Raw genomic sequence first — 55,309 nt, 5'->3', positions numbered from 1 at the left:
GGCCACCTTCAACATGGTGGTCGCCGGCCGCATCGTCGGTGACGACGTCGCGATCATGATGGTCGAGGCCGAGGCCACCGACAAGACGCTCGACCTGATCGCCGGTGGCGGCAAGGCGCCGGACGAGATCGCCGTCGCCGAGGGCCTCGAGGCCTCGAAGCCGTTCATCAAGGTGCTCTGTCTCGCACAGCAAGAGCTGGCCGACGTCGCCGCCAAGCCGACCGGCGAGTTCCCGGTCTTCCTCGCCTTCGAGCAGGACGCCTTCGACGCCGTCGCCGCCATCGCGACCGACGACCTCGCGAACGCCCTGACCATCGCGGGCAAGCAGGACCGCGACAACGCGACGGACCAGGTCAAGGCCGCCGTGCTGGAGAAGATCGGCCTGGGCGAGGGCGAAGCCTTCCAGGGCCGTGAGAAGGAGATCGGCGCGGCCTTCAAGTCGCTGTCGAAGAAGATCATGCGCAAGCGCGTCCTCACGGACAAGGTCCGCATGGACGGCCGCGGCCTGACCGACATCCGGTCGCTCGCCGCCGAGGTCGCCGTGATCCCGCGGGCGCACGGTTCGGCGCTCTTTGAGCGTGGAGAAACGCAGATCCTGGGCGTCACCACGCTGAACATGCTCCGCATGGAGCAGCAGATCGACTCGCTCTCCCCGGAGACGCACAAGCGCTACCTGCACCACTACAACTTCCCGCCGTTCTCCACCGGCGAGACCGGCCGCGTCGGTTCGCCGAAGCGGCGCGAGATCGGCCACGGCATGCTCGCCGAGCGCGCCCTGGTCCCGGTCCTGCCGAAGCGTGACGAGTTCCCGTACGCGATCCGCCAGGTCTCCGAGGCGCTGGGCTCGAACGGCTCCACCTCGATGGGCTCGGTCTGCGCGTCGACCATGGGTCTGCTGAACGCGGGTGTCCCGCTGAAGGCGCCGGTCGCCGGCATCGCCATGGGCCTCATCTCCGACGAGGTCGACGGCGAGACCCGCTACGTCGCGCTGACCGACATCCTCGGTGCCGAAGACGCCATGGGCGACATGGACTTCAAGGTCGCCGGCACCAAGGAGATCATCACCGCGCTTCAGCTCGACACGAAGCTCGACGGCATCCCGTCGGAGGTCCTCGCGGCCGCGCTGAAGCAGGCGAAGGACGCTCGCCTCACCATCCTGGAGGTCATCGCCGAGGCGATCGACGGCCCGGACGAGATGAGCCCGTTCGCCCCGCGCGTCACCAGCGTGAAGATCCCGGTGGACAAGATCGGCGAGGTCATCGGCCCGAAGGGCAAGATGATCAACTCGATCACCGAGGAGACCGGCGCCGACATCTCCATCGAGGACGACGGCACGATCTACGTGGGCGCGGCCGACGGCCCGTCGGCGGAGGCGGCGATCGACCTGATCAACGCCATCGCCAACCCGCAGCTGCCCAAGGTCGGCGAGCGCTTCCTCGGCACCGTGGTGAAGACGGCCGCGTTCGGCGCGTTCGTCTCGCTGCTGCCGGGCAAGGACGGCCTGGTGCACATCTCCAAGCTGGGCAACGGCAAGCGGATCGCCAAGGTCGAAGACGTGGTCAACGTGGGCGACAAGCTCCGCGTCGAGATCGCCGACATCGACAACCGCGGCAAGATCAGCCTGATCGTGGTCCAGGAGGAAGACGCCGCCGCGGCCGAGAAGCCCGCCGAGAGCGCCGACGCTCCGAAGGCCGACGCTCAGTAGGACTGGCAACGTACGTTGTGAAACGTCATGAAAGGGTCGTTCAGGACATTTTTCGTCCTGAACGACCCTTTCATGACATGTGAGTAAGGGATCCGTTGGCTCGTCAGGTTTCCGGGCACGAACAGCCCGTCGGCAGCACCCGCACCCTCGAGTCCACTTCGGACGGCGCGGTGGTCAAGCGCAGCGTGCTGGCGGGTGGCCTCCGGGTCATCACCGAGCACGTTCCCGCCTCCCGGTCGGTGACGGTCGGGCTGTGGGTCGGCGTCGGATCGCGGGACGAGCCGTCGTCGGTCGAGGGCGCGGCGCACTACCTCGAACACCTGCTGTTCAAGGGCACCACGAACCGTGACGCCACCCAGATCGCCGAGGAGATCGACGCGGTCGGCGGGGAGTTCAACGCGTTCACCGCGAAGGAACACACCTGCTACTACGCGCAGGTGCTCGACGAGGACCTGCCGCTCGCGATGGACCTCGTCACCGACGTCGTGTTCGAGGCGCTGTGCACGGACAAGGACGTCGAGACCGAGCGCAGTGTCGTGCTCGAAGAGATCTCGATGCGCGACGACGACCCCGAAGACCTGCTGCACGAGACGTTCGTCGGCGCGATCCTGGGCGATCACGCGCTGGGCCGTCCGGTGCTGGGCAGCGAGAAGTCCATCATCGAGATGTCCGCGTCGGCGTTGCGCGGGTTCTACCGGCGCCGCTACACGCTGCCGCGGATGGTGCTCGCGGTCGCCGGGAACATCGAGCACGGCCAAGTGCTTCGTTTGGTGCGCAAGGCTTTGCGGAACCGGCTGACCGGAACGGCGACACCGGTGCCGCCGCGCACCGGGCGGGCGCGGATCGTGCTGGCGCCGAAACTCGCGCTGCACACCGACGACACCGAGCAGGCGCACGTGATGCTCGGCCTGCGGTCGCTGCCGCGCCACGACGAACGGCGGTTCGCGCAGTCGGTGCTCAACGCCGCGCTCGGCGGCGGGATGAGTTCGCGCCTGTTCCAGGAGGTCCGCGAGAAGCGCGGGCTGGCGTACCAGGTGTACTCGTCCGTCGCGAGCTACGCCGACGCCGGGCACATGGCCGTGTACGCGGGCTGTCAGCCGGAGAAGCTCGGCGAGGTCGCCGGAGTGATCCGCGAGGTGCTCGAACTCGTCGGCAAGGACGGGCTGAGCGAAGCCGAGGTCGCGCGTGCGAAGGGGCAGTTGCGGGGCGGGCTCGTGCTCGGCTTGGAGGACACCTCGTCGCGGATGTCGCGGATCGGCAAGAACGAACTGAACTACGGCCGGTATCTCGGCGTCGACGACACGGTGGCGCGGATCGACGCCGTCACCACCGAAGAGGTCTGTGCGCTCGCTCGCACTCTGCTGCACCGCCCTGGTGGCGTGTCGGCGGCGGCGGTGGTCGGGCCGTACGCTCACGCCGACGACCTTCCGGACGATCTGCACGAGGTGATCGCATCATGACCGCTGGAATTCGCGTCGGCGTGCTGGGCGCACGCGGCCGGATGGGCCAGGAAGTGGTCAACGCCGTCAAGGGCGCCGACGACATGGAACTCGTCGCCGCGCTCGACGCCGGTGACGACCTCTCGGCGCTCAAACCGGCACAGGTCGTCGTCGACTTCACCCATCCCGACGCGGTGATGGACAACCTGGAGTTCCTGACCGGCAACGGGATCCACGCGGTCGTCGGCACCACCGGCTTCAGCGGGGAACGGCTGGAGAAGCTGGGCTCCTGGCTCGCCGCCGACCCGTCGCTCGGCGTCCTCATCGCGCCGAACTTCGCCCTCGGCGCGGTGCTGGCGATGCGCTTCGCCCAGCAGGCGGCGCGCTTCTACAACTCGGCCGAAGTCATCGAACTGCACCACAACCGCAAGGCCGACGCGCCGTCCGGCACCGCCGCGCACACCGCCCGGCTGATCGGCGAGGCCCGCGCGGAAGCCGGGCTCGAACCGGGCGACGACGCCACGACGTCCGAAGTGGACGGTGCCCGCGGCGCGCTCGTCGAGAACGTCCGCGTGCACTCCGTCCGGCTGCCCGGCCTGGTGGCGCACGAGGAGATCCTGTTCGGCGGCGAGGGGGAGACCCTCACCATCCGGCACGACTCGCTGCACCGCACGTCGTTCATGCCGGGGGTGCTGCTCGGCGTGCGCTCGGTGCTCACGCGGCCCGGCCTGACGGTCGGTCTCGAGAACATCCTCGACCTGTGAGGGCCCGCAATTTCGCGCTGGTGATGACGGCGGCGCTCGCGATCTACGTCGTGCTGCTGGCAGGCCGCGGGATCGCGCTGCTGGGCACCGGCGAGACGGTGCCGGTGATCTTCGGCATCGGTGTCCTGCTGCTGCCGCTGCTCGGGATCTGGATCATCGTGACCACCTGGCGTTCCGGCGTCCAGATCCAGCGGCTTTCGCGGCGGCTGGACGAAGAAGGCGGCCTGCCCGACGTGTCCGATCTGCCCCGGCGGCCTTCGGGCCGGGTGGATCGCGACGCCGCGGACGCCTGGTTCGACGAGCGCCGGGCCGAGGTCGAGGCGGATCAGGAGAACTGGCGCGTCTGGTACCGGCTGGCTTACGCGTACGAGATCGCCGGGGACCGGAAACGGGCCCGCGCCACGATGCGGCGCGCCGTCGAGCTGGAAGCGACCTCCCGCAACTAGAGGACTACTTGCCGGCGGTTCAGTAGTGGAACCAGCCCGCGAACAGGGCGGGGGAGGCGGCCAGCAGGCTGAACCGCAGCCAACGGCCCAGGAAACCCGTGGCCAGGAAGCTCGCCAGCGGCATCTTCACCAGTCCCGCGAGCACGCTCGTGGCCATGTACGGCGGCAGCCCGACGACCGAGCTCACCCCGTAGGTGCCCGCCATCCAGTGCGGATGCCGGTGACAGCGCTCGCGAAGGGCGTCGAGCCGGGCGCGCATCTTCTTGGTGCGCGCTCGCCATCTTTCCCGGCGCGGGGTGGGCGGCCGCTCCCGGTGTAGCCGGTCGTGCAGGGGTTTCGGCAGCTTGATCGTGCCCTTCGCGGCCAGGTAGTAGAGCGTCTTCCCGCCGACCTGACCGGCCGCGACGACGGCGCCGAGCAGCAGCCACGGCAGCGTCGGCTCACTCGCGCACAGGCCGATGAGGAACATCTCGATGCTGACGATGGGAAGGATCGCGGAACCGAAGGCGACGCCGAACGACAGGAGCAACCAGCCCACCATCGTTGCCTCCCCGTTATCTTCGTCTTCTCCAAGTTATCAGCTGAAATACGGGTCGCACTGGGGCCAGCCCCCGTTACCGGCTTCGGGTGCGCACCAGAAGATCACCTGACCGTCGGCTCGCGGTCACCTGGCGCTGCCATCCTGGGTGCGTGGCCGACGTGCACGACGCGGTCCGCGGCAAGGGTTTCGCGGATCGCTTCGCCGACTTCTGCGCGGCCGTGGTCCGGCGCCTCCCCTTCGGGCTTTCCCGGCTGGTGGCGCCGAGTTTCCTCGGTTTCGCGCTCATCAACGGGTTCACCTTCGGGGTCGACCTGCTTCTGCTCGTGCTGCTGCGCGGCTGGCTCGGCTTGCCGGTGTGGCTGGCGATCACGCTCGCGTACGCGACGGCGTTCGGGCTGAGCTTCGTGCTGAACCGCAGTATGAACTTCCGCTCGCACGCGCCCGTCGGCAGGCAGGCGGCGCTGTACGTCGTCGCGATCGTCGTCAACTACCTGGCGTTCCTGCTCGGCGTCGGCGCGGGACTGGCCGCGTTAGGCGTCGACTACCGCCTGTCGCGGCTGATCGCCGGGGCCTGCGAAGGCGTCTTCATGTACTCGGTGATGCGCTGGGTCGTGTTCGCGAAGTCAGGGAGTGAGCTCGAGGGCGAGGGTGCCGGTGAGCCGGACTTCGCGCACGTTCGTGCTTCCGGTGTCGAGGATGCGGACGGTTCCGTCGGGGGACCAGCCCGCGCGGCGGAAGAAGCCCAGTGACGCGTGATCGGTCTGGGCGACCCAGCTGATCCCGCGCGTGGCGCCGTCCTCTCGTAGCCAGGCTGACGCGTTCGCCAGCAGCCGGCCCGCGTGCCCGCGCCGTCCCCAGCGCGGTTCGACCAGCAGCGAGGCGACGAGCGCCGTCGTCGAGGCGTCGTCGGGCAGCGATCCGTCGGCGGCGGCCACTTCGCTCTCCGGCGCCCGGCCCGCGACACAGAAGCCGACGGTGAACTCGCCTTCGGTGGCGAGGAAGACGCGCGTTCCCGGGTACTCGATCGTCTCGGCCCAGGTCTTCTCGAGTTCCACGACATCGAGCTCGGCGACGGCCGCTTCGCCGAGGAGTTCCGTGTACGCGCTTCGCCAGGTGTCGCGTTGGATGCGGGCGATCTCGGGGGCGTCGGAAACGATTGCTGGGCGGACTTCGGCGGCGGCCATGGGGAGAACTTAGTAGGTCGCCGGAAACTGTCGGTGGCGGATGGCACCATGCGGGAGATGAGCACTACGACCATCAGCGGGCCGGTCGCGCGCCGGATCGCCCTGGCCGCGCAAGGGTTCGCCGACGCGCGTCCCAGTGGCGCGGTGAGCAGACGGCATCTGCAGCGCGTGTTGTCGCGAACCCAGTTGCTGCAGCTGGATTCGGTGAACGTCGCGGTCCGCGCGCACTACATGCCGATCTTCTCCCGGCTCGGCGCGTACGAACCTTCGCTGGTGGACGACGCGGCCTGGTCGCATTCCGCCCGCAAGCCCCGGATGCTGGTCGAATCCTGGGCGCACGAGGCGAGTCTGCTGCCGGTGGCGGACTGGCCGCTCCTGCGGTCCGGGGCCAAGCGCATGGGCTGGTGGACGAACTACGCGCGGGTGCTGGAGCAGACGCCGCAGCTGGTGGACGACATCCTCGCCGTGGTCAAGGAGCGGGGGCCGATCGGCGCGGGCGGCATCGAGCGCGCGCTGGAGAGCGGGTCGGGCGGTTACAAGCCCGGCTCGTGGTGGGAGCGGTCGGAGGTCAAGAAGGCCTGCGAGTGGCTTTTCGGCATGGGACAGCTGACCACCGGCACCCGGAAGTCGTTCGAGCGGCTGTACGACCTGACCGAACGCGTCGTGCCGCCGGAGATCCTGTCGCTGCGGGTGAGCCCGGAGGAAGGCGCCCGCGAGCTGATCACCCGCGCGGCCGTCGCGCTGGGCATCGGCACCGAACCGGACCTGCGGGACTACTACCGCCTCGGCCCCGACGTCAGCAAGCGGGCGGTGGCCGAACTGGTCGACGCGGGCGTGCTGGAACCGGTGATCGTGGACGGCTGGCCCGCGCCGGCGTACCGGCACGTCGCGGCGAAGGCGCCTCGCACGGTCACCGGCCGCGCGCTGCTGTCGCCGTTCGACCCGCTGATCTGGGAACGCGCCCGGACCGAGCGCATCTTCGACTTCTTCTACCGCATCGAGATCTACGTCCCCGAGCCGAAGCGGATCTACGGGTACTACGTGTTCCCGTTCCTTCTCGACGGCGAACTCGTCGGTCGCGTGGACCTCAAATGCGATCGGGCCGCCGGAGTGCTTCGCGTCCAGGGCGCCTTCGCGGAGCCCGGGGTGGACGTCGCGCGAGTCGCGAGCGAACTGGCGGGGGAACTGCGGCTGATGGCGGAATGGCAGGGGCTGGACGGGGTCGTGGTGGGGGAGCGGGGCGACCTCGCTCCCGTGCTCTCGCGCCTCGTGCGCTGAGGACCGGTTCTCCCTCACGTAAGTGCTATGAAAGGCCCGTTACTTGCAAAATTTGCAAGTAACGGGCCTTTCATAGCACTCGGGTGACCCAGAAACGAGCAAGGGACCTTTGCTCCCACCCCCGTGGAAAAGTGAGAGCAAAGGTCCCCCGATCCCCCTGCAGTCCGCGGCCTCACCTGGCCGCGCTGGTCACCACCGCGTCGCCGGTACCGGTCCGCGCCCGAACCTTCAGCACGACGTCACCTTCCGAAGGCGCGCTCTCCGCGACATCCAGCTCGCTCGACACCGACCCCGTCGTCGAAGACAGGTCGATCTCAGCGGCGACACCGCCGCGGATCCCGACCCGGACCTCGCCCGAGCCGGTGGTCAGCTCCAGCGATCCGGAGGCGGCGTCCGCCACCGAGAGGTCGCCGCTGCCGGTGCGCGCCAGGACCTCGCCCGCGACCTCGCCGAGCCAGACGTCGCCGGTGCCGGTCGCGACCGTGGCCGAACCGCTCACCGACGACGCTTCGACGGAGCCGCTGCCGGTGCGCAGTTGCAGACCGGACAGGGTCGGCCCGAGCTTGATGGCGCCGGTGCCGGTGCGGACGATCGCCGAACCGTCGGCGCGCTCCAGGCCGACGTCGCCGGAGCCGGTCAGGATGTCGGCCCGTCCGGCGGAACCGGTCACCGTGACGTCGGCCGCCCCGGCCCGCACCTCGAGATGCGAACCGGCGGGTGCCCGGACGGTCACGGCGAGCGGGACGTTCTTGAGCTGCCAGGCCTTCGGAGCCTGGACGACCAGCCGGTTGCCGACCTTCTCGATCCGCGTCTGCGCCAGTGCGTCACCCACCGATGTCCGCGGGTCGGCGCCGAGCTGGTCGCCGAAGCGTTCCCCGACCCAGCTGAGCAGGCTCGTCATCCCGTCCACCCACGGCTGCTGCTCGCCGCCGTCACGGCGGACCTCGGCGTGGACACCGCTCTCGGCGGTCAGTTCGATGGTCACCCGGCCGATGGCCACGCTCACGTCGATCTCGATCGGGCCCTCGGCCTCGAACTCTTCGACGCGCACGGTCTCTTCACCGGCGGGAATGTTTTCCTCGGTCATTTCCGTCCCCCTCAGCCCTGGACCCAGCCGTGCAGGTGCGAACCGGCACCGCCGCCCGGCTTCTGCTTGTACTGCCAGTGCTCGCTTCCGCTCTTGCCCAGCGCCCCCTGGACGGCCTGCGAGACGAACGTGTTCAGCGAAACGCCCTGAGAGGCGGCCGCGGCTTCTGCCTGGCCTTTGACCTGCTCGAACAGGCGTAGCGTGATCCGGGTGATGTCGCCCGTGTCGACCTTGGGGGCGCGCGGGGTCTCCCGCGGCGCCTCGTGGCGGGGCGCGGACTGCTCGGCGCTCTCGCCGGAGCCGGTGACGACGACGCGCACGTCGCGGCCGTCGAGCCGGACGTCGACGACGTGCCCCGGCAGCGCCGAGGTCACTTCGGCGGCCAGATCGGCCAGGGCGTTCATGATGGTCAACCGGGCGGCGGGCTCCAGTGCCGACGACAGCAGCGCGGCAGCGCGCCGCGTCTGCTCGTCGCCGGCCGAAGCCGTGTTCGCGAGGTCCTCGCGAAGGCTTGTGATGTACGGCGTCAGATCCATGACACCACTATGACGTCACTTCTGATGTCAGTCAAGGAGTCGATGGTGTCACCGTGATGTCGCCGGGGTGTCAGAGAGGGCTGCGGTTACGCTGCCGGAGTCGTGGAGCAGGGGTCGAAAGGGAGTGCGAACGTGGCCGAGACCGTGTCACCCAAGGTTCAACTGATCGCGAAGACGGAGTTCTTCCCGCCGTCGGACGTACCGTGGTCGACCGACGCCGACGGTGGTGAGGCGCTGGCCGAATTCGCGGGCCGGGCCTGCTACCAGTCCTGGAAGAAGCCGAACCCGAAGACGGCCACCAACGCCGGGTACCTCGAGCACATCATCGACGTCGGCCACCTGTCGGTGCTGGAGCACGGGTCCGTCAGCTTCTACATCACCGGCATCTCCCGGTCGCTGACGCACGAGCTCATCCGTCACCGTCACTTCTCGTACTCGCAGCTCTCGCAGCGCTACGTCCCGGAGCGCGACGCCGCGTTCGTCGAGCCCGACGTCATCGCGCAGGACCCGGAGCTGCACGCGAAGTTCCTCGCCGCCTCGCAGGCCGCCGTCGACGCCTACACCGAGCTGCTCGCCGGGCTGGAGGAGAAGTTCGCCGACGTGCCGAGCGCGACCCTGCGCCGCAAGCAGGCCCGCCAGGCCGCCCGCGCCGTGCTGCCGAACGCGACCGAGACCCGCATCGTGGTCACCGGCAACTACCGCGCCTGGCGTCACTTCATCGCGATGCGCGCCACCGAGCACGCCGATGTCGAGATCCGCGCCCTGGCCATCGACTGCCTGCGTGAGCTGCAGAAGGCCTCGGGCAACGTGTTCGCGGACTTCACCATCTCCGCGCTGCCCGACGGCACCGAGGTCGCGTCCAGCCCGAAGGTTCTCGAGGGCTGATGCGACGACTCGCGATCGACGTCCGGCCCGGTGAGTACGCGGTCGCCCGCCTCGCCCCGGACGCGCCGATTCCGGCGAATCTGCTCGACCCCGGCGAGCCCGTGCTGATCTCCATCACACGGACGCCGGAGGAGCTGTCGGTGATCTGCCCGGCGGGCCTCGCGCCCGCCGGGGCCACGGTCGAGGACGCCTGGCGGCTCCTGTCGGTCCGCGGGCCGCTGGCCTTCACGCTGACCGGCATCATCGCGGCGTTGTCGAGCGAACTGGCCGCCGCCGGGGTGGCGCTGTTCTCGATCTCCACATTCGACACCGACCACGTGCTGGTCCGGGCCCCCGAGCTGGAACGAGCGGTGAAGGCCCTCCGGGAATCCGGGCACGAGGTCACGGTCTGATCCAGAAGCGGGGAGAAGGAACCTTTCGGGGCGCGAACGGGTCCGAGTTAGCATCCTGCGCGAACCGAAGGAGCACCGAACCTTGACCGACGAACAGACCCGTCCGTACGGGCCGCCCCAGCAGACGTATCAGGCCGCCGGCGCGCGGATCGTCGCCGGCCGATACGCCCTGCTGGGCGAGCTCGGCCGCGGCGGGATGGGGATCGTCTGGCGCGCTCAGGACCAGGTGATCGGCCGCCAGGTGGCGATCAAGGAGCTGAAGTTCCCGAACGCTCCCGAGGACGCCTCGGTGCTCACGGAGCGGATGCTGCGCGAGGTCCGCTCCGCCGGGCGTCTCAACGACCCGGCCGTGGTCACCGTGTTCGACGTCGTCACCGAGAACAGCGCCACGTACATCGTGATGGAGCTGGTCGAGGCGCCGACGCTGGCCGATCTGGTCCGCGAGCGCGGGCCCCTGCCCGCCCAGCAGGTCGCGCTGGTGGGGGAGCGGGTGCTGTCCGCGCTGCGGGCCGCGCACGCCGCCGGGATCGTGCACCGCGACGTCAAACCCGCGAACATCATGGTCGCGCCGGACGGCCGGGTGAAGCTCACCGACTTCGGCATCGCCCACGCCGCCGACGACCCGCGCCTGACCACCAGCGGCATGATCGTCGGCTCACCCGCGTTCATGGCGCCGGAACGGGTCGAAGGCCGCGACGCGATGCCCGAATCCGACCTCTGGTCGCTGGGCACGACGCTGTTCTTCGCCGCCGAGGGCATCGTCGCGTTCGAACGGTCGACCACCGCGGCCACCCTGCACGCGATCATGACCGAGGCGCCGTACCTGACCAGGGTCCAGGGCCCGCTGGCCGCCGCGATCCTCGGCCTGCTGGTCACCAAACCCGAAGCGCGGATGTCGTACGACCAGGTGGGCAGCCTGCTCTCGGCCGCGCAGGGCGTGCAGGCCCAGCCGACCCCGCCCTCGGGCGGCACGGCGATGCTGCATCCCGGCCAGCCGATGACCCGGCTCGCGCCCGCCCCGGCGAAGCGCAACCTCCGGCCGCTGTGGCTCAGCCTGGCCGCGGTCGCCGTGATCGGCGCGCTGGTCGGCGGGATCTTCCTCGGCCGCTGGATGGTCGCGCCCGAGGTGAGCAAGCAGGCGCAGCCCACTTTGACCTACGGCATCAACGGCCAGGTCAAACTCGACTCGTCCTTGGGCGACTGCTACAACGTGCCGCTCAAAGACGGCATCAACCTGGCCGACAACATCAGCTGTGACAAGGACCACCTGCTGGAGGTCTTCGCCAAGGGCAGCCTGCTCGACGTCGAGTCCTCTTCGGACGACGACGCGCAGGAAGCTGCGTATCCCGGCGCCGAAGCCGTCAGCCGGATCGCCGAAGCGCTGTGTTCGGCGACCTTCAACTCGAACGCCGTCCCGGCGGCGCAGCGGTCGGCGCTGATCTGGCGCCCCGTCGTGCCGACCGAGGCCGAATGGCTCCGTCCGCCCACCGAGGAGAATCGGAACTACTCCCGCGGGTTCTTCTGCCTGCTCGCCAAGGCCGACGGCAGCCAGATCCCGTCGCCGATCAAGACCAAGGTCAAATAGGTCACAGAGAGTTTGCGCCGAGTTCGCCCCAACCACGGAAAATCTCCCGCATTCGTAGGGAACGACCACGTCGGCAAGGGGTTCGGCGGGCGCAGGAGGTACCTTCACACCATGTCCACTCCACCCACCGCAGCGCCGGGAAGACCGTTCGGGCGCGTGCTCACCGCGATGGCCACCCCCTTCGACGCCGACGGCGCGCTGGACCTGAAGCGGGCGCAGGAGCTGGCCGAACACCTCGTGGATCTGGGCAACGACGGTCTTGTCGTGAACGGCACGACCGGCGAAAGCCCGACCACGACGGACGCCGAAAAGGCCGAACTGGTCCGTGCCGTCGTCGAAGCCGTCGGTGATCGCGCGACGATCGTCGCCGGGGCGGGCACGAACAACACCGCGCACAGCGTCGAGCAGGCGAAGCAGGCCGAAGCGGCGGGCGCCCACGGCATCCTCGTCGTCACCCCGTACTACTCGCGGCCCAGCCAGGCCGGGCTCTACGCGCACTTCACCACGGTCGCCGACGCCTCCGGCCTGCCCGTGATGCTCTACGACATCCCGCCGCGCTCGATCGTCCCCATCGAGGTCGACACGCTGCTGCGGCTCGCCGAGCATCCGCGCATCCTCGCGGTCAAGGACGCCAAGGGCGATCTGATCGCCGGCTCCGAGGTCATCGCGAACTCGCAGCTCGCCTACTACTCCGGCGACGACGGCCTCAACCTGCCGTGGGTCGCCGTCGGCGGCGCGGGCGTGGTCAGCGTGATCGGGCACGTCGTGGCCGGCCGGATCCGCGGCATGATGGACGCCTACGAATCCGGCGACACCTCCACCGCGCGCACCAACCACCGCGGCATGCTGCCCGTTCTGCGGGCGATGTCCCGGGTCGGCGGTGTCGCGTTCTCGAAGGCCGCCCTGCGACTTCGCGGTTTCGACATCGGAGACCCGCGGCTGCCCATCGTGGCCGCGAGCGACGAGCAGCTCCAGGCGATTTCAGCCGATCTCGCCCAGGGTGGCGTGCCGCTCGGTGAAAGCGCCGCCAGTGACTGGCATGGTGCTCGGGTGGCACAAGCAGATTCAGCGGCGGCCTACACGGCGCCGACCTCACATACCAGCGTAGGGACCATGCCTCGGTGAGTTCATTGTCAACCGGACCCGGACCGACCACCCCGCCGCCCGCGCTGCCCGAAGGCGCCTTGCGCGTCGTGGCGCTCGGCGGGATCGGCGAAGTCGGCCGCAACATGACCGTCTTCGAATTCGGCGGCCGTCTGCTGATCGTCGACTGCGGAGTCCTCTTCCCCGAAGACGACCAGCCCGGCGTCGACCTGATCCTGCCCGACTTCCGCGCGATCGAAGACCGCCTCGAGGACATCGACGGCCTCGTCCTCACCCACGGGCACGAGGACCACATCGGCGCCGTCCCGTTCCTCCTGCGGCTGTTCCCCGACCTGAAGATCTACGGTTCGCGGTTCACGAACGCGCTGCTCGCGGCCAAGGCCAAGGAACACCGCCAGCGGCCGAACCTGATCGAGGTCCGCGAGGGGGAGCGCCGCACGGTCGGCGCCTTCGACCTCGAGTTCTTCGCGGTCAACCACTCGATCCCGGACGCGCTCGCGGTGGCCATCCGCACGCCCGCGGGGGTCGTGCTGCACACCGGTGACATCAAGCTCGACCAGCTTCCGCTCGACGGCAGGCTGACCGACCTCGCCGGGTTCTCCCGGCTCGGCGACGAGGGCGTGGACCTGTTCTGCGTCGACTCGACCAACGCCGAGGTGCCCGGGTTCGTCATGCCGGAACGCGACATCGGCCCGGTGCTCGACGACGTCGTCCGCAAGGTCGGCCAGCGCGTCATCGTCGCCTGCTTCGCGAGCCACGTGCACCGCGTCCAGCAGGTGCTCGACGCCGCCGTGCGGCACGGCCGCCGGGTCGCCTTCGTCGGCCGGTCGATGGTCCGGAACATGGGCATCGCCGCCGACCTCGGCCTGCTGAACGTGCCCGACGGCCTGCTGGTCAACCTCGACCAGGCCAGTGACCTGCCCGAGAGCAAGGTGCTGTTCGTGTCGACCGGTTCGCAGGGCGAGCCGCTGTCGGCGCTTTCGCGGATGGCGCGCGGCGAGCACCGGCAGATCTCGATCCGCGCGGGTGACACCGTCGTGCTCGCCAGCTCGATGATCCCCGGTAACGAGACGGCCGTCTTCGGCGTCGTCAACGGCCTCACCCGGCTCGGCGCGAACGTCGTGCACCAGGGCAACGCCAAGGTGCACGTGTCCGGCCACGCGTCGGCGGGCGAGCTGCTGTACCTGTACAACGCGGTGCGCCCCAGCAACGTCATGCCGGTGCACGGCGAGTGGAAGCACCTGCGTGCCAACGGTGAACTGGCCGTGCGCACCGGTGTCGCGCCGGAGAACGTGGTCATCGCCGAGGACGGCGTCGTGGTCGACCTCGTCGATGGCAAGGCTTCGCGCACCGGCCGGGTCGAGGTCGGGCACGTGTACGTCGACGGCCTCTCGGTCGGCGACGTCGGCGAGTCGACCCTGTCCGACAGGCTCGTGCTCGGCGAGGGCGGCTTCATCGCCATCACGGTCGCCGTCGACACCAGCACCGGCCGCGCGGTCACCAAGCCGACAGTGTCCGGGCGCGGGTTCTCCGACGACCCCAAGGCACTCGACGCCGTGCTCCCGATGGTGGAGATGGAACTCGCCAGGACCGAGGCCGAGGGCATCACCGACACGCACCGCATCGCGCAGGCCGTGCGCCGCGTCGTCGGCCGCTGGGTCGCCGACACCTACCGGCGCCGTCCGATGATCGTGCCGACGGTCATCCCCGTCTAGCGGGTCGTGAGTGGCGATTCGGGTTAGAACCCGAATCGCCACTCACGACCAACCGGACCCACGCTTTCCGGCGCCCCTTTCCCACCTGAAGTACATGAAGGCCCCCTTCCTTGCGTTAGGCGCAAGGAAGGGGGCCTTCATGTACTTGTGGAAGGAGCCTTCACTCGCCAGCGTTGTGACGGACCGGCTGTCACCTGCGCCTTCCCCTTACTCAGTCGAGTACCGGGGCCTTCTCGCGCATAATCGCCGCATGGTGATGGTGGGGGTGCACGTCATAGGGGCGCTGGCGGGTGTCGCGCTCGGAGTGGGCGCGGTCTATCTGGGGCGGATGTTCATCGAGGGCGCTCGCCGCGACCGGCGGCTGCGGCCCGAGCAGGTGGCCGAGGGGCTCCGTCGGGACCGCTGGGAACGCTTCGTCGAGATGATGGACAGCGAGGACGCCGCAGAGCGCCTCGAATGCTTCGCTGCACTGGAGCGCTACGGGCGCGAAGAGCCCGACTCCAGAGACGACGTCGTCGGGCTGACCTGCGCTTACTTGTGCAAGCCCTTCGAGTACCCGGTCGAAGACGAGGAAGAGCTCGAAGTCCGGCTCGCCGCGCAGAGGCTCCTCACCCGGCACTTCAGGTGGCCCTCGGGGGAGGCCCGGCCCTCCGAGTTCTGGGAGGTCGAAGAGCTGGAGCTGCAGGACGCGGTCCTCGTCGAACCCGACTTCGCGGACACTTTCCTCGTGCGTGCCGATCTCCAGGACAGCCTGATCGTCCGCGGGGACTTCCGCGGGGCCCGGTTCTCGCCTTTCGTCAACTTCGACAGGGCGTGCTTCACCGGCGACACCGACTTCAGCGGCGCGGCTTTCCCTCGGTATACGACCTTCATCGCCGCGATGTTCGCCGGGACGACCACGTTCGCCGGTGCCGCGTTCGACCAGGATGCCGACTTCACCGACGCGCGGGTGGAGCAGCCCGACGCCGCTCACTCATGGCCGTCACCTTGGCACCCGTGGGCGAACTCGCCGGTCGCCCACGCGCGGCTCATCCCGATGAAGACCGACCGGCGGCCACCGTCATCAGCAGAGCGAAGGCGATCGTGATCGCCTGACCGAACAGGGCGTTGCGGGCTTTGCGCTGTTCCGCACGAGTGGGCCGGTTCATCACGGATTCCCCCGGTTTCGAGTGTTTTCCTTACGTGGCAAGTGTTCCGTGACCCGACCCCGGGCGCCTCCCGCCTCGGTAGGGTTCGCCTACGCCGCAGGTCGCAGCCTTCCCCTAGGGGTGGGGTCGGCGTACCCTCGGACCCCCTTGGAGCCCCAGACCGGGAGAGTCGATGGGACGCCACACCACCGCCCGGACCCGAAGACGGATGCTGCTCCCGCTACTGGCGCTCGCGCTGGCGGCCGTGCTCGGCGCGGCCACCTGGGTGGCGGTGGCCATGGCGCGATCCGATCCCGGCTGCGAGCCCGCGCGGGTGGTCGTCGCCGCGTCGCCCGACATCGCCCCCGCCGTCACCGAGACCGCCCGTGACCTCGCACTCGCCTGCGTCGCTTTCGACGTCCAGCCCCGGGAATCCCTCCAGATGGCGGAGGAGTTGTCCGGGACCGCGCCGAAGCCTCAAGCCTGGATCCCGTCCTCGACGCTGTTTCTCCGACGCGCCAACGGTGTTCCTCTCTCGGGGCCGTCGGTGGCCAGTTCGCCGGTGGTGCTCGCGGTCGCGGAACCCGTCGCGAGCGGGCTCGGCTGGCCGCGCAAGACGCTGACCTGGCCGGACGTCCTCGGCAGCGCCGGAATCGTCGCCGGAATGCCGGATCCCGCGCGCGACCCCGTCGGCGTCTCCGCGCTGCAGGCGCTCCGCGACGTCACGAAGAGTGCCTCGGATCCCGCCGGCGCGTACGTGGCTTTGCTCCGGAAGTTCGCCGCCAACACCTTCGACGCGACATCCGCTTCGCTGACGGTGTTCCCCGCGTCGGAGAACGCGGTGCTGCGGCACAACGCCGAGCTTTCCGACGGCGAGGCCGCCCTGGTGGCCGCGTACTCACCCGCGTCGCCGTCACTCGACTACCCGTTCGTCGAGATCGCGGGCGCGACTCCGCAGCAGGGCAAGGCGGTCGCGGAGCTGAAGCGGGCGCTGCTCAACGGTGCCGCGACGAGCACGCGGTCCGGTCTCCGCGCCCCGGGCGGGCAGGCGTTGCGGCTGACCGAAACCGATCAGCGCGTTTCTGCGCAGGGGCAGCGCAGTGCCGAGATCCCGGCCGTCGCCGAGGTCGACAAAGCGCTCAGCCAGTGGGCGGGCGTGAACGCGAGCGCCCGGGTGCAGGTGCTCATCGACGTCTCGGGTTCGATGAGCGCGCCGGTCCCGGGAACCGGCAAGTCCCGGCTCCAGATCACGCTGGAAGCGGCGGAGAACGCCCTGCATCTGTTCAAATCCACCTCACAGGTCCGTTTCCTGGCCTTCGCGACCAAAGTGGACGGTGAGCGCGACTACCGGGAGATCCTGCCGATGGCGCCGGTCGGGCGGCAGCTGACCGCGGTCGACAGGTTGCGCGCGGTTCGCGCCGTCCCCGACGGGCAGACCGGGCTCTACGACAGTGTCCTCGACGTCTATCGGCTGGCGCACAAGGAATGGGAGCCGGAGAAGCTGAACCTGGTCATCGTGATGACCGACGGCCGCAACACCGATCCCGGTGGCATCAGCCGCGAGAACCTGCTGACCGAGCTGGGAAAGCTGCGCGACCGGAATCGCCCGGTGCCGTTGATCGCCATCGGGATCGGCCCGGACGCCGACGAGACCGAACTCCGGCAGCTCGTCGCGCCCGCCGGTGGGCAGGCCTTCCTCAGCCGGGATCCCGCGAAGATCGGGGAGGTGTTTTACGGGGCTCTCGGCCGGATCGCCGGCGCTGGATGAAGTAGACGCCGAGGATCACCGCGAGGCTGAGCAGGCTCAGGTACAACTGGGCGCGGGTGTCCGAGTCCACGAACAGCATCGACGCGACCACGGCCAGCGTCCCGGCGAGGGTCAGCCAGCTGAGCCATGGGTAGCCCCACATGCGCAGCTTCAGCCGTTCCGGTGCCTCGGTCTCCAGGCGGCGCCGCATCCGGAGCTGGGAGCCGGCGATGATCGCGTAGACGAACAACGCGACGGCGCCCGCGGAGTTGATGATGAAGTAGAAGATCTTGTCCGGTGACACGAAGTTCATCACCACGGCGACGTAACCGACCGAAGTGGACACCAGGATGGCCTTCCACGGCACGCCACGCCGGTTCGTGTCGGCGATCCATCTCGGCGCCCAGCCGTTGCCGTGCAACGCGAACAGCATGCGGGAAGCGGTGTACAGCCCGGAATTCAGTACGGACAGCACGGCCGTGAGCACCACCGCGCTGACGATCGTCTCGGCCGCGGGGATGCCGAACCGGCCGAACGCGGCGGCGAAGGGGCTCGTCGTGGTCGGGATGTCGCGCCAGCCGGTGATCATCACCAGCAGCGTCACCGAACCGACGTAGAACACGATGACCCGCCAGACGATCGACGAGGTCGCCTTGCGCACGGCCGTTTCGGGCTCCCGTGACTCGGCGGCGGCGATGGTGACGATCTCCGCGCCGAAGTAGGAGAAGATCACGATCACCACGCCGTGCACCACCGAGAACGGGCCGTTGGCCAGGAAACCGTCCTGCGCGATGGTGCCGACCGAGAACGAGCCGCCGGGCCAGGCACCGAGCACGAACAGGATGCCCACCACGAGGAACACCACGATCGTGGCGATCTTGACCGACGCGAGCCAGAACTCCGTCTCCCCGAACGACCGGGCCGAGGCGAGGTTGGTCGCGGTCAGCAGCAGCATCAGCACGAGCGAGAAGATCCACTGCGGCACAACGGGAATCCACGTCTGGAGGATCTTCGCCCCGGCGACGGCCTCGAACGCGACCACGCCGACCCAGAAGTACCAGTACAGCCAGCCGACGGTGAAACCCGCCCAGCCGCCGAGCGAGGTCCGCGCGTATTCCATGAAGGAGCCCTGCGACGGCGCGGCCGTCGCCATCTCGCCGAGCATCCGCATCACCAGCACGACGATCAGGCCGCCGATGGCGTAGGAGAGGACGGCAGCCGGGCCGACGGTGTGGATGACCGCGCCGCTGCCGATGAACAGGCTGGCGCCGATGATGCCGCCCAGCGCGATCATCCGGACGTGGCGTTGCCGCAGGTCCGGGCGCAGGCCCGCCCGCTCGGTCGTCCGTTCCGGGGTGGTTTCGGCGCCCATTCGCTGTTGCCTCCTGTCGCCAGTGGCGGTGAATCGCGGGATTGTCGCACCGCAAGAGCCAGAGGAAAAGTGTTTGCGCAACCCCCGGTGAACAGGCCGATGTGGACTCTGCGAACCTAGGCACCTCCACCGCGCGTTCCGAGGAGCTCTTCGATGCCGCACGCCGTCCTCCGGTTCCTGCCTGCCGTCGCCCTGGCCGCCGTGCTCGCGGGCTGTTCGGACGAGGCACCCCAAGCCCAGACGGCGCCGCCCGGGTCGTCACCGCTGGCGCAGCAGGCCGCCGTTCCGTTCAACGACGCCGATGTCGCCTTCGCGCGGCAGGCCCTCGCGCATCACCAGCAGGGCGTGGATCTGGCTTCCCTGGCGGAATCCCGGGCGGACGACGCCCAGCTGAAGGTGCTCGCGAAGCGGGTCATCGACACGCACGAACCGGAGATCGCGCGGCTTTCCGGGCTCATCGAGTCCTGGGGCCAGCCCGCACCGGACGACCCGAACCTCGAACACATCCAGCGCGACGGCTACATCAGCCCGGGTGACATGGCGGAACTGGCGGGACTGTCCGGAAAGGACTTCGACCGCCAGTTCGTCGCGCGGCTGATCCGCCAGCGCGAGTCGGGTGTCCGCATCGCCGACGCCGAAACCCAGCACGGCCGCAACCCCGACGCCCGCGATCTCGCCGCGACGACTTCGCGTTCGCAGCAGCAGGAGATCGGGGATCTACGGGGCCTCCAGAACGGTTGAGTCCGTCTGGACCACGTTCGAGTTCAGCTGCACGATGTACGCGCCGGTCAGCAGGACGACCGCGCCCGCGGCTTGGATCCAGCTGAGCGCCTCACCCAGCAGCAACCAGGCGGCGGCCGCGGCGATCAGCGGCTCCACCAGCCCGACGACACTCGCCACCGACGCCGGGAGATGGCGCAGCGCCGCCATCCCCGTCGCGTAGGCGATCACCGTCGCGATCAGCACCAGCGCGATCAGCAGCGACCACACCGGCGGCTGCCACGGCCCGAACGTCGCCGGGGTGCCGAGGACACCCCACGGGATCGTCCACGGTGGAGCGACCGCGCAGACCAGGACCGCGCCGACCGTCATCCCCCAGGTGACCATGCCGAGCGGATCCCGGTCCGCGACGCCGCGTTCCCCGAGCAGGAAGTACCCCGCCGAACAGACGGCCGCGCCCAGTCCGGCGAGCAACCCGACGACGTCCAGGCTGAGGCCTTCCCAAACCTGCGCGACCAGGACGAGCCCGGTCATCGCCAGCGCGATCCCCGCCCACATCGCCCTCGGCAGCCGCACGCGGCGGACGAACCGCACCCACAGCGCGATCAGCACCGGCGAGGTGAACTCGAGCAGGATCGCGATCCCGACCGGGATCCGGCCCGCCGCGAGGAAGTACATGAGCTGGACGCCGGCCACGCCGAGCGAGCCGTACGCCAGCAGCAGCGGCCACTCGCGCTTCGTCACCTTGAGCAGCTTCGGCCGGAAGACGGCGACCAGCGCGAGCAGCACGATCGCCGACAGCCCGATGCGGATCGCCGCGACCTGCTCCGGTGACATCCCCGCCTGCATCGCCGGTTTGCCCAGCACGCCCGACGTCCCGAAGAAGAGCGCGGCGAGCAGGATGAGCACGATGCCCCGGCCGCGGTGCGCGACGTGCTGGGCGGGGGCGGCGAGTTCGGCGGTCACGGCCGGAGGGTAGAGGCCGGGGGACCGTGGGGCGAGCCGTTTTCCCAGCGGCTGGGTTTGGTGCCCGAATCTGTCGTGACAGGGATGGTCTCGCAGGACCGTGTGGATTTCGGGACATCTGACGTCCCGAAATCCACACGGTCACCGAAACTCAGAAGGAGGTGCCGCCGTCGGTCCAGTCGGTCCGGTCGAAGTCGTCGTCATCGACGGGTGCGCGGCGAGGCTTGCGGGCCGGAGCGGGTTCCGATTCCGGTTCTGGTGGAGCGGCGGCAGGCGCTTCGAGGGCCTGGGGTTCGGGGGTGCCGTTCGGCCAGACGCAGGGTGAGGTCGCGCCGAGGTAGAGCTTGCCCAGACTGTTCGCCTTGATCGACATGTCGAAGGCATCGCCGGTGTTGCGCGCGAAGAGATACTGAATTGTCGGCCGCGAGTCGGTCAAGACTTTGAAGGCGTGCGATTCCCACCACTGAATGATCGCCGTGAAGTGCTCAGGGAACCGTTCGGAGTCCAGTCCGACGACCTCGTAAGTAGCGGAGATCTCGAAACGGCCTTGCGGGCCATTGTCGGTGGGGTCAGTGCACTCCGAACGATTCCGCGTGAACAACTTCAACTCGGCAGCGGCGGGCAAGGCTTCGAGCGCGTCCTGAATGTATTTCTCGACCTTGTCGTGAGCCTGCTGCTCGGTGATCGTCGATTTCATGTCGCTCCCACCTCCAGGGGAACAAGCCGCCGAAAGTATCAGCAGGGCGAAGATGGCCGGAAGAGCCCGGTTGGTCATGTCGTCGGCAATCCAGCGATGATCTGGCCGAGGTTGGTCAACGAGGGGTTGTTGTCTTCCCAGTATTCGCTGTGCGCCTCCTGGCTGTACCCGCCGAACCCGTCCGTCCCCGGCGCCGAGGTGAACACCTGTCCGCCGAAGTCCGTGTCGGTCGGGTCCTGGCCGAGCACCAGGTCGTATCCGGCGATCTCGAGGTTCGCCAGGTTGATCATGTCGTGTTCGGCCACCGTCGCGTGCACATGCTTGCCGACTTCGCCCTGATCCACTCCATCGAGGTGCAGTTCGCTCACGTCGTGCGCGCCGACGCCCGGGCTCGCCACGAAGACGAGTTCGTCCGCGGCGAGGCCGCCGTCGCGGGCGGCATGACCGACGACCGTCGTGCCGTAGCTGTGGCCCAGCACCGTGTTGTGCGACGGCGGTCCCTGATGCGTTTCCCGTAGTCCGTCCTGGAATCCGGCGAGGGCGGCTTTACCGCCGTCGGCGTACTTTTCGCTCGCGGCGTCGGTGATCTCATTCGGCGCGTCGTAGCCGAGCCAGGTGATCACCGCCGTCGACGGTGAGCCCGCGGTGGTCGCCACGGCCCACATCTTGTCGGAGCGGTTGAGGTCGCCGCCGATCCTCGCCAGTTCCGACCCGGTTCCCGGCACGTACGTCGCCACGTTCGTCGCCGTGTCCGGGTTTCCCACCGACACGATCGCCTTCCCGTCGCCGCCGGTGTTCAGTCCCAGCAGGAACGCCCGCGGTTCCGGCTGGTCCAGCCGCTGCGCGATGGCTTCCAGGCCTTTCACCTTCGGATCGCCTTGGAGCCGCGCGATCTCACTGGCGAGGACGGCGCGGTTGGCGGCGTCGCGGTCGGTGGCCGGGATGCCGTCGAGATTCCCGACGAGACCCGGATTTCCTTGCAGCAGAGCGACTTTCGCCGTATCCGACAGGCTGTCCCACCAGGCCTTGTTGTCTCCGGGGGAGCCGTTCTCGGGCGGCCCGATGATCGACAGGCCGCTTTGCGCAGCGCCGGTGTCCGCGGCCTGGGCGAGGGTGCCGCCACCCTGTTCGGTGATCTCGCCGCGCAGGGCCCGGTGCAGGATGGCGGCGAAATCGGCGTCGACGTCGGTGGCGCGGCGCAGGATCTGTTCGATCCGGTCGGCCAGTTCCGTCATCACGCGAGGCTCCGAAGGCCCACCGGAAGAAGTGATCTCCCCGCCGGAGCCGATGCGCAGGCCGTTCCGGGAGGCGAGTTCGTCGGTCTCCCGCACGAACGCGACGATCCGGTCCAGCGCGATCTGCACCTCGTGCGCGCCCCGCCGGACCGCGGCCGCTTCGGCCACGAGTTGTTCCAGGGTGGAGGTCAGCGATTCGCCCCGCGTCGACGCGGCTATGGCGGCCTCGCCGAGCCAGCCGGGGAACCGGGTCATGGACTCGACGTCGTCGTTCGCGGCGATGATCCGCGTGCAGCCGTCGTTGAGCGCGTCGGCGACCGCGCCGATCGCGGCCGGATCCCATCGGCGCACGTCGCCCCAGGTGAGCATCAGACGGGGAGTTCCCGGGACGCCGTCAGCTCGTTCGAGCGGTAGCGGGCAGCGGCTTCGCCGAGTTGGTCGGCGTACTCCGAGGTGTTCGCCGCCCAGCCGGGCACCGTGCGGCCCCACGCGTCCGCGAGCAGTCCCGCCGCTTCACCGGACACGCCGCCCGGCAGGCCCGCCGCCACACCGTCGAGCGTGGCCGCGAGGTTCACCTGCCCGACGTCGCCCGAAGCCCGTTCCGCCGCGCTTGACGCGGCGCCGATCGCTTCCAGGACCACCTCGTATCCGCCGGTCATCCCGCTTCCTCCCGTAGCGTGACGCTGTGTGACCACCCTACGACGCGGGAGACGGCCTGGCGGTTCCCGTCAGCCGTCCTTGAACAGGCCGTCGGCGACGTAGCGCGAGACGGTGGCGAGCCGCCGCCCCTGCAGGCGGAGGGCGTCCAGGGCGAGGTCGTCGGGTTCGGAGGACTTGCGCGAGACGAACGAGCCGCCGTAGGGATTGCCCGATTCGAGCAGCCGCGGATCGGTGTAGCCGAGCGGCAGGACGATGGCGCCCCAGTGATAGAAGATGTTGTTCGTCGCCAGCACCGTCGATTCGAGGCCGCCGTGCGCGGTGGACGCGGTGGTGAACGACGTCGCGACCTTGTTGACCAGCTTTCCCTTGGCCCACAGGCCGCCGGTACTGTCCAAATAGGACTTCAGCTGGGCGGCGGGGCCGCCGAACCGGGTCGGGCTCCCGGCCGCGAAACCGTCGGCCCACTCCAGGTCTTCCAGCGTCGCCGTCTCGTGGTGCGGGCCCGCGTCGACCCACGCCTGCCAGCGCGGATTGCTCGCCACGGCACCGGGCGGGGCGGTCTCGGGAACCGTGCGGACGCGGACGTCGGCTTCGGTCTCACGGGCGCCGTCGGCCAGCGCCGACGCCAGTTTCGCGGTGTTTCCGGTCGCGCTGTAGTAGACGACGAGGATGCGGGTGCTCACGTCCGCCGACCTTAGGCGAGCGCGAGCACCCGTCTCAGGATCCGGAACTCAGTACTTCTTCCAGGGACTGACGGTGTCGGTCGGCCTGGTCGGGTCGTGGAACCGCGGCTTGTCCAGCTCGTCGCGGCGCAGCGGCACCATGCCGTCCGTGATCGCCTGCATGATCTTGGCGTGCGCGCGGACCCCGGCGCCCGGCCGCTCCGGCTCGACCTCCGACAGGTCCACCGGGTCACCGAAATGCACCTTGAACCGGGGACGCCGCATGGGCGCGCTCAGCCCGGACTTGGCGAGCGGTACCAGGTCGGCGGGGCCGTTGACGGTCTCCGTCCCCCAGAAGACGGCTTCGTGCGCGCCCCACTGGCTGATCGGGATCACCGGCACCCCGGCGGCCAGCGCGAGCCGCGCGGCGCCGGTCTTGCCGCGCTCCGGCCACAGGCCGGGATCGTGACTGATCCGGCCCTCGGGGTAGACGATGAGCGGGTCGCGCGTGGTGCGCAGGGCCTCGGCCGCCTCGGCGAACTGGCCGATGGCCGTCGAGGCCTCCTTGCGGTCGACCCGCAGGTGACCGCTGACCCGCAGCGCCGGGCCGATGACCGGCGCGTCGAGGATGCCGCCCGCCAGCATGAACCGCGGGTTGATGCCGATCCGTTTGCAGGCCGCCATCAGCACGAACGCGTCGAACACGCCGATGTGGTTGGCCGTCATGAGCAAGGGCTTCCGGCGCAGTTCCGCGGGCACACCGCCGGTCACGGTGAGTTTGCCGACGAAGTTGACCAGCCCCCGGTCGATGTTCAGCATCGTGCGCCAGATCGCTGGGGCGCGGCGAGCCGAATTCTCATCCTGATGCAGCGCGAACATGGGGCAGAGCATGTCATGAGCCCCCTTTCACCCGGATGGCCGCTCAAGCTGTGACCTGAGACGAATGTTCCGGATGTGCCCCGAGTGGCAGCCGGGGCTGGAGGGTCGAGGCGGTTACCGTGGTGGCATGGCTAGCGGGTCGACGACCAGAAAGCGGAGTACGGCGCGAAGCGGCGGCAGCAAGGGGCCGGCGCGAAAGCCGCGTACCCCGGCGAAGCCCAGGTCAACGGCGGCGAGGAAGCCCGCGCCACGGCGTCCGGCGGCCAGGAAGAAGTCTTCCGGCACGTTCGCCAAAGGCGTGCGCGGCACCTGGAACCTGCTCGCGAAGGGGCTGGGAACCCTCGCGAGGACGGTCGGCCGCAGTCGTGAACTCGAACCCGAACACCGCCGCGACGGGCTCGCGCTGGGCCTGATCGCGCTGGCGCTGGTGATCGCGTTCGGTGTCTGGTGGCGGGCCGCGGGCCCGATCGGTGGCTGGGTGGAGGTCGGCGCCCGTTCGCTCCTCGGTGCGGGGGCGGTGACGCTGCCGCTGGTGCTCACCGTGGTCGCCGTCGCGCTGATGCGCTCGGAACCGGTGCCGGAGGCCCGGCCGCGGATGGTCATCGGCACGCTGCTGGTCGTGCTGTCCGTGCTCGGCCTGCTGCACATCTTCACCGCGCTGCCCGAGAGCAACGACGGCCGGATGTACGCCGGTGGGGTGATCGGCGCGTTCTCCGGCGGCCTGCTGACGATGGGGGTCACCACCTGGGTCGCCGTGCCGCTGCTGGTGCTGGTGCTGCTGTTCGGCACGCTCGTGTTCACCGGGACCCCGGTCCGGGAGATCCCGCATCGCTTGCGCAACTGGGGTCTCGACCCCGAAGAGATCGAAGAGGCCGAAGCCGAGCGCAAGGCCATCCACGACGAACGCGACGCCGTCACCGAAGCCGACCCGAAGTCGGTCCGCCTGCGGAAGCCGTCGCGGCGGCGCCAGGGCGCCGGTGACAACGCGGGCGAGCAGCTCGACATCGAAGCCGCGCTGGCCGAACCGCCGACGCCGATGCGCCCGCCGAAACCCGCCCCGCAGAGTTCATCCAAAAACGCCGTCGAAGAGAAGAAGCCGAAGAAGGCCGAGCCGCCGATGGCGGTCACCAGGACCGTCGAGGGCGACTACAAGCTCCCGCCGCCGGACCTGCTGAAGCTCGGCGACGCGCCGAAGTCCCGCAGCAAGGCCAACGACGCCATGATCGAGGCGATCACCGGCGTGCTGGACCAGTTCAACGTCGACGCGCAGGTCACCGGCTTCACGCGGGGCCCGACGGTCACCCGGTACGAGGTCGAACTCGGCCCCGGCGTGAAGGTCGAGAAGATCACCGCGCTGACCAAGAACATCGCCTACGCGGTGGCGACCGACAACGTCCGGCTGCTGGCACCGATCCCCGGCAAATCCGCGGTCGGCATCGAAGTGCCGAACTCCGACCGCGAGATGGTGCGCCTCGGCGACGTGCTGCGCGCGCCGTCGACGGTCAAGGACAACCACCCGATGGTCATCGGGCTCGGCAAGGACATCGAAGGCCATTTCGTCACCGCGAACCTGACCAAGATGCCGCACCTCCTGGTGGCGGGATCCACCGGTTCCGGTAAGTCGAGCTTCGTGAACTCGATGCTGGTGTCGCTGCTCGCGCGGGCGACGCCGGACGAGTGCCGGATGATCCTGATCGACCCGAAGATGGTCGAGCTGACCCCGTACGAGGGCATCCCGCACCTGATCACGCCCATCATCACCCAGCCGAAGAAGGCCGCCGCGGCGCTGGCCTGGCTGGTGGAGGAGATGGAGCAGCGGTATCAGGACATGCAGGTCAACAAGGTCCGGCACATCGACGACTACAACAAGAAGGTGCGCTCGGGCGAGATCACCGCGCCGCCCGGCAGCGAGCGCGTCTACGCGCCGTACCCGTACATCATGGCGATCGTCGACGAGCTCGCCGACCTGATGATGACCGCCCCGCGCGACGTCGAGGACGCGATCGTCCGGATCACCCAGAAGGCGCGTGCGGCCGGTATCCACCTGGTCCTGGCGACCCAGCGCCCGTCGGTCGACGTCGTGACCGGCCTGATCAAGACCAACGTGCCTTCGCGGCTGGCGTTCGCGACGTCCTCGCTCACCGACTCGCGAGTCATCCTCGACCAGCCGGGCGCGGAGAAGCTCATCGGTATGGGTGACGCGCTGTACCTGCCGATGGGTGCCGGGAAACCGGTCCGCATCCAGGGCGCCTTCGTCGGCGACGAGGAGATCGCGTCCGTCGTCAACTTCGCGAAGGAGCAGGCGCAGCCGGACTACCAGGACGGCGTCACCGCGGCGAAGGCTGGCGAGAAGAAGGAGATCGACTCCGACATCGGCGACGACCTCGATGTCCTCCTGCAGGCCGCCGAGCTGATCGTCACCTCGCAGTTCGGCTCGACGTCGATGCTGCAGCGGAAGCTGCGCGTCGGGTTCGCCAAGGCCGGGCGCCTGATGGACCTGCTGGAAAGCCGGGGTGTCGTCGGTCCCTCGGAGGGCTCGAAGGCGCGGGACGTGCTGATCAAGCCGGAGGAGCTGGAGTCGGTGCTGTTCATGATCCGCGGTGGCGGGGACGCGAACGGCGGGGACGTCTCCGACGACGACTGAGCCGGGCCTGGGGTTCTGACTTCCGTCCCGAGGCGTGCAATGAAAGGCCCGTTACTGGCAAAATTTGCCAGTAACGGGCCTTTCATTGCACGGGGGCAGGACGACTTGAGGGACCGATGCAACGGACCGGCGGCTCCGTTACGTCCCTAGCCCGTGGACCCCAAGAAGCTGCTCGTCGTGCTCTGCGCCTTGGTCGGCCTCGCGTGCGGGGCAGGCAGCTCCGCCGCGCGCGAACAACCCGCGGCCGTCCAGCCCACGCTGGTCCAGCCCGCGCCGGCGCACCAGCAGCCTCAACCTGCTCCCAAGCCTCAAGAGAAGCCGCAGGGCACCGTGGAGCTGGGGGAAACCGTCGTCCTCAAGGCCGGTGACACGACCGAGGTCGCGTCGAAGGACGTCAGCATCCGCTTCGCGCGGCTGGTGTCCGATTCCCGCTGCGCCGAGGGCATGGTCTGCGTCTGGGAAGGGGAGGCCGTGGTCGAACTGACCCTCGCCGAACCCGGACGCGGTGAGCGGACGACGGCGGAGGTCGCCTCCACCGCACGCGGTGGCAGGCAGTCCGTCGAGTTCGCCGCCTGCCGGGTGGACCTGGTCGCCGTGAGCTCGGGGGGCGACCAGGTCACCCTGCGGGTGTCCAAGGCTTAGAGCGCGTCGCCCCAGCCGTCGAGATACGCGACGTCCGACAGCGGCACGCGCGACGCGGGCTTGAAGTCCGGCACTGTCGTGTAGGTGACCGGCAGCAGCCCGAGGCCGCGCGAGCGCAGCACCGGCTGGAAGTTCCACACCGCCGGGAAGATCCCGCCGTAGAAGGCGGCGTCGGTCGCGTTGTCGCCGCTCGGCCTGCCGGTCAGGGATGACGTACACCGGCACCCGGTCGATCACGTCGATCAGATTTGAGGCGGACCGACCGTGTCGTGCTGAGCAGGTGGTCGGTGACCGAGGTGTCCCTGTGCCGCCTTTCAGAGACGCGCCGTCAGGAAGCGGTCGATCAGCTCGCTGATCGGTTCGACGTCCTCCTCCAACGCGAAATGCCCGGTGTCGAAGAAATGGACCTCCGCCGAGGGAACATCGTTCCGGAAGGCTTCGGCTCCCGCCGGGACGAAGAACGGGTCGTTGCGGCCCCACACGGCGAGCACGGGTGGCTGGGCTTCCCGCAGCCACGCCTGGAACTTCGGGTACGCGGGAGGGTTGTTCCGGTAGTCCCAGAACAGGTCGAGCATCGCTTCCGCGCGGCCAGGACGCTCGAGGAAGTACTGGTCCAGCAGGTAGTTCGCGGGATCGATGGTCTCCGGATCGCGGGCGCCGGTGTACTGGTACTCGATCTGCGCCGGTTCGAGGTTCTTCGCGAATTCGCGCTTCGCCTCGGTTTCGTCGGTAAGGGTCGCGAAGTCCGGCATCGCGGGCCCGAGCCCTTCGACGTAGGCGTTGCCGTTCTGCGTGATCAGCGCCGTGACCGCGGACGGCCGCGAGACGGCCAGCCGCAGGCCCGCCGGAGCCCCGAAATCGAAGACGTAGAGCGCGTAGCGGCGCAGCTCCAGCGCGTCGGTGAACTCGCCGAGCACCTCCGCGAGCCGGTCGAAGGTGAACGTGAACCCTTCGGGAGTCACGGTCCGGCCGAAGCCGGGCAGATCCGGCGCGATGAGCCGCCATTTCCCGGCGAGCCGTCGCATCAGCCGGACGAACTGGTGCGACGACGTCGGGAAGCCGTGCAGCAGGAGCAAGACGGGCGCGTCGGGATCGCCCGCCTCGCGGTAGAAGACCTCGACGTCGCCGAGCTGGACCGAACGGTGCCGGATGGTCGCCATGAACACTCCCTAATGGTTAGAACTGTTTTTAACCATTAGTACCTGATATTGTCAAGGCATGCTCGATCTGGACTCGCTTCCCGGTGACGATCTCGCGGTGAACCTCGCCGACACCGTCTTGCTGGCCACCTCGCCGTCGATCGATCTGCTCGACGACGGCCACGCCCGGTTCTGGTCGGCGCAGGCGCCGCGGCTGCCCGAGGGTGCTCGGCCGCCGTCGGCCGAGCAGACGAGACGGCTGCGGTCAGCGGTGCGTGAGCTGCTGGAAGCGGCCGTGGCCGCGCGGGAGCCCGAGGCGTGGGCGGTCGAGCGGGTCAACGCGGCCGCGGCGGCGGTCCCGGCGAGCCCGCGGCTCACCGCCCGGGGCGCCGAGACGATCTGGCACGGCGAGGACGGCGGCGAGATCGCACTCGCCGCCGTCGCGGTGGCCGCGATCGACCTCGTGTCGGGGCCGCGCGCCGCCCAGCTGCGGCGATGCGGCGCGCACGACTGCTCGATGCTGTTCGTGGCGGCCAACAGCAGGCGGGTGTGGTGCACGCCGTCGCTGTGCGGCAACCGGGTCCGGGTCGCCCGCCACGCGAAGAAGGGCTGAAGGGGCCCATCCCCGCATGCGATGCGGGGAAAGCGCCCTTCGCCGCGTCCTATGCGGGGAAAGTCCCCTTCAGCTAAAGCTCCAGCAGCATCCGGCTGTTGCCCAAGGTGTTCGGCTTCACGTACGGCAGGTCCAGGAACTCCGCGACGCCCGGATCGGCCGAGCGCCGCATCTCCTCGTAGACCTCCTGGGTCACCGGCGTGCCGTCGATCTCGACGAACCCGTGGCCCGCGAAGAAACGGGTCTCGAAGGTCAGCACGAACAACCGCTTCAGCCCGATCTCGCGGGCGAAGTCGATCAGCTGCCCCACCAGCGCGTGCCCGATGCCGCGACCCCGGGTGGCCTTGTCGACCGCGATGGTGCGCAGCTCGCCGATGTCCTCCCACAGCACGTGGAGGGCGCCGCAGCCGAGCACGTCGTCGCCGTCTTCGACCACCCAGAACTCCTGGACGCTCTCGTAGAGGGTGACGAGTTCCTTCTCCAGCAGCACCGTCCCCGCGTCGGAGTCGACCAGTGCCTTGATCTTGCGGACGTCCGCGATCCGCGCCCGGCGAACTTTCGGGCGGCGGTCGAGGGGCGGTTCGAGGGGGTCTGACGGCACATCCACCATTAAGCCATCTTCGACGCGATGGCAGGCCGAAGGCTCGCCCGAGCGAGCGATCGCCGACCCCGAGAACAGGCCAGCTACCCTAAGGCACGTGCCTTCTCCCACCACTGATCCTGTCGCCACCCGCCGCGTGTCCTTGCTGACCCTCGGTTGCGCCCGCAACGAGGTCGATTCCGAGGAACTCGCCGGACGGCTGGCGGCGGGCGGCTGGGAGCTCGCCGCCGAGCCCGAGGACTCCGACGTCGTGGTCGTCAACACCTGCGGCTTCGTCGAGTCCGCCAAGAAGGATTCGGTCGACACCCTGCTCGCCGCGGCCGACACCGGCAAGAAGGTCGTCGCCGTCGGCTGCATGGCCGAGCGCTACGGCAACGAGCTGGCCGAGAACCTGCCCGAGGCCCACGCGGTCCTGGGCTTCGACCACTACGCCGACCTCGCCGACCGTCTCGACGACGTCGTGGCGGGCCGCAAGGTCGAGTCCCACACGCCTTCCGACCGCCGCAAGCTGCTGCCGATCAGCCCGGTCCAGCGCCCGACGGCCGCCGAGACGGTCGAGGTGCCGGGGCACGCGCAGCACGGCTGGGGCCCGCGCGTGCTGCGGACCCGGCTCGACACCTCCCCGGTGGCCGCGCTGAAGATCGCCTCCGGCTGCGACCGCCGCTGCTCGTTCTGCGCGATCCCGTCGTTCCGTGGCTCCTTCGTCTCCCGGCAGCCGGACGAGATCGTCGCCGAGGCCATGTGGCTCGCGGAGAACGGGGTCAAGGAGGTCTTTCTCGTCTCGGAGAACTCCACCTCCTACGGCAAGGACTTCGGCCGTGACGGCGCCCGCGCGCTGGAACTGCTGGTCCCGCGCCTGGCCGCGGTGCCCGGTATCGAGCGTGTCCGCGTCTCCTACCTGCAGCCCGCCGAGACGCGCCCCGGCCTGGTCAAGGCCATCGCGACCACCCCGGGCGTCGCCGACTACTTCGACCTGTCCTTCCAGCACTCCAGCGAGACCGTGTTGCGCCGCATGCGCCGCTTCGGCTCCACGGACTCGTTCCTCGCGCTGTGCGACCAGATCCGCGAGTACTCGCCCAACGCCGGCATCCGCACGAACGTCATCGTCGGGTTCCCCGGCGAGACCGAAGAGGACGTCGCCGAGCTGGAGCGCTTCCTGAACGGCGCACGGCTCGACGCGGTGGGCGTCTTCGGCTACTCGGACGAGGACGGCACCGAGGCCGAGACCTTCGACGGCAAACTCGACGAGTCCGTGGTGACCGCGCGGGTCGCGCGGATTTCCGCGCTGGTCGAGGAGCTGACCTCGCAGCGGGCCGAGGACCGCATCGGCGACTTCGTCGACGTCCTGATCGAGCAGGCCGAGGACGGCGAAGACCCGATCGGCCGCGCCGCGCACCAGGCTCCCGAGGTCGACGGTGAATGCGTCCTGATCGAAACGGACGACCTTCCCTCGCTGGCGGTGGGTGACTTCGTGCGCTGTGAGGTCGTCGACTCCGAGGGTGTCGACCTGATCGTGCGGCCCGCGCCGCCCGAGGCCGACCGGTGAATGCCGCCCCGAGCGACGCCGGGGCCGGTGAGGGGACGGGCGGTGAGCATGCCCGGGTGCCCGAGGCCACCCCGGTCCCGACGCTGAACCTGGCGAACCTGCTCACGATGTCGCGGCTGGTGCTCGTGCCGCTGTTCGTGATGGCGCTGTTCACCGGCGACGGGACGGACACCTTCTGGCGGGCGATCGCCACCGCGCTGTTCGCCATCGCGTCGTTCACCGACCAGGTCGACGGCTGGGTCGCGCGCAAGTACGGGCTGATCACCGACTTCGGCAAGATCGCCGACCCGATCGCGGACAAGGCGCTGATCGGTGCCGCGCTGATCGGGCTGAGCGTGCTCGGCGAACTGGGCTGGTGGGTCACCGTCGTCATCGCGATCCGCGAGATCGGCGTGACGCTGCTGCGGTTCTGGGTGATCCGGCACGGCGTCATCCCGGCCAGCCGGGGCGGCAAGGCCAAGACGCTCGCGCAGGTCGCGGCCATCACCGCGTACCTGCTGCCCCTGCCGGTGGCCGCCGAGCCGGTGCGATGGGTGCTGATGGGCCTCGCGCTCGTGCTCACCGTCGTGACCGGCCTCGACTACGTCGTGCGCGCGGTGCGGCTGCGCGCCGCCGGACGGCGCGCAGCGGGCACATGACCGGCACTACAGTTGAGACCTTGATCACTCACCTGATCGAGCGTAGGGAGACGGTGGCGACCGCCGAGTCGCTGACCGCCGGACTGGTGTGCGCGACGCTGACCGAGGTCCCCGGAGCGAGCGCCGTCGTCCGGGGCGGCCTGATCGTCTACGCCACCGACCTCAAGGCTTCGCTCGCCGGGGTCGACGAAGACCTCCTCGCCACCCATGGCGCGGTCCATCCCGAGGTCGCGGCTCAGTTGGCCGTCGGCGCGCGGGACCGCTGCGGCGCGACCTGGGGCCTCGGCCTGACCGGTGTCGCGGGTCCGGCGGGGCAGGACGGCGTCGCGCCCGGCACCGTCCATGTCGGTCTCGCGGGCGTGAGCACGCTCACCGTCCGCACACTGGCCTTGAGCGGCGATCGAGCCTCGGTCAGGGCCGGTGCCGTCAGCGGCGCGTTCGCCCTGCTGGGGGAACATCTCGCATGATCGCCGCGTTCGCCCTTGGCGTATTGCCGTGTCAACACCTGCGCCCGGGGCACCGCACTGGGTAACGTAGGGGGCAGTCAGTCCTGGAAGGGAGGCGCGTGATGACCGTGCTGTTGCGCGAGGCGATCGGCGACCGGCTCCGACACGCCCGCACGAACCAGCGTCGAACGCTGCGGGACATCTCCCGTGCCGCCAGGGTGAGCCTCGGCTACCTGTCCGAGGTCGAGCGTGGGCAGAAGGAGGCGTCCAGCGAGCTGCTGGCGTCCATTTGCGATGCCCTGGACCTTCCGCTGGGCGAGCTCCTGCACAAGGTCGCGGCGGACGTTTCGGCGATCGACAACGTCGAGGTCGCTCCGGTGGACGAGAAGGTCGAGGCGGGCAAGCGGCGTGCTCCGGAGCGAGAGAGCGCCGAAGCGGGCCTCGAAGGCGGCCGCCTGGTATCCGAGTTGATCGGCAACGACCTTGCCGACCTGCGGATCTCGCCGCCGCCGCGGATGAGCCCGGCCCTGCGGACGACCATTTCCGCTCCGAAGATGGTCGCCGCCTAGCAGTCGTGACGTGAGAAGCCCCAGGTATCGCACCTGGGGCTTTTCGCGTTGGCCGACGGCCCCGGCGCTCCAGGGGAGCCGGAAACGGCCCGTTTTCACCCAGGGTCACCACCCGGTGAACCCGAAAGGTCGTGGACATCACAGTCAGGGGTATCCCTGAATTCCGTCGGGGTCGCCTGGAACGCGGGACGCCGACCTGACACGATGGAACTCAACGCCGGGGTCGGGACGTTGCAACATCACAGAGGGGACGCCCCACCTCGAGGTAACAGCCCGTGGGATGCGAGAAGGCAGGCGGAGGAGATGGCCAACCCGTTCGTGAAGTTCTGGAAGTACATGATGGCGGCGTTCTCGTCGAAGATCGACGAGCACGCCGACCCGAAGGTACAGATCCAGCAGGCCATCGAGGAGGCGCAGCGCAATCACCAGGCGCTGACCCAGCAGGCCGCCTCGGTGATCGGTAACCAGCGTCAGCTGGAGATGAAGCTGAACCGCCAGCTCGGCGACGTGGAGAAGCTTCAGGCTTCGACCCGCCAGGCGCTGGTGCTCGCCGACGAGGCGCGCGCCAAGGGCGACGAGCAGAAGGCGACCGAGTTCGAGAACGCGGCGGAGAGCTTCGCCGCGCAGCTCGTCACCGCCGAGCAGAGCATCGAGGACCTGAAGACCCTGCACGACCAGTCGCTTCAGGCTGCGGAGCAGGCGAAGAAGGCCGTCGAGCGCAACGCGACCATGCTGCAGCAGAAGCTGGCCGAGCGCACCAAGCTGCTTTCTCAGCTGGAGCAGGCGAAGATGCAGGAGCAGGTCTCCGCTTCGCTGAACCAGATGAGCCAGCTTGCCGCGCCGGGCAACACCCCGTCCCTGGAAGACGTTCGCGACAAGATCGAGAAGCGCTACACCACCGCGCTCGGCTCGGCCGAACTCGCACAGAACTCCGTACAGGGCCGGATGATGGAGGTCCAGGCCTCCACGACGCAGCTCGCGGGACACTCGCGACTGGAGCAGATCCGCGCGTCCATGAAGGGCGACTCCGTCGCGCAGGTGACCGACGGCAAGACCGCCGCCGCCGCGCCGAAGGCGTCGAGCGGTGCGGACATCCAGCGTGAGATCCAGGCACGGGTTCAGGCCGAACAGGGCAAGAACCCCGCCTGACACACCACCTAGAGCCGGTCCCGCACCCCGCGCGGGTGCGGGACCGGTCTCACCAGACGACAGGGGCGAGGGCAAATGGGCCAGGGCAGGCGCAAGGACTTCGGGGAGTTCACCGCCAAGCTTGAGAAGCACATCGAGAAGCTGCCCGATTACGCCCAGCGCGCGCAGGAGAAGCTGCAGCGCTACATCCCGCCCTCCGAGCAGGGTTCCCGGCCCTCCTCACCGACGGCGTCGCAGCCACCGCGGCCGCCGAAGCCGCGGCCGCAGATGCCGCCGATGCCCGCCATGCCGAAGATCTCGCAGCAGCTGACGTCGATGGCGGCGGGCCAGATCCCGGTCGTGGCCGACGCGAAGGCCAAGTGGGCCCGCTGGAACGAGCCCGCCGCCAAGCTGGAGAGACGCAAGCGCCGGACGTCGCGCGCGATGACTTTCTGGATCCTCCTCACCATCCTTTGTGGACTGTTCGCCGTGGTCGCCGCCACCGGTCTGTTGAAGGCGGGCCAGGCCGACGTCCTCCAGGCCATCGCGGCCAGCGCGTTCACCATCGTCTTCGGCACTTTCAGTGTCCGATCGGGACTGCGGCTGCGCGCGCTCAACCGCACGGTGCTGCCCGCCGCGCCCGCCGCTCCGCCGCCGCTGCCCTCGGCACGGTCCATCGCGCGGGCGCCGATGGAGCGCCTCGTCGAGAGCGAGGCTTCGCTGACGGAGCTGCTTCGCCAGCTTTCGCAGCCGACGTCGCTCGGCACCATGCCGGTGTCGGAGATCGCCGTGGCGGACGCCCGGACCACCGCCACGGAGGCCGCGCAGGCCCTTCGCGGGCTGGCCGGCCGGATCCAGGCCATCGAACGCGGACGTGACTCCGCGCCCGAGCGGGAACGAGGCGCCCTCGACGCCGCCATCACGCAGCTGCGGGATCAGCTCGACGACGGCGTCGATGGCTACGGCGGTCTCGTCGCGGCCGCCGGGCACACCGTCGCCGCGAGCTCGGACGGCATGACGTCGTCCAAGGAATCGCTCTCCGACGCGACGGACAAGCTCGCCGGACTGGCCATGGCCCTGCGCGAGCTTTCCTGAGCCCGCTCAGGCGGGCACACGCCGGTAGTCCTTCAGTTCGATCGCGACCGAGGCCTCCCGGACCTCCTTGGTGATGGCGCGGATCATGGCGTCCTTCCAGGGGAGGTGGCGCAGCATCCGCAGATTCGCGCGCTGCAGCCAGACGCCCGCGCGGGTCTTCGGCGCCAGGTGTTTCGCGGCTCCCAGCGCCAGTTTCTGGTTCAGCTCCACGAAATTCCGCATCCGCTCCGCGTAACGGGCGAACGCCACCGGATGGTCGCCGTCGGCGGCGGCCAGTTCTCCGGCCAGGACGTACGCACCCACCAGGGCGAGACTGGTGCCCTGGCCCGAAAGCGGGGACGCGCCGTAGCCGGCGTCGCCGACCAGCGCCACGCGGCCCGCCGACCAGGAGTCCATGCGGACCTGGGACATCGTGTCGAAGTAGAAGTCGGGCGCGTCCGGCATGAAGTCCATCAGCCGGGGCACTTCCCAGCCCATCCCGGCGAAGGTGTCCTTGAGGATCCGCATCTGCCCGTGGGGGTCCCTGTCGCCGAGGCGCGGGTCTTTCGCGGTGAAGAAGAAGACCGCCCTCGCCTCGGTGTCGTCACGCACGCTGGTGATGCTCGCCGTCAGGCCGGGCGCGCTGTGGCCCAGTTGCCAGTGGTCGAGGCCGAGGTGATTGGGGGTGGTGAAGATGGCCAGGTACAGGTCGTCGAGCTGGTGGACGAACCGGGATTCCTCGCCGAAGGCCAGTGCGCGCACCCCTGAGTGCAGTCCGTCCGCCCCGATCACCAGATCGAAGGTGCGCGATCCGGCGCGTTCGAACGTGACCTCGACCCCGATCTCGTCTTGGGTGAGCGCGGTGATCGAGTCGCCGAAGAGGTACTCGACGTCCGATCCGCCCGCCTCGCGAAGGATGCCGCCGAGGTCCTCGCGCAGGATCTCGACGTCTCGGTCGTCGATCACCCCGAAGCCGCCTTCGAGGCTCGCCACCGGCTTGCCCGTCGCGTTGACCAGGGACATCCCCTTGGTGCCGACCTGAGCAGCCCGGACCTGGTCGATGATCCCCATCCGCTCGACGAGGTCGATCGCCACTCCGCGGACGTCCACCGCTTGGCCGCCGCGTCTCGGCGTGGGCGCGCGCTCCACCACCGTGGGGTCGAAGCCGTGCCGCCGCAGCCAGTAGGCCAGCGCGGGGCCGGCGATACCCGCCCCGGAAATCAGGATTCTTCGGTTCCGCATGGTGCCTCCTAGATGGGATACCTTCACTATCCAATATAGGATAGCGGAGGTATCCCACTAAAGGATAGTCCCACTATCCCAACTGCAGGAGAGATCTGTGAAGCTCAAGGAACTGAGTCAGCGCGGGGGTGTGCCCATCCCGACCATCAAGTACTACCTGCGCGAGGGCCTGTTGCCGAAGGGCGATCCGCTCGGTGAGACCAAAGCGGACTACGGGGACCATCACCTGGACCGATTGCGGATCATCCGCTCCCTGGTCGAGATCGGCGAGGTGCCCATCGCGGTGATCCGGCAGATCCTCGCCGCCGTCGACGACGAGACGGTGCCGGCCACGGTATTGCTCGCGACGGCGCTGAGCGCACTGGGTGCCGGGCCGTCGTCCGACGCCGCCCCGGCGGGCGACCGCACCGGGGCCGAGTCCTTGATCGCCGGGCAGGGCTGGCAAGTGAGTCCCGGGTCCACCGCGCCCGATCAGCTCGCGGCCGCGCTCGGTGCGCTGCGCCTGGTCGGGCTGCCCGCCGACGCCGCGCAGCTCGCCCCGTACACCCGGGCCGCGCTCGAAATGGCCGGGCATCAGCTGCCGTTGTTGCCCGACCCTGCCCGAAGGGAAGAGTTCGCGGCGAGAGCGGTCATCGGAGCGGTCCTTTATGACCGCCTGCTCCTCGCGCTGCTGAGGCTGGCCAAGGAGAACATCTCGATGCGGCGGGATGGCCACTGAACGGGTGTAAAGTCATCTTCCTGGACAATCGTCTCATTCGTCGTCGCTAATACTCCATTGAGTAACGACTCGCTCACTGTGCGATACCGAAACGCTCGCGTAACCCGAAACCGCTGGTGACGGCCCCTCGCGATGCCTAACGTTTCTCTCATGCACGCAGTGCTTTTCCCAGCTCGGGCCTGAACCCAGCCCGCGTGAGCGGGCGTCCCAGGGTGGTGGACCGGACACAGTGGATCTCGCGCAGTGGTCTTTCTCGTCCCCGCCGAGGAAAGGACGCCCAGTGACGACGCTCCCCCCGGAACCAGAGCCGATCCCCGCCCCTCCTCCCAGCTCCTACCAACGCGTCATCGCGGCCTACGACCGGATCGCCGAGGTCGACCGGCCCGACGTCTGGATCACCCTCCGTCCCCTCGAAGACGCCCTTGTGGACGCGAAGGCTGTCGACGAACGCTTGCGCGCGGGGACGGATCTCCCGCTCGCCGGAACCCTGGTGGCGGTCTCCGACGTCATCGACGTCGCCGGCCTTCCCACGGCGGGGGAAGACGTCTGCTGTGCCGACGCCACTTCCGTTTCCCGGCTGACCGCCGCCGGGGCGGTGGTGATCGGCAAGACCAACTGCGACCGGTTCGGCAGCGATCTCGAGCACACGCACAGCCCGTACGGCGCCGTGAGCGCGGCTCTGAACACCGCCCGGGTCTCCGGGAGCGCGAGCAGCGGCGCGGCCGTCGCGGTCGCGCTCGGCCTGGTCGATCTGGCCGTCGGCACGGACACGGCGGGTGCGGGCCGGGTGCCCGCGTCGCTCAACGGGATCGTCGGGATGAAACCGACGCTGGGCCTCGTGCCCAAGACCGGTGCCCTGCCGTGCGGCGGGATCGCCCTGTTCGCGCGCAGTCTCACGCTGGGCCAGCGCGCGCTCGGACTGATGACCGGCCCCGACGGGATCGACCCGCTCGCCCGTGACTGGCCCCCGGACGTCCGGCTCTCCGCGGGAGACCGGCCGAGAGTGGCGATCCCTGGCTCCGCAACGCTCACCGGTCTCTCGTTGCAGTCCCGGTCCGCCTTCCTCGGCGCGGTTTCGGCGTTGCGGGCGTCCGGGGCCATCGTGGAGACGGTGGAGGTCACGGCACTGTTGTCGGTGGGCGACCTGATCCACGACGACGGCTTCCTCACCGACAGGCAGCGCGTCGCCGAGGCCGGGATGCTCGCGCTCCGGATGCTGTCCGAGTACGACGCCCTGGTCCTCCCGACCGTCGCCGACCATCCTGAGCTGTCCGAGGCGCTGTCCGATCCGGATGGTGTCGCGAAACGGCTGGGACGGTTCACGGCGTTCGTCAACCTGCTCGACCTCGCCGCGGTCACGGTGCCATCGTCGCCGTCGGATCTCGGGCCGTACGGGGTGTCGGTGGTGGTGCGGCCGTTCGACGACCAGATCGCCATCGACCTCGCCGCCGTGCTCACCGACGAACAGGCCGATTTCCCTTATCCCGCACCGGGCGCGGATCTCGTGGTGTTCGGCGCGCATCTGCGCGGGCAGCCGTTGAACGGGCTTTTGGTGACCGCGGGGGCGCGGTTCACCGGGCCGGTGCAGAGCGCCGAGGGCTATCGGATGGTGCTGCTGCCGACCGAGCCACCCCAGCCGGGAGTGGTACCGGTGAGCGCCGCGGGTGAGCACACCATGCTGTCGGGCGAACGCTGGCGGCTCTCGCCCGCGGCCCTCGGTGCCTTCGCGGCCACGCTGCCCGCTCCGTTCGTCCTCGGCCGTATCCGGCTGGAGAACGGGCAGACACCGCTGGCCGTCCTTTGTGACCAGGCGGCGGCAGCGACGGCGCCAGAGCTGACGCGCTACCAGTGCTGGCGGGCGTACCTGAGGTTCGTCAGTACGGCCGGGCCGCGAGACCTCGGGCGACCCGCTTGACCAGACCGGGACCGTGCAAGGCGAAACCGGTGTAGAGCTGGACGAGACCGGCGCCGGCGTCGAGCATCCGCGCGGCGGCGCCGGCGTCGAAGATGCCGCCGACACCGATGATCGGCAGCTCGCCGCCGGTTTCGTCGTGCACGAACCGCACCACTTCGACCGAGCGCGCGGTGAGCGGGCGGCCGGAAAGCCCGCCCGCCTGCTCGCCGACGGCGGCTTCGGCGGGCGCGATCCCTTCGCGGGACAGCGTCGTGTTGGTCGCGATCAGCCCGGCGACGCCGTGTTCGAGGCAGACCTCCAGCAGTTCCGCGAGGGCCTCGTCGGTGAGGTCGGGGGCGACCTTGACCAGCACCGGCGTCGGCGCGGCGGCACCGGCGAGCTCGGCCGAGGTCGTGCGGAGTTCGGAGAGCAGCTCGGCCAGCGCGGACTTGTCCTGCAGCGCCCGCAGTCCCGGTGTGTTGGGCGAGCTGACGTTGATCGCGAAGTAGTCGGCGTACGGGTACAGCGCCCGCAGCGAGAACCGGTAGTCCTCGACGGCTTCGCCGAGCGGCGTCACCTTGGACTTGCCGATGCTGACGCCGAGCGGGACCGGCGGTTTCCCGCTCGCGGCGAGGCGGGCGGCGAGCGCTTCCGCGCCTTCGTTGTTGAAGCCCATCCGGTTGATCACCGCGTCGGTCCCGGCGAGGGTGAACAACCGCGGCCTGTCGTTGCCCGGCTGCGGATGCCGGGTGACCGTGCCGACCTCGACGAAGCCGAAGCCGAGCGCGGGCCAGGCGTGCAGGGCGCGGCCATTCTTGTCCATCCCGGCGGCGAGGCCGACCCGGTTCGGGAAGCGGAGACCGAGGAAGGTGACCGGATCGTCCGTCCGGTAGACGCGGCCGAGCGCGCCGAGCGCGGGGGAGACCCGGCTCAGCCCGGCGAGCGTGCCGATGGTGCGTTCGTGCACGGTTTCGGGGTCGCCGCCGGAGACCCGGTACAGCGCGGGGCGGACGATCTTGTCGAAGAACACGCGCCCATCATGCCTGGTGAGCTCTAGCGGCTCGCCTTCCAGTCGCCTTCGAGCATCGCGAAGACGAGTTCGTCACACCACTCGCCCTTGACGATCTCGTTCTCGCGCAGATGAGCCTCTTTGTGCATGCCGAGGCGTTCCATCAGGGTGGCGGAAGCGGTGTTGCGGCCATCGCAGCGGCCGATGATGCGGTGCAGTCCGAGGTCTTCGAAGCCGAGCCGGAGCAGTTCGACGGCCGCCTCCGCGGCGTACCCCTTGCCGTGGTGATCGGGGTGGAACACGAAACCGACCTCGCCCTGACGGTGTTCGCTGCTGAGGTACTCGAGGTTCAGATCGCCGATGAGCTGCCCGGTCTCCGTCAGTTCCACGGCCACCGCCAGGAACTGACCCTCCTGCGAGAGGCTGCTGCTGTGCACCCGTTTGGCGAGCGCGGCGGCGGATTCGGCCCGGCTGCGCGGACCCCAGTAGAGGTACCGGGCGACGTCGGCACGGGACTGGAAGGAGTTGAGTTCGTCGAGATCCGCCGGGGTGAAGGCGCGGAGGGTAAGGCGCTGGGTGATGATCGGGAAGTCGGGCCTCAACATGACGTCAGGCTATCCACTCTGCGGTGCCGCCGGGGCGGAACGGCGACGGACGGTTCTCCGGCGCGGCGGGTGGTCCTTCACTGCTGCGCAAAAGGGGGAACAACCCGGAAATGAGGGTACCCCCGAGGTGGCTCCCGGACGCCGGAATCGGCGGCCGGGCCCGAGCCGGACCGGTGCTCGGGAACCTCGGGGGCCCGGTGACTGCCTGGTATTCGCTATCAGGCACCACGCGAAGCAGAGACGACGAGCCGAAGGTGGCTCCAACTTGCGTTGTATCGCTGCTCAAAAGTCCTACGCGTGCCGTCCGCTAGCGGACAGTCACCTCACGAGTCCTGTTGGAATACAACTTTGGACCACCTCCTCTCTCGTGTACCGCCACGCTATGCGAGGGGTTCGAGGTCCTGCAACAAGATTTCGCCGATCTCTGCCAGCAGGACGGTTTTGGCCGCCGGTGCCAGGAAAGACGCCTTCACGGCGTTCTGCGCGAATCGGGCGATTTCGGCCGCGGTCAGGCCCAGTGTTCGGGCGACCGCCAGGTACTCGCCGTCGAGCGTGGCGCCGAACATCGGCGGGTCGTCGGTGTTGAGCGTGACCGTCACGCCGTGGTCGAGCAGCCGTCGCACGGGATGCGCCTCGAGCGACGGGAACTGTCCTGTCCGGATATTCGAGGTCGGGCACACCTCCAGTGGGATTCCTTGTACGACAAGGTATTCCAGGAGTGCCGGATCGGTGTACGCGCCGACGCCGTGGCCGATCCGCTCGGCGCCGAGATCGTGCACCGCCGACCAGACGGTGGCCGGCCCGGTTGTCTCACCCGCGTGCGGGACGCTGTGCAGCCCCGCTTCCCTGGCCGCGGTGAAGAAGGGGGCGAACTGCGCGCGGCCGACGCCGACCTCGGGTCCGCCGAGCCCGAAGGACACCAGGCCCTCGGGGCGTTCGCGGAGCGCGAACACGAGGGTTTCACGCCCGGCGACGACCCCCTTCTCGCCGGGAATGTCGAAGCACCAGGCCAGTTCCACGCCGTGGTCCGCCCGCGCCGCCGCCCGGCCGGTGGCGAGACCGGTGAGGAGATCGTCGCCCGGCATACCGTCGAGAAGGTGGTTGTACGGCGTCACCGTCACTTCGGCGTAGCGGGCGTTCTGCGCGGCCAGGTCGGCCGCCAGCCCGGTGACGAGGGTGTGGATGTCGCGGGCGTCGCGCACCAGCGACGTCACCGCCAGGTAGTTGCGGAGGAAATGCGGGAAATCGCGGAAGGTGAAGAAGTCCGCGAGTGCTCCGGCGTCCGTCGGCACTCCCGCGGTGGGGCGGCGGCGGGCCAGTTCCAGCACCGTGGGCAGGCTCGCCGAACCGACGAGGTGGACGTGGAGTTCGACCTTGGGCAGGGCGTGCACGAACGCGCGCAGCGTCTCACCCGTGAGGAATCCGGACATGACAAAGCTCCCTGGGAAAGAAGTGAAGGGTGACGTGCGAAGGGAGCGGGCGGCTCAGGGAGCGAGGTCGCCGCGTTCGGTGTCGGCCCCGTAGAGCGGGAGCTTGAACAGCGTCACGAAGTCAGCTTAGCCGCCCGGAGCGGGTCCGGTCTGGCATTTCGGGCAGAACCAGGTCGGCCTCGCCTGGTGCCCGGCGCCCTGCGGGGCGACCCGGAGCCGTCCGCCGCAGCGGAAACAGCCCGGTTTGGTCCGCTCGTAGACCCAGTGCTCACGACCGCGGCGCAGCTCACCGGTGGTCGTCTGCGAGGTGCGCCAGGCGTTGGCCTTCAACAGTTTGCGGCCGAGCGCGACGGCCTTCGCCGGGTCGACCGCGGACACCGGCGTCCACGGCGTGACGCCGAGCAGGAAGCACATCTCGACCTTGTACATGTTCCCGATCCCGGCCATGATCCGCTGATCCAGCAGGGCGTCGCCCAGTTCGCGATCCGGGCCCGCGGCCAGCGCGGCCGCTGCCCGTTCCGCGAGCTCGTCCGTCCATTGTGGATCGAGCAGATCCGGGCCGAGATGCCCGACCAGGCGGTGTTCTTCGTCCGTGGGCACGAGTTCGAGGTCGTGGACACGGAAACCGACCGCCTGCACGCCTTCGGTCGCCAAGATGACGCGCGCGTGATGGGCCGGACGGCGCCAGCGCGCACCCGCCGGGGAGACGTCCCACTTGCCGTCCATCCGGAGGTGGCTGTGCAGCGTGAGGTCGCCCGAGAAGCGCGTCAGCAGATGCTTGCCGACCGTGCCGACGCCGAGCACGTCGCGTCCGGCGAGATCCGTCGTGGCCAGCTGAGGGACCCTGAACTCGCCTCGTACGAGGGTCTTCCCTGCCAGCGCCTTGTCGAGGACCTTGCCTGCGAGGAAGACGGTGTCGCCTTCGGGCATCGGCGCTAACCCGTGCCGGTGTCGCTCAGCTTGGCGGGCGCTTCGGTGGTCTCGGGCTCCGGAGCGTCCTCGTCGCCGCGGACGCGATGCCGTCCCGCCCGGCTCGAACGGAGGACCTTCGCCAGCACCATGTTGAAGGTGAGCGCGATCTCCTGGGCGCCGGGGGAGTGCCACTCGTGGATCGGGCTGCACGCGCCCTGCGCCTGCTGCACGGCGAGCCGGTCCGGGATGGCCGTCGGCATCACCAGCGGGCCGAAGTTCTCCCGCAGTTCGGCGACGCGGAACTGGTGCTCGTAGGAGCGCACGCGGAGCTTGTTGACCACGACGCCGATCGGCCGGAGTCCCGGGTTCTGCTCCTCACGGATCTTCTCGATCGCTTCGAGCGCGCGGCGGGCGCCGGAGACGGCGTACATCGTCGGCTCGGTGACGATGAGGGCGCTGTCCGCGGCCACCAGCGCCGAGCGGGTCAGCCTGCCCAGTGACGGCGGGCAGTCGAGGATCACCAGTTCGTAGGGTTCCTCGCGCAGCGGGTTCGTGTGCAGTTCGTCGAGCGCGCGGGAGAGGTTCTCCAGACGGCGGATGTCGGCGTCGGGCTCGTTGAGCATCTCGAGCTCTTCGGCGCCGACGAGGACGTCGATCTGGTCGCTCCACACGCTGGGCGCGATCGCGCGTTCGAGCACCGAGCGCACCGGCGTCTCCAGGACGTCCGCCAGCGTGCGATCGGTGAGGGGCGGGTCCAGCGAGGTGGTGGCGTTGCCCTGCGGGTCGAGGTCGGCCACGAGGGTCCTGGTGCCCCTGCGCAGGGCGGCGGACGCGACACCGAGGGCGACCGTCGTTTTACCGACGCCACCCTTCAGGCTGAGAACAGCGACCGTGTGCACTCGACACAGCCTACGGGCAGTCGGCGGGGTGGCTCCTTGGCAAGGTGTCGAACACCGCATCGGACTACACCCGCAGGTCGCTCAGCGGCGGGCATTACGCTGTGCGTTTATGAAGACGGACACCGTGGCCACGCGGGGATCGGGGGCGGTTCGCCGGGTTCTCGAAGCAGAACTCCGGGCCGTACGCGCGCGAGGCGCACAACAGCCGCACGTCGTCGACGTCGGAGGCGGCAGCGGCGGCTGGGCGGTGCCGCTCGCCTCGGCGGGCTGCCTGGTGACCGTGGTCGAGCCGAACCCCAACGCGCTGGCGACCCTGCGGCGCCGCGCCGAGGAGGAGGGCGTCTCCGGCAGCATCACGGTGATCGCCGACGACTCCGACGCCCTCGGCGCCCACGTCACGGCCGGATCGGCCGACCTCGTACTCGCGCACGGCCTGCTCGAAGTCGTCGACGACCCGGCGGCGGTGCTCGCGGCGCTGGCCACCGCGGTCAAGCCCGGGGGCGCGGTCTCGGTGCTGGTGGCGAACCGCCACGCCGCGATCCTGCAGCGCGCGCTGGCCGGACGGCTCGGCGAGGCGCGGGAACTGCTCGCGGCCGAGAGCGGCGTGCTGGGAGGCGGCCGGGAGACCGTGCTGCGGCGCTTCGACGCCGAGGCCCTCAGCGCGCAGCTGGTCGCGGTGGGGCTCGAGGTGACCTCTCTGCAGGGCGACGGCGTCGTGGCGGACTTCGTGCCCGGCGGGGTGCGGGAAGAGGACCTGGCGGAATTCGAGCTGGCCGCGGCGTCCGTTTCGCCGCTGCGGGACATCTCCAGCCGGCTGCACGTCCTGGCCCGCCGTCCCGCCTGAGCGCTGCTAGGAAAGGCCCGTTACTTGCAAATTTTGCAAGTAACGGGCCTTTCCTGTCACACGGCGGCGGAAACTGTCGGTGGTCCCGGCTAGCGTCCACCCGTGGGACGAAATGCCGAACTGCCTGGTGGGATGAGCCGCTACCGGGTCACCACCGGGGCCACCACCTGGCCGGACGACACCGGATGCGGCTTGCTGCACGTCGACATGGACGCCTTCTTCGTGTCCTGCGAGCTGCGTACGCGCCCGGAGCTGGCGGACAAGCCGGTGGTCGTCTCCGGTGGCGGTCCGAGGTCGGTCGTGGCGGCCGCGAGCTACGTGGCGCGTGAGTTCGGCGTCCGGTCGGCCATGCCGTTCTCGACGGCCAAGCGGCTCTGCCCGCAGTTGATCTGCATCACCCCGACGCCCGGGCTCTACGGCGAGGTGTCCAAGGGCGTCATGGGGATCTTCCGCGAGCTGACGCCGCTCGTGGAGCCGCTGAGCCTGGACGAGGCGTTCCTGGACGTCAGCGGGGCGCTCAAACGGCTGGACTCGTCGCCGGCGCGGCTCGGCGCGGTGATCCGGGAGCGGGTCGCCGCCGAGTTCGGGATCAGCTGCTCGGTCGGCGTCGCGAAGATCAAGTTCGTCGCGAAGCTGGCGTCCGGGATGGCGAAACCGGACGGCATGGTCGTCGTCCCGGCGGCCGAGACGCTCGCGTTCCTGCATCCGCTGCCGGTGTCGGCGCTGTGGGGCGTCGGCAAGCGCACCGAGGAGCAGCTGCGGCAGCAGGGCCTCGACACGATCGCCGACCTCGCCGCCGCGCCGCTGTCCAGGCTGAGGCGGTCGCTCGGGCGGGCGCTGGGGGATCACCTCTACGCGCTCGCGAACGGGCACGACGAGCGCGAGGTGGTCCCGGAGACGCCGGACAAGTCGATCGGCGCCGAAGTGACCTTCGACGTCGACCTCCACGACCGCTCGGCGCTCGGGCTGGAACTGCTCCGGCTCTCGGAACGCGTCGCGGCCACCCTGCGCCGCCGGGGGCTGCGCGGGCGGACGGTGTCGATCAAAGTCCGGTTCGCGGATTTCAAGACCATCACGCGCGCCAGGACGACCGCCGTCCCGGTGGATGTGGCCCGCGACATCCACCGCACCGCCGTCGAACTCCTCGCCGAGCACGCGCCGTCGGGCGCAGTCCGCCTGATCGGCGTAAGAGTCGAGGGATTGGACACGGAGAGTAGTGGAGAACAGCTACTTTTCGACTCACCCGAACCCCGTTGGCGGGATGCGGAAGTCGCCGCCGACGTCGCGCGGTCGAAGTTCGGCGCCGCGGCGGTGCGGCCCGCGTCACTGCTGACCCCCCGTGACCAGTGACATTGCCTGTTCGGCCGTCTTCCAGAGAGCCGAGTCGGGTGGTTTCGCCCAATTCGATCCCTTCTGGATACGGGATCGGGTAGTCGGACGAGCGCGGGGCTCGTATCCTGGACAGAGACACCCCGCCTGGGGTTGTCTGTTGGGTCCATGACGTTGCGCGGCCCGGCGCCCGCGACAGCTGTGCCGGAGGAGGAAAGATGCCACTCTCCGAGCATGAGCAGCGGCTGCTCGATCAGATCGAGCGCGAGCTCTATGCCGAGGACCCCAAGTTCGCATCCACGGTGCGAGGCACCCGGTTGCGCCGCCCCGCCCGCCGACGGCGTTTGCAGGGCATCGCCCTGTTCGTAGTGGGCGTCGCACTTCTGGTGCTCGGCGTGGTGGTCAACATCCGGGTGGCCGAGATCCCAGTGATCAGCGTGCTCGGGTTCCTCGTGATGTTCTTCGGAGTCATGTTGGCCGTCACGTCGATTCGGCAAGGAGCCGAAGCGGAAGGCGGTAAGGACAGCGCTGGCCAGGGGGCAGGCGGAGGTGGCGGCGGTAAGTCGTCTCCGCGCCGCAGCTCCTTCACCCAGCGCATGGAAGAGCGTTTCCGCCAGCGCTTCGAGGAGCAGTAGCTCTCACACACGCGAACATGCCGACGGGGCTGTGCCCCGTCGGCATGTTCGCGTCTTCATGAGCTGGAGCTGAAGGGGCCCATACCCGCATAGGACGCGGTGAAGGGCGCTTTCCCCGCATCCCATGCGGGGAAAGCGCCCTTCACCCGCCGTCTACTTGCCTCGCCGCAGCGACCGCGGGAACAGGCGGCCCTTCCAGGACATGGGCGCGTTCCGCTTCAGGCTCTTGCGGACCTCGTCGAAGGCCGGGCCCAGCTCCTGGTCGTCCGGGGGCTGGTCCGAGTACCAGGACTTCTCCACGACGCCGATGACCGTCCGCAGACCGGAGCGGCCTTCTTCGTCCAGACGGTGCTTCTCGACGACCTTCCGGCCTGCCACGCGCACCGTGTCGCCGTCGGAGAGCGGCAGGCCGCGGTCCGCGCACTCGTCCATCAGTTCGCGCCAGGCCGCGTCGGCCGCGGCGGGGGAGTGGGACGCGATCTTCTGCAGTCGCAGCCGCCGCTTGATCTCCCGGATCGTGGTCGGCGTGCCGAGCCCGCCGAGAACGACCACCAGGATCAGCGCGAACCACCACGACACCCACGCCGCCAGGAACGCGAACGCCCCCACCCACAACCCGATCGCGATCAGTGGCAGCCAGTTCGCCACGTTCGGGTTGTCCAGGAACCCGCTGTCTTCACGGACCGCGGTGGGCGAGTCCGGTTCGCGGGACGGCGAAGGCGACGAGCGCAGGAGCGCCCGGTATCTCAACCGCGACCGCACGATCACGACCACGGACAGCGCGGCCGCCAAGCCGCCGAGAAGACCGGCGAGGATGGCGGGCCACAGCGGCTCTTCCTCCTGCTGGTCCGCGCCGCCGTCCGCGCCGGGATCCGCGCCCGGGTCGCGGGGAGTGCCGGTCGCGGGGGCGCTCGACGCCGGCGCGCTCGGCACTTCCTGGGTGTCGTTGGTCGCGGAGCTGCTCGTGTCCGTCTGCAGGTACGGCGGGACGACCGCGCGGCCGTCGACCAGCGGGGTCGGGTCGAAGCTGACCCAGCCCTTCGTCTGGAAGTAGACCTCGACCCACGCGTGGGCGTCCTCGGAGCTGATCGAGAGGTGATCGCCCTTCGGTGTCCCGGAGGTGAAGCCGATGGCGACCCGCGACGGGATGCCGACCGCCCGCAGCATCACGGCCATCGCGGACGCGAACTGCTCGCAGAACCCGCGTTTGCCGTTGAGGATGAAGTCGGCGAGCGCGTCGGAGTCGGTGGCGTCGGCGGTCTTGGTGTCGTAGACGAAGCCGTTCTGCGCGGTGAAGAACGACCAGATCGCCTGGGCCTTGTCGAAGTTGTTGGACTCGTTCTCCGTGAGCTGCTTGGCCTTCGCGACCACCCGGGGGTCGACGTTCTCGACCAGGGTGAACTGCGGCGGCACCTCGGCCAGCCGGGCGTCGTCGAGCCGGAGTTCGTCCTTCGACGGTTCCCTGATCGCCGCGGTCTCGGTGTAGGCGGGCGCGTTCTGCTTGGTCGTGGTGAACACGGCGCCGCCGACGGGGTCGTACAGCCAGTTGTCGGCCAGCCCGTTGAGCGTGCGCGGCACACCGTAGATCGGCAGCCAGTTGTCGACCCAGTTCGTCGGTTCGATCCGGATCTCGCGCCCGGGACCGGCGCCGTCGTCGCCCTTGACGGCCGGGAGCGGCTGGTTGGCCTGCACTCCCTGCTGGGCGCGGCCGTTCTGCGCGAGCCCCCAGCCCTTGTTCGGCGTGTACGTGTCGAGGGTGAACGCGCGCAGCAGCCGCTTGTCCGCGCCCATCCCGTAGACCTTGAACAGTTCCACCTTCTCGCCTTGGTCGAGCAGGCCGCGCAGCTGCGTGAACGGCTCGACGCCGAACCCGCCCGCGCCTCCGCGGCCCGAACCGGTCCCACCGGGAAGGCTGCCGACCGTGCCGACACCGGTGGCGGCCGCGCCGATGACCAGGCCCAGCGCGATCGCGGCGCTCACCACGCCGACGGGGGCGGACAGTGTGCTCGCCGAGTTGCCCAGTCCGGGCGCTTCGCGGTTGCGCCAGCGGCGATGCCGGTGGTTGCCGTCGACGGCGAGCAGCGCGGCGAACGCGGCGGCACCGAGCAGGAACGTCCACCACGGCAGCATTTCTTCGGCCAGCGCGGCGGGCACGGCGTACACGCACAGCAGCACCAGACCGGTCGCGGCGGGCGCGGCGGCGGCCACGGCCAGCGTGTCGACCAGCACCGCGACCAGGCCGATCGCGATGGTGACGAGGCAGAGGATCGGCGGTGTGCCCTCGATCGGCGGCAGCCCGACGCGGATCTGCTCGGCCGCCGCGGCGAGCACGCCGCGCAGTTCTTCGAGCGCGTCCGGGCCGGGGATGATCTTCAGGATCCCGCTGGTGGTGAACGCCCCGGTGATCAGGAACAGCAGCACCAGCAGCTGCGCCAGGCCGACGACGATGGTCGGCGCGCGCAGCGAGCGCAGGGCGAGCCCGGTGGAGGCGATCAGGACCACCGCGACCAGCAGATAGCCGAACCAGGCCCAGCCGTTGACGACCCCGGTCAGCGAGGTGGAGGCGAAGAGCGTGGCGAGCCCGGCGGCGATCGGCGCGAGCACGCTGCTCGTCCAGACCGGCGGTGGCGCCTCGGGACGCGGCTTGGGGGTGTGCGGCAGGGGTGGCGCGGTCGCGGTCACAGGCCGCCTCCGATCAGCGTGCCCCGGCGCATGGCGGTCTGGCACAGTTCGGCCCAGACCTGCTGCATGGGCGACCCGGGGCCGGCGACGACGACGCCCCAGCCCGCGGCGCGCAGCAGCGCCACCGACTCTTCGGTGGCGGCGGCGCGGGTTTCGGGCCGGTTGACGCCCGAGGACCAGCCGGGGGTGTCGAGCAGCACGGCGAGGCTCCGGATCCCGCGCGGGCGGTACCGGGACAGCTCGTGCACGGATTCGTTGCTGACGGTGCCGAGCACGGCGATGAGTTCCTGTCCTTCGGCCGGATCGTGGCCGAGGGTGATGTCGCGCTGGTGCGCGGGCTGGAGCGCGGCGAGGACGTCGAGCACGACGTTGTCGTAGTGCTCGCCACCCTCACCGGGGGTGTCGGCCAGGGTCTGGCCGTGTTCGGTGATCAGCCGGACGCGGTGACCGGAGCGGCGCAGGTGCAGCCCGACCGAAGCGGCGAACGAAACGGCCCATTCGAGGCTCGCGGCGGGACCGGTGCCGTGGTGCGCGGCCGCGCGGTGGTCCAGCAGCACCGTGGTGCCGCCTCGCCACGGCCGCTCCTCGACGCGGACCATGATCTCGTCGCGGCGGGCGGTCGAGCGCCAGTGGACCTTCCGCAGGTCGTCGCCCTGGCGGTACTGCCGGACGATCACGTCCGCCTCGCCCTGTCCGGCGTGCAGGCGGATGCTGCCGTCGTCACCGGCGCCGATCCCGGCGCCGCTGGGCAGACCCCACAAGCCGACCACCTTCGGCACGACGACCAGCCGCGAATGCCCGATCAGCTCGCGTTCGAACTCGCACAGCCCGAACGGGTCGGTGATCGTCGCCCGCAGCGGGCCGACCTGCTGGACCCCGCGCAGCACCGGCTGCAGCGGGTACCGCAGCGCGACCCGCCGGTCGTGCGGCAGCCGCTCGACGACGAACCGCGGCCGCGAACCGAGCGCGTAGGGCACGCCGTCTTCGAGCAGCACCTCACCCGCCGGGAGCCTGCCGTCACGCCAGAGTTCGAGCTGGACCTCGCCGGGCGAGCCGACGGAGACCCGGTCCGGGCGCAGCGCGCGCGCCGCGCCCAGCCGCAGCCGGGTCGCCGAGATGAAGAAGGCGACCAGCAACGGCAGGGCGACGACGAAGATCGCGACGCGCAGCAGGTCCCGTTCGTTGAGCACGAACGAGCACACCGCCGCGGCGACGCCGGCGGCGAGGAGGCAGCGGCCGCGTGTGGTCAGGCCGGACAGAGCACGCAGCATGGCTCCGTTTTCCTTCTATTTATCAGCGGTGGTTCGTGCCCGGGGAGCCCTGCGGGACGGGAACGCGGTGCAGGATCGCGCGGACCACGTCGGTGGCCGAACGACGGGCGGCGTGCGCTTCGGTGGTGAGCACCATGCGGTGCGCCAGCACCGGGACCGCGACCGTGTGCAGGTCGTCCGGGACGACGAACTCTCGGCCCGAAAGCGCGGCCTGCGCCCGAGCGGCGCGGACCAGCTGCAGGGTGGCGCGCGGGGAAGCGCCGAGGCGGATCTCCGGCACCTGACGGGTCGCGGACACCAGCTCGACGGCGTACCGGCGGATCTCCGGCGACATGTGCACCGAGCGCACCGTCTCGATCAGCCGCTGCACCGAGTCGCGGTCGGACACGGGCTCGAGATCGGCGAGCGGGTTGTGCCCGGCGTGCTCGTCGACCATGGCCAGTTCGGCCTGCTGGTCGGGGTAGCCGATGGACACCCGCGCGGTGAACCGGTCCCGCTGGGCCTCGGGCAGCGCGTAGGTGCCCTCCATCTCGATCGGGTTCTGGGTGGCGATCACCATGAACGGCTCTTCGAGGTGGTACGTCGAGGTGTCGACGGTGACCTGGTGCTCTTCCATGCATTCGAGCAGGGCCGACTGCGTCTTCGGCGAGGCGCGGTTGATCTCGTCGCCGACGACGATGTTCGCGAACACCGGGCCGGGCCGGAACTCGAACCCGCCGCTCTGCCGGTTGTAGATGGACACCCCGGTGACGTCGCTGGGCAACAGGTCGGGGGTGAACTGGATCCGGCTGACGGTGCAGTCGATCGAGCGGGCCAGCGCCTTCGCCAGCGAGGTCTTGCCGACCCCGGGGACGTCTTCGACCAGGAGGTGGCCTTCGGCGAGCAGGGTCACGAGCGCGATGCGGATGACGTCGGGTTTGCCGACCAGTACCCGCTCCACGTTGGCGGCGATCCGCCGCGCCGTCTCGTGCAGTTCGTCGAGGGACGCTCTGCTCGCACGGCCGTTCTGACGGCCGCTCACCGAGCCCGCGGCCGTGGGGTACGGCGCTTGCCCGGTTGCCTGCTCGCCCTGCTGTTCGCCGGGCGTCGCAGACTGGATTCTCGACGTCACTCGACCTCCTGATGCCGCGTGGCTGGATGTCCGCTTGGTCTGCTGAGGGCCAGCTTTTCTCACCCGGGTGGTCCCCCGGGCAGCGGTCAGCCTCCCACGAAGTGTGTCAAACTCGGGCGAACTCGTGGGGGGAACCCCGCCAACCCCGGCCGATGACTCTGTGCAACCGGAGACATTACCTCGATCGGGTGAGGTGAGCGCGTTTTCAGGTGCTCCCGCTGACACGCGGTTTTGTCGTATGCTCCGTTGCGAGGTCGCTCGACTACGGAGAGGCGTAATCGCATATGAGCGAGGTGAGTACCGCCAAACCCCGGTTCGATCTGAGCGGGTTCGCGGTCGCCCCGGAGCTGGCGGCCGACGCCCACGTGAAGATCTCCGCCCTGCAGGACGTGGTCGGCCAGATGGTCCGCGAGGCCAAGGTGCTCGGTCGCACGGTTCCCCTTGGCGGGGGATACGCGGACGAGGTCGGCCGGTTCATGGCGCAGTACGGGATCGGTGCCGACGGCTCCGCGGTCGAGGCGCTCACCGCGTTCGGCAAGGAGCTCGAGGCGCTCAAGAACCGGATCGAGAAGGCGTTGGCCCGGTACACCCGTCAGGATGAACAAGCGGCGGCGGATGTGGACTGTGTCGGCGGCTGAACCCATGGCGTCCCGTGTCCCCCTTCTCGCCCTTTGTGGCGCGCTCACCGTCCTCACAGTGTCCGCCTGTGGGCAAGGAGCCGCAGGCCAGGCGCAGGTTCCGAGCACCGAGAAGGTGGTCGCCGGAGCTTCGGTCCAGGGCACGCTGCCGCCCGCCGTGCTGGATCCCTGCGCGCTGCTCGGCCCGCGGGACCGGTCGAGTGCCGGGCTGAACGTGCTCGGTGTCCCGAAGGAGATCAACGGCGCCCGCGCCTGCGACTGGACGGTGCCCGCCACCTTCGGCGTCACCATCACCGTGGACGAGAAGAACGGGCTGGCGGACCTCGAGATCGCGCGCAAGACCGCCACCAGGACCAAGGTCGGTGACCGGGAGGCGCTCAAGGTCGCGGACAAGAAGGCCGCCGACGGGACCTGCGCGGTCCTGCTCGGTATGGGGGACAAGGCGAGCGTCCAGATCGACGTGAGCAACACGAACTTCACCGACACCCCGCTCGCCTGCGAGCGCGCGGTGACGGTGGCGGGACTGGCCGAACCCAAACTGCCTTAGGAGAATCGGTGCCTGAAGGAGAGACGCCGGGCCGCGAGGTCCCGGTCGCGGCCACGCGGTACGAGGCCTACAGCCACGAGGCACTGGCCGCCGAAGTCGAAGCGGGCAACGACCCCGAGGCGGCCGGCGGCATCGGTGCCGCCTGGGACGCGCTCGCGCGGCGAATGCACGACGCGACGTCGGAACTGGCCGGGCTGGTCAGCAGTAGTGAGGAGAACTGGCGCGGTGAGGCGGGTGACGCTCTCCGCGGCGTGCTGTCCACGGCGTCCGGCTGGCTGACCTGGTCCGCCGATCTCTCGTCCGCGTTGGGGCAGGCCGTCTCCGGACAGGCCGAGGCGGCCGCGCGCGCCCGCGCGGACATGCCGCCGCCGGTGGACTACGACCCCGGCGCGATGATCCGCGGCGCCGCGGCGGGCGGGAACCTCGCGCTTCTCGCCGCGCTCGCCGACGAGATGGAGGCCAAGCACGCGGAGGCCGAGGCGGCTAGGCGCAAGGCCGTCGACGTCATGAACACCCGCGACGCCTCATTGCATTTGCTGACCCCGCAGATCTCGTTCGGGAAGCCGCCCGAGCTGGGGCGGTCTTGATCCGGGTTTCCGCGTCGGCGTTCGACGTTCTCTGGTCCGATCTCGGCCACGCGGCCCCGCCGTGGCCGCTGTCCGTCCGCAGTGTCGGCGGCACGGAAGCGGAACGCGCGGAGATCCGCGGCGCGGTCTACGAAAACCTTGTAGAACGCGGCCTCTATGACGGAGATCGGCTCGATGCCGCGTTGGAAGCGCGACTGGACCTTCTCGCGCGCGCCGACGTCTATGTCGAATGTGAGGCTCTGGCCGACATGACGGCCGAAGCGCCGTTCCGCGCCGTCGCGGCCGCGCGCGGGCGGCACGGCGTGCTGGCCACCCAGCCCGAACAGACCATCGCGCTGTCCGGGATCGGCGACGGCGGGGTGTTCGCCGCGATCGTCGACGTCCTGCCGGAGCTGCGGCCCGGCCCCGGCTACGGGATCAGCCTGCCCGCGGCGCGCTTCGACGGTGACCTGGAAGATCCGGTGTTCGGCGACGGCGGACGATCGTCGGCTTCGGACGATCAGCTGCGCGAGGTGCTCGCGATCCAGGCGCGGCCGGTCTACAGCGCGGGCCAGTTCACCGTGCGGACCCGGGACCGCGACGGCCGGGCGCACCGGGCGGGCGGGCTGACCTGGTTCGACACCGACGTCGGCGCGTACTGCGCCGCGCGGACCGAGGGGCGCGGCGGGCAGGCCTGGGTCACCGTGTCCCCTGTGGACGGTCCCCGGCTGGCCGCGCGGCTGGCTTCGCTGCTGGACCCGGACCGCTAGAACTTTCGAAGTCCGTGAAGGCCTCCTTCCCTACCGTGAGGGTAGGGAAGGAGGCCTTCACGGACCTTCGACGTCAGCAGTCCTTTGTCGACATTTCATGGGATGAACCGACGTCACCCTCCACAGTGTCCCCACCGCTCCCCACCGGATTCCCCACTTTCGCCCCCACTTCGCCCCACAGCAGGGTTCCGGCTGCCGATAACCGGACGCATCAGGCATCGGTGAGGTTGCTTCGATACCCGCCCAGGGGGATCTTGGCCACCGTCCCCCACCACGCCCCCACCTGGCCCCACCTGGCTGACCAGCGAAAACGTCTGACACGACGGAGTGGTCGCGGCTTTTGACGCGTTGACTGTGGTGAAAAGTGGGGTACGGTGGTGCGCAGTGGGGCAGTAGGGAGCCCCGTGACCGGCATTGGTTGTTCACAGCCGAAGTCGGTAG

At 69.7% G+C, this 55,309-nt stretch carries 55 protein-coding genes and 1 pseudogene (1 of these 56 cut by a window edge); 32 read left to right on the top strand and 24 right to left on the bottom strand.

Translation table 11 applies throughout. From position 1 onward, the window contains the following. From ACLJRM_RS34280 to ACLJRM_RS34265, 4 genes are all read left to right on the top strand, one after another. A protein-coding gene (locus ACLJRM_RS34280) for a polyribonucleotide nucleotidyltransferase (RefSeq protein WP_101606294.1) crosses the window boundary here: on the top strand, positions 1 to 1,705 show its 3' portion. The gene continues 548 nt to the left of window position 1, outside the view; only the last 1,705 of its 2,253 coding nucleotides appear in the window; its start codon lies off the left edge, out of view; its stop codon occupies positions 1,703 to 1,705. A 95-nt stretch (positions 1,706 to 1,800) separates the two neighbouring features. Further along, positions 1,801 to 3,165: a M16 family metallopeptidase gene (locus ACLJRM_RS34275; protein ID WP_101606295.1), complete on the top strand. Its 1,365-nt coding sequence runs from the start codon at positions 1,801 to 1,803 to the stop codon at positions 3,163 to 3,165. Then, positions 3,162 to 3,908 (top strand): 4-hydroxy-tetrahydrodipicolinate reductase, encoded by a 747-nt coding sequence (gene dapB / locus ACLJRM_RS34270; protein ID WP_410665448.1) that lies wholly within the window; start codon positions 3,162 to 3,164, stop codon positions 3,906 to 3,908. Before ACLJRM_RS34275 ends, dapB begins: the two co-directional genes overlap by 4 nt. Then, positions 3,905 to 4,354, top strand: coding sequence for a tetratricopeptide repeat protein (locus tag ACLJRM_RS34265; protein WP_101606297.1), 450 nt, complete (start codon positions 3,905 to 3,907; stop codon positions 4,352 to 4,354). Before dapB ends, ACLJRM_RS34265 begins: the two co-directional genes overlap by 4 nt. Positions 4,355 to 4,373: 19 nt before the next feature. Here the strand turns inward: ACLJRM_RS34265 and ACLJRM_RS34260 are convergent, their stop codons facing one another. Then, entirely contained in the window at positions 4,374 to 4,895 is a 522-nt protein-coding gene (locus tag ACLJRM_RS34260; protein ID WP_101606298.1) for a YqaA family protein, read from the bottom strand. Positions 4,896 to 4,981: 86 nt separating this feature from the next. Between ACLJRM_RS34260 and ACLJRM_RS34255 the strand changes: the two are divergent. Further along, positions 4,982 to 5,452 (top strand): annotated as a pseudogene (locus ACLJRM_RS34255) (GtrA family protein); the annotation flags it as partial. A 66-nt stretch (positions 5,453 to 5,518) separates the two neighbouring features. Here the strand turns inward: ACLJRM_RS34255 and ACLJRM_RS34250 are convergent. Beyond that, positions 5,519 to 6,079, bottom strand: a complete 561-nt coding sequence (locus tag ACLJRM_RS34250) for a GNAT family N-acetyltransferase (RefSeq protein ID WP_233224242.1) — start codon at positions 6,077 to 6,079, stop codon at positions 5,519 to 5,521. A gap of 57 nt (positions 6,080 to 6,136) precedes the next feature. On the opposite strand from ACLJRM_RS34250, the gene ACLJRM_RS34245 reads away from it, so the two are divergent. After that, positions 6,137 to 7,357: a winged helix-turn-helix domain-containing protein gene (locus tag ACLJRM_RS34245; RefSeq protein ID WP_410665447.1), complete on the top strand. Its 1,221-nt coding sequence runs from the start codon at positions 6,137 to 6,139 to the stop codon at positions 7,355 to 7,357. A 172-nt stretch (positions 7,358 to 7,529) separates the two neighbouring features. On the opposite strand, the gene ACLJRM_RS34240 is transcribed toward ACLJRM_RS34245, so the two are convergent. Further along, positions 7,530 to 8,444, bottom strand: coding sequence for a DUF4097 family beta strand repeat-containing protein (locus ACLJRM_RS34240; RefSeq protein WP_410665446.1), 915 nt, complete (start codon positions 8,442 to 8,444; stop codon positions 7,530 to 7,532). An 11-nt stretch (positions 8,445 to 8,455) separates the two neighbouring features. Further along, a complete protein-coding gene (locus ACLJRM_RS34235) occupies positions 8,456 to 8,980 on the bottom strand; it encodes a toxin-antitoxin system HicB family antitoxin (protein ID WP_101606302.1) in 525 nt (174 codons plus the stop codon). A gap of 132 nt (positions 8,981 to 9,112) precedes the next feature. Between ACLJRM_RS34235 and thyX the strand changes: the two genes are divergently transcribed. The 7 genes from thyX to ACLJRM_RS34200 all read left to right on the top strand — a co-directional run bounded on the left by thyX (position 9,113) and on the right by ACLJRM_RS34200 (position 17,556). Next, positions 9,113 to 9,865, top strand: a complete 753-nt coding sequence (thyX, locus tag ACLJRM_RS34230) for an FAD-dependent thymidylate synthase (RefSeq protein ID WP_005156312.1) — start codon at positions 9,113 to 9,115, stop codon at positions 9,863 to 9,865. Next, entirely contained in the window at positions 9,865 to 10,257 is a 393-nt protein-coding gene (locus ACLJRM_RS34225) for an ACT domain-containing protein (protein ID WP_101606303.1), read from the top strand. Before thyX ends, ACLJRM_RS34225 begins: the two co-directional genes overlap by 1 nt. A gap of 82 nt (positions 10,258 to 10,339) precedes the next feature. Beyond that, positions 10,340 to 11,842, top strand: a complete 1,503-nt coding sequence (locus ACLJRM_RS34220; protein WP_410665445.1) for a serine/threonine-protein kinase — start codon at positions 10,340 to 10,342, stop codon at positions 11,840 to 11,842. Between the two features lie 111 nt (positions 11,843 to 11,953). Continuing rightward, positions 11,954 to 12,967 (top strand): 4-hydroxy-tetrahydrodipicolinate synthase, encoded by a 1,014-nt coding sequence (gene dapA, locus ACLJRM_RS34215; protein WP_101606305.1) that lies wholly within the window; start codon positions 11,954 to 11,956, stop codon positions 12,965 to 12,967. A 5-nt stretch (positions 12,968 to 12,972) separates the two neighbouring features. Then, positions 12,973 to 14,661, top strand: a complete 1,689-nt coding sequence (locus tag ACLJRM_RS34210) for a ribonuclease J (protein WP_369862488.1) — start codon at positions 12,973 to 12,975, stop codon at positions 14,659 to 14,661. 250 nt (positions 14,662 to 14,911) lie between these two features. Further along, positions 14,912 to 15,748, top strand: a complete 837-nt coding sequence (locus ACLJRM_RS34205) for a pentapeptide repeat-containing protein (protein ID WP_410665444.1) — start codon at positions 14,912 to 14,914, stop codon at positions 15,746 to 15,748. Between the two features lie 233 nt (positions 15,749 to 15,981). Beyond that, entirely contained in the window at positions 15,982 to 17,556 is a 1,575-nt protein-coding gene (locus ACLJRM_RS34200; RefSeq protein ID WP_101606307.1) for a VWA domain-containing protein, read from the top strand. Here ACLJRM_RS34200 and ACLJRM_RS34195 read toward each other — a convergent pair. Then, positions 17,486 to 18,907 carry an amino acid permease gene (locus tag ACLJRM_RS34195; protein ID WP_410665443.1) on the bottom strand — a complete coding sequence of 474 codons (1,422 nt, stop codon included), beginning with the start codon at positions 18,905 to 18,907 and terminating at the stop codon, positions 17,486 to 17,488. The two genes, ACLJRM_RS34200 and ACLJRM_RS34195, sit on opposite strands and share 71 nt — an antisense overlap. 153 nt (positions 18,908 to 19,060) lie before the next feature. On the opposite strand from ACLJRM_RS34195, the gene ACLJRM_RS34190 reads away from it, so the two are divergent. Next, positions 19,061 to 19,648 (top strand): DUF305 domain-containing protein, encoded by a 588-nt coding sequence (locus tag ACLJRM_RS34190; protein ID WP_101606309.1) that lies wholly within the window; start codon positions 19,061 to 19,063, stop codon positions 19,646 to 19,648. Here ACLJRM_RS34190 and ACLJRM_RS34185 read toward each other — a convergent pair. The 7 genes from ACLJRM_RS34185 to ACLJRM_RS34155 form a co-directional block, all read right to left on the bottom strand. After that, positions 19,625 to 20,593, bottom strand: a complete 969-nt coding sequence (locus ACLJRM_RS34185; protein ID WP_410665442.1) for an EamA family transporter — start codon at positions 20,591 to 20,593, stop codon at positions 19,625 to 19,627. The two genes, ACLJRM_RS34190 and ACLJRM_RS34185, sit on opposite strands and share 24 nt — an antisense overlap. Before the next feature lie 151 nt (positions 20,594 to 20,744). Continuing rightward, positions 20,745 to 21,290 (bottom strand): hypothetical protein, encoded by a 546-nt coding sequence (locus tag ACLJRM_RS34180; protein ID WP_410665441.1) that lies wholly within the window; start codon positions 21,288 to 21,290, stop codon positions 20,745 to 20,747. Between the two features lie 74 nt (positions 21,291 to 21,364). After that, a complete protein-coding gene (locus tag ACLJRM_RS34175) occupies positions 21,365 to 22,894 on the bottom strand; it encodes an alpha/beta hydrolase (RefSeq protein WP_410665440.1) in 1,530 nt (509 codons plus the stop codon). Further along, complete coding sequence (locus ACLJRM_RS34170) at positions 22,894 to 23,184, bottom strand: hypothetical protein (RefSeq protein ID WP_410665439.1); 291 nt, start codon at positions 23,182 to 23,184, stop codon at positions 22,894 to 22,896. Before ACLJRM_RS34170 ends, ACLJRM_RS34175 begins: the two co-directional genes overlap by 1 nt. A gap of 69 nt (positions 23,185 to 23,253) precedes the next feature. After that, positions 23,254 to 23,868, bottom strand: a complete 615-nt coding sequence (gene wrbA / locus ACLJRM_RS34165) for an NAD(P)H:quinone oxidoreductase (protein ID WP_410602370.1) — start codon at positions 23,866 to 23,868, stop codon at positions 23,254 to 23,256. Positions 23,869 to 23,916: 48 nt separating this feature from the next. Continuing rightward, the gene (locus ACLJRM_RS34160) at positions 23,917 to 24,726 is read right to left on the bottom strand and encodes a lysophospholipid acyltransferase family protein (RefSeq protein ID WP_174720390.1); all 810 of its coding nucleotides are present in this window, start codon (positions 24,724 to 24,726) and stop codon (positions 23,917 to 23,919) included. Between the two features lie 114 nt (positions 24,727 to 24,840). Next, a complete protein-coding gene (locus ACLJRM_RS34155; RefSeq protein WP_168214255.1) occupies positions 24,841 to 25,035 on the bottom strand; it encodes a hypothetical protein in 195 nt (64 codons plus the stop codon). On the opposite strand from ACLJRM_RS34155, the gene ACLJRM_RS34150 reads away from it, so the two are divergent. After that, positions 25,025 to 27,370 carry a DNA translocase FtsK gene (locus ACLJRM_RS34150; protein WP_168214256.1) on the top strand — a complete coding sequence of 782 codons (2,346 nt, stop codon included), beginning with the start codon at positions 25,025 to 25,027 and terminating at the stop codon, positions 27,368 to 27,370. The two genes, ACLJRM_RS34155 and ACLJRM_RS34150, sit on opposite strands and share 11 nt — an antisense overlap. A gap of 153 nt (positions 27,371 to 27,523) precedes the next feature. After that, on the top strand, positions 27,524 to 28,012 hold the full coding sequence (locus ACLJRM_RS34145; RefSeq protein ID WP_101606317.1) for a hypothetical protein: 489 nt from the start codon (positions 27,524 to 27,526) through the stop codon (positions 28,010 to 28,012). Here the strand turns inward: ACLJRM_RS34145 and ACLJRM_RS34140 are convergent. Together ACLJRM_RS34140 and ACLJRM_RS34135 are read right to left on the bottom strand one after the other, a co-directional pair. Beyond that, positions 28,009 to 28,152, bottom strand: a complete 144-nt coding sequence (locus ACLJRM_RS34140; protein ID WP_410665438.1) for a hypothetical protein — start codon at positions 28,150 to 28,152, stop codon at positions 28,009 to 28,011. The genes ACLJRM_RS34145 and ACLJRM_RS34140 overlap by 4 nt on opposite strands. Before the next feature lie 174 nt (positions 28,153 to 28,326). Beyond that, the gene (locus ACLJRM_RS34135; RefSeq protein ID WP_410665437.1) at positions 28,327 to 29,172 is read right to left on the bottom strand and encodes an alpha/beta fold hydrolase; all 846 of its coding nucleotides are present in this window, start codon (positions 29,170 to 29,172) and stop codon (positions 28,327 to 28,329) included. A 58-nt stretch (positions 29,173 to 29,230) separates the two neighbouring features. Here ACLJRM_RS34135 and ACLJRM_RS34130 point away from each other — a divergent pair, with 58 nt between their 5' ends. Then, on the top strand, positions 29,231 to 29,764 hold the full coding sequence (locus tag ACLJRM_RS34130) for an ABATE domain-containing protein (protein WP_410665436.1): 534 nt from the start codon (positions 29,231 to 29,233) through the stop codon (positions 29,762 to 29,764). A 73-nt stretch (positions 29,765 to 29,837) separates the two neighbouring features. Here the strand turns inward: ACLJRM_RS34130 and ACLJRM_RS34125 are convergent, their stop codons facing one another. Then, entirely contained in the window at positions 29,838 to 30,374 is a 537-nt protein-coding gene (locus tag ACLJRM_RS34125; protein ID WP_101606320.1) for an amino-acid N-acetyltransferase, read from the bottom strand. Between the two features lie 88 nt (positions 30,375 to 30,462). Here ACLJRM_RS34125 and rimO point away from each other — a divergent pair, with 88 nt between their 5' ends. From rimO to pspM, 6 genes are all read left to right on the top strand, one after another. Then, complete coding sequence (gene rimO / locus ACLJRM_RS34120) at positions 30,463 to 31,911, top strand: 30S ribosomal protein S12 methylthiotransferase RimO (RefSeq protein ID WP_410665435.1); 1,449 nt, start codon at positions 30,463 to 30,465, stop codon at positions 31,909 to 31,911. Then, entirely contained in the window at positions 31,908 to 32,549 is a 642-nt protein-coding gene (gene pgsA, locus ACLJRM_RS34115; RefSeq protein WP_101606322.1) for a CDP-diacylglycerol--glycerol-3-phosphate 3-phosphatidyltransferase, read from the top strand. Before rimO ends, pgsA begins: the two co-directional genes overlap by 4 nt. Then, the gene (locus ACLJRM_RS34110; RefSeq protein WP_410665434.1) at positions 32,546 to 33,016 is read left to right on the top strand and encodes a CinA family protein; all 471 of its coding nucleotides are present in this window, start codon (positions 32,546 to 32,548) and stop codon (positions 33,014 to 33,016) included. The genes pgsA and ACLJRM_RS34110 overlap by 4 nt, the downstream gene beginning before the upstream one ends. Before the next feature lie 101 nt (positions 33,017 to 33,117). Next, positions 33,118 to 33,564, top strand: coding sequence for a helix-turn-helix domain-containing protein (locus tag ACLJRM_RS34105; protein ID WP_168214257.1), 447 nt, complete (start codon positions 33,118 to 33,120; stop codon positions 33,562 to 33,564). A gap of 303 nt (positions 33,565 to 33,867) precedes the next feature. Then, complete coding sequence (locus ACLJRM_RS34100) at positions 33,868 to 34,713, top strand: PspA/IM30 family protein (RefSeq protein ID WP_044854161.1); 846 nt, start codon at positions 33,868 to 33,870, stop codon at positions 34,711 to 34,713. A 75-nt stretch (positions 34,714 to 34,788) separates the two neighbouring features. Beyond that, complete coding sequence (gene pspM, locus ACLJRM_RS34095) at positions 34,789 to 35,787, top strand: phage shock envelope stress response protein PspM (protein ID WP_101606325.1); 999 nt, start codon at positions 34,789 to 34,791, stop codon at positions 35,785 to 35,787. Positions 35,788 to 35,793: 6 nt separating this feature from the next. Here the strand turns inward: pspM and ACLJRM_RS34090 are convergent, their stop codons facing one another. Beyond that, positions 35,794 to 37,008 (bottom strand): FAD-dependent monooxygenase, encoded by a 1,215-nt coding sequence (locus ACLJRM_RS34090; RefSeq protein ID WP_410665433.1) that lies wholly within the window; start codon positions 37,006 to 37,008, stop codon positions 35,794 to 35,796. Between the two features lie 97 nt (positions 37,009 to 37,105). On the opposite strand from ACLJRM_RS34090, the gene ACLJRM_RS34085 reads away from it, so the two are divergent. Continuing rightward, complete coding sequence (locus tag ACLJRM_RS34085) at positions 37,106 to 37,726, top strand: MerR family transcriptional regulator (protein ID WP_410665432.1); 621 nt, start codon at positions 37,106 to 37,108, stop codon at positions 37,724 to 37,726. 280 nt (positions 37,727 to 38,006) lie between these two features. Next, positions 38,007 to 39,641 (top strand): amidase family protein, encoded by a 1,635-nt coding sequence (locus ACLJRM_RS34080; RefSeq protein ID WP_101606328.1) that lies wholly within the window; start codon positions 38,007 to 38,009, stop codon positions 39,639 to 39,641. Here ACLJRM_RS34080 and ACLJRM_RS34075 read toward each other — a convergent pair. The 5 genes from ACLJRM_RS34075 to ACLJRM_RS34055 form a co-directional block, all read right to left on the bottom strand. Further along, positions 39,601 to 40,650, bottom strand: a complete 1,050-nt coding sequence (locus ACLJRM_RS34075; RefSeq protein WP_410665431.1) for a quinone-dependent dihydroorotate dehydrogenase — start codon at positions 40,648 to 40,650, stop codon at positions 39,601 to 39,603. The two genes, ACLJRM_RS34080 and ACLJRM_RS34075, sit on opposite strands and share 41 nt — an antisense overlap. Before the next feature lie 23 nt (positions 40,651 to 40,673). Next, positions 40,674 to 41,234, bottom strand: a complete 561-nt coding sequence (locus ACLJRM_RS34070; protein WP_101606330.1) for a GNAT family N-acetyltransferase — start codon at positions 41,232 to 41,234, stop codon at positions 40,674 to 40,676. A 380-nt stretch (positions 41,235 to 41,614) separates the two neighbouring features. Beyond that, positions 41,615 to 42,664, bottom strand: a complete 1,050-nt coding sequence (add, locus tag ACLJRM_RS34065; RefSeq protein WP_410665430.1) for an adenosine deaminase — start codon at positions 42,662 to 42,664, stop codon at positions 41,615 to 41,617. Between the two features lie 126 nt (positions 42,665 to 42,790). Further along, positions 42,791 to 43,594 carry a DNA-formamidopyrimidine glycosylase family protein gene (locus ACLJRM_RS34060; RefSeq protein ID WP_410665429.1) on the bottom strand — a complete coding sequence of 268 codons (804 nt, stop codon included), beginning with the start codon at positions 43,592 to 43,594 and terminating at the stop codon, positions 42,791 to 42,793. 5 nt (positions 43,595 to 43,599) lie between these two features. Beyond that, entirely contained in the window at positions 43,600 to 44,475 is an 876-nt protein-coding gene (locus tag ACLJRM_RS34055; RefSeq protein WP_101606333.1) for a ParA family protein, read from the bottom strand. A 109-nt stretch (positions 44,476 to 44,584) separates the two neighbouring features. Between ACLJRM_RS34055 and ACLJRM_RS34050 the strand changes: the two genes are divergently transcribed. The 3 genes from ACLJRM_RS34050 to ACLJRM_RS34040 all read left to right on the top strand — a co-directional run bounded on the left by ACLJRM_RS34050 (position 44,585) and on the right by ACLJRM_RS34040 (position 47,283). Further along, a complete protein-coding gene (locus ACLJRM_RS34050; RefSeq protein ID WP_410665428.1) occupies positions 44,585 to 45,319 on the top strand; it encodes a methyltransferase domain-containing protein in 735 nt (244 codons plus the stop codon). Positions 45,320 to 45,451: 132 nt separating this feature from the next. Continuing rightward, positions 45,452 to 46,669 carry a DNA polymerase IV gene (locus ACLJRM_RS34045; protein WP_101606335.1) on the top strand — a complete coding sequence of 406 codons (1,218 nt, stop codon included), beginning with the start codon at positions 45,452 to 45,454 and terminating at the stop codon, positions 46,667 to 46,669. Positions 46,670 to 46,866: 197 nt separating this feature from the next. Beyond that, positions 46,867 to 47,283, top strand: coding sequence for a DUF3040 domain-containing protein (locus tag ACLJRM_RS34040; protein WP_101606336.1), 417 nt, complete (start codon positions 46,867 to 46,869; stop codon positions 47,281 to 47,283). A gap of 153 nt (positions 47,284 to 47,436) precedes the next feature. On the opposite strand, the gene ACLJRM_RS34035 is transcribed toward ACLJRM_RS34040, so the two are convergent. Genes ACLJRM_RS34035 through ACLJRM_RS34025 form a run of 3 tightly spaced genes read right to left on the bottom strand, consistent with a single transcriptional unit; the run spans position 47,437 to position 52,347 of the window. Next, entirely contained in the window at positions 47,437 to 49,965 is a 2,529-nt protein-coding gene (locus ACLJRM_RS34035) for a DUF3488 and DUF4129 domain-containing transglutaminase family protein (RefSeq protein WP_101606337.1), read from the bottom strand. Continuing rightward, positions 49,962 to 51,236, bottom strand: coding sequence for a DUF58 domain-containing protein (locus ACLJRM_RS34030; RefSeq protein ID WP_410665427.1), 1,275 nt, complete (start codon positions 51,234 to 51,236; stop codon positions 49,962 to 49,964). The genes ACLJRM_RS34035 and ACLJRM_RS34030 overlap by 4 nt, the downstream gene beginning before the upstream one ends. Positions 51,237 to 51,258: 22 nt before the next feature. After that, positions 51,259 to 52,347 carry an AAA family ATPase gene (locus tag ACLJRM_RS34025; RefSeq protein ID WP_410602334.1) on the bottom strand — a complete coding sequence of 363 codons (1,089 nt, stop codon included), beginning with the start codon at positions 52,345 to 52,347 and terminating at the stop codon, positions 51,259 to 51,261. A 284-nt stretch (positions 52,348 to 52,631) separates the two neighbouring features. Between ACLJRM_RS34025 and ACLJRM_RS34020 the strand changes: the two genes are divergently transcribed. The 4 genes from ACLJRM_RS34020 to ACLJRM_RS34005 are packed head-to-tail and all read left to right on the top strand — an operon-like array spanning position 52,632 to position 54,868. Continuing rightward, entirely contained in the window at positions 52,632 to 52,985 is a 354-nt protein-coding gene (locus ACLJRM_RS34020; RefSeq protein ID WP_037304290.1) for a hypothetical protein, read from the top strand. 4 nt (positions 52,986 to 52,989) lie between these two features. Continuing rightward, positions 52,990 to 53,532: a DUF3558 domain-containing protein gene (locus ACLJRM_RS34015; RefSeq protein WP_410665426.1), complete on the top strand. Its 543-nt coding sequence runs from the start codon at positions 52,990 to 52,992 to the stop codon at positions 53,530 to 53,532. Positions 53,533 to 53,540: 8 nt separating this feature from the next. Further along, a complete protein-coding gene (locus tag ACLJRM_RS34010; protein ID WP_410665425.1) occupies positions 53,541 to 54,119 on the top strand; it encodes a PE-PGRS family protein in 579 nt (192 codons plus the stop codon). Continuing rightward, positions 54,116 to 54,868, top strand: a complete 753-nt coding sequence (locus ACLJRM_RS34005; protein ID WP_101606340.1) for an ESX secretion-associated protein EspG — start codon at positions 54,116 to 54,118, stop codon at positions 54,866 to 54,868. Before ACLJRM_RS34010 ends, ACLJRM_RS34005 begins: the two co-directional genes overlap by 4 nt. The last annotated feature ends 441 nt before the right edge of the window (positions 54,869 to 55,309 follow it).

Source organism: Amycolatopsis sp. lyj-84 (genome assembly GCF_046549075.1).
GTDB lineage: Bacteria > Actinomycetota > Actinomycetes > Mycobacteriales > Pseudonocardiaceae > Amycolatopsis.
Note: the sequence above shows the minus strand (reverse complement) of the source record. Positions and strands in the feature narration are given on the sequence as shown.

What these genes read in the sequence shown, in the direction of transcription:
- ACLJRM_RS34260 (WP_101606298.1), bottom strand. Translation starts at nt 4,895, where the DNA reads ATGGTGGGCTGGTTGCTCCTGTCGTTCGGCGTCGCCTTCGGTTCCGCG.
- ACLJRM_RS34030 (WP_410665427.1), bottom strand. Translation starts at nt 51,236, where the DNA reads ATGCTGCGTGCTCTGTCCGGCCTGACCACACGCGGCCGCTGCCTCCTC.
- ACLJRM_RS34105 (WP_168214257.1), top strand. Translation starts at nt 33,118, where the DNA reads ATGACCGTGCTGTTGCGCGAGGCGATCGGCGACCGGCTCCGACACGCC.
- ACLJRM_RS34040 (WP_101606336.1), top strand. Translation starts at nt 46,867, where the DNA reads ATGCCACTCTCCGAGCATGAGCAGCGGCTGCTCGATCAGATCGAGCGC.
- add (WP_410665430.1), bottom strand. Translation starts at nt 42,664, where the DNA reads ATGTCCGGATTCCTCACGGGTGAGACGCTGCGCGCGTTCGTGCACGCC.
- ACLJRM_RS34170 (WP_410665439.1), bottom strand. Translation starts at nt 23,184, where the DNA reads ATGACCGGCGGATACGAGGTGGTCCTGGAAGCGATCGGCGCCGCGTCA.
- ACLJRM_RS34225 (WP_101606303.1), top strand. Translation starts at nt 9,865, where the DNA reads ATGCGACGACTCGCGATCGACGTCCGGCCCGGTGAGTACGCGGTCGCC.
- ACLJRM_RS34130 (WP_410665436.1), top strand. Translation starts at nt 29,231, where the DNA reads ATGCTCGATCTGGACTCGCTTCCCGGTGACGATCTCGCGGTGAACCTC.
- ACLJRM_RS34200 (WP_101606307.1), top strand. Translation starts at nt 15,982, where the DNA reads ATGGGACGCCACACCACCGCCCGGACCCGAAGACGGATGCTGCTCCCG.
- ACLJRM_RS34135 (WP_410665437.1), bottom strand. Translation starts at nt 29,172, where the DNA reads ATGGCGACCATCCGGCACCGTTCGGTCCAGCTCGGCGACGTCGAGGTC.
- ACLJRM_RS34205 (WP_410665444.1), top strand. Translation starts at nt 14,912, where the DNA reads ATGGTGATGGTGGGGGTGCACGTCATAGGGGCGCTGGCGGGTGTCGCG.
- ACLJRM_RS34235 (WP_101606302.1), bottom strand. Translation starts at nt 8,980, where the DNA reads ATGGATCTGACGCCGTACATCACAAGCCTTCGCGAGGACCTCGCGAAC.
- ACLJRM_RS34015 (WP_410665426.1), top strand. Translation starts at nt 52,990, where the DNA reads ATGGCGTCCCGTGTCCCCCTTCTCGCCCTTTGTGGCGCGCTCACCGTC.
- ACLJRM_RS34175 (WP_410665440.1), bottom strand. Translation starts at nt 22,894, where the DNA reads ATGCTCACCTGGGGCGACGTGCGCCGATGGGATCCGGCCGCGATCGGC.
- ACLJRM_RS34090 (WP_410665433.1), bottom strand. Translation starts at nt 37,008, where the DNA reads ATGCGGAACCGAAGAATCCTGATTTCCGGGGCGGGTATCGCCGGCCCC.
- dapB (WP_410665448.1), top strand. Translation starts at nt 3,162, where the DNA reads ATGACCGCTGGAATTCGCGTCGGCGTGCTGGGCGCACGCGGCCGGATG.
- ACLJRM_RS34070 (WP_101606330.1), bottom strand. Translation starts at nt 41,234, where the DNA reads ATGTTGAGGCCCGACTTCCCGATCATCACCCAGCGCCTTACCCTCCGC.
- ACLJRM_RS34060 (WP_410665429.1), bottom strand. Translation starts at nt 43,594, where the DNA reads ATGCCCGAAGGCGACACCGTCTTCCTCGCAGGCAAGGTCCTCGACAAG.
- ACLJRM_RS34125 (WP_101606320.1), bottom strand. Translation starts at nt 30,374, where the DNA reads ATGGTGGATGTGCCGTCAGACCCCCTCGAACCGCCCCTCGACCGCCGC.
- dapA (WP_101606305.1), top strand. Translation starts at nt 11,954, where the DNA reads ATGTCCACTCCACCCACCGCAGCGCCGGGAAGACCGTTCGGGCGCGTG.
- ACLJRM_RS34160 (WP_174720390.1), bottom strand. Translation starts at nt 24,726, where the DNA reads ATGTTCGCGCTGCATCAGGATGAGAATTCGGCTCGCCGCGCCCCAGCG.
- ACLJRM_RS34110 (WP_410665434.1), top strand. Translation starts at nt 32,546, where the DNA reads ATGACCGGCACTACAGTTGAGACCTTGATCACTCACCTGATCGAGCGT.
- ACLJRM_RS34195 (WP_410665443.1), bottom strand. Translation starts at nt 18,907, where the DNA reads ATGGGCGCCGAAACCACCCCGGAACGGACGACCGAGCGGGCGGGCCTG.
- pspM (WP_101606325.1), top strand. Translation starts at nt 34,789, where the DNA reads ATGGGCCAGGGCAGGCGCAAGGACTTCGGGGAGTTCACCGCCAAGCTT.
- ACLJRM_RS34190 (WP_101606309.1), top strand. Translation starts at nt 19,061, where the DNA reads ATGCCGCACGCCGTCCTCCGGTTCCTGCCTGCCGTCGCCCTGGCCGCC.
- ACLJRM_RS34245 (WP_410665447.1), top strand. Translation starts at nt 6,137, where the DNA reads ATGAGCACTACGACCATCAGCGGGCCGGTCGCGCGCCGGATCGCCCTG.
- ACLJRM_RS34250 (WP_233224242.1), bottom strand. Translation starts at nt 6,079, where the DNA reads ATGGCCGCCGCCGAAGTCCGCCCAGCAATCGTTTCCGACGCCCCCGAG.
- ACLJRM_RS34180 (WP_410665441.1), bottom strand. Translation starts at nt 21,290, where the DNA reads ATGAAATCGACGATCACCGAGCAGCAGGCTCACGACAAGGTCGAGAAA.
- ACLJRM_RS34045 (WP_101606335.1), top strand. Translation starts at nt 45,452, where the DNA reads ATGAGCCGCTACCGGGTCACCACCGGGGCCACCACCTGGCCGGACGAC.
- ACLJRM_RS34050 (WP_410665428.1), top strand. Translation starts at nt 44,585, where the DNA reads ATGAAGACGGACACCGTGGCCACGCGGGGATCGGGGGCGGTTCGCCGG.
- ACLJRM_RS34240 (WP_410665446.1), bottom strand. Translation starts at nt 8,444, where the DNA reads ATGACCGAGGAAAACATTCCCGCCGGTGAAGAGACCGTGCGCGTCGAA.
- ACLJRM_RS34100 (WP_044854161.1), top strand. Translation starts at nt 33,868, where the DNA reads ATGGCCAACCCGTTCGTGAAGTTCTGGAAGTACATGATGGCGGCGTTC.
- ACLJRM_RS34020 (WP_037304290.1), top strand. Translation starts at nt 52,632, where the DNA reads ATGAGCGAGGTGAGTACCGCCAAACCCCGGTTCGATCTGAGCGGGTTC.